This window comes from Tenacibaculum sp., assembly GCF_050290165.1.
GTDB lineage: Bacteria > Bacteroidota > Bacteroidia > Flavobacteriales > Flavobacteriaceae > Polaribacter.
On the sequence record NZ_JBNKHD010000002.1, the window covers coordinates 461,371 to 515,343 of the forward strand.

54 protein-coding genes (1 of these 54 only partly in view) are annotated in these 53,973 nt (G+C 31.5%); 23 read left to right on the plus strand and 31 right to left on the minus strand.

The window, feature by feature from the left end; translation table 11 throughout:
- The 7 genes from ACQY6M_RS04235 to ACQY6M_RS04265 form a co-directional block, all read left to right on the plus strand.
- Window positions 1–1,509: the 3' portion of an acyl-CoA carboxylase subunit beta gene (locus tag ACQY6M_RS04235; RefSeq protein WP_428740558.1), read on the plus strand. 135 nt of this gene lie to the left of the window's left edge; 1,509 of the gene's 1,644 nt are visible here — the last part of the coding sequence; the start codon falls outside the window, past its left edge; its stop codon occupies window positions 1,507–1,509.
- Between the two features lie 14 nt (window positions 1,510–1,523).
- Window positions 1,524–3,521 (plus strand): DUF3352 domain-containing protein, encoded by a 1,998-nt coding sequence (locus ACQY6M_RS04240; protein WP_428740559.1) that lies wholly within the window; start codon window positions 1,524–1,526, stop codon window positions 3,519–3,521.
- A gap of 57 nt (window positions 3,522–3,578) precedes the next feature.
- Complete coding sequence (locus tag ACQY6M_RS04245; protein ID WP_428740560.1) at window positions 3,579–4,301, plus strand: YebC/PmpR family DNA-binding transcriptional regulator; 723 nt, start codon at window positions 3,579–3,581, stop codon at window positions 4,299–4,301.
- Between the two features lie 88 nt (window positions 4,302–4,389).
- Window positions 4,390–4,992 (plus strand): hypothetical protein, encoded by a 603-nt coding sequence (locus tag ACQY6M_RS04250; RefSeq protein ID WP_428740561.1) that lies wholly within the window; start codon window positions 4,390–4,392, stop codon window positions 4,990–4,992.
- A 112-nt stretch (window positions 4,993–5,104) separates the two neighbouring features.
- Window positions 5,105–5,821 carry a glycosyltransferase family 2 protein gene (locus tag ACQY6M_RS04255; RefSeq protein WP_428740562.1) on the plus strand — a complete coding sequence of 239 codons (717 nt, stop codon included), beginning with the start codon at window positions 5,105–5,107 and terminating at the stop codon, window positions 5,819–5,821.
- Window positions 5,821–6,474 (plus strand): lipid-A-disaccharide synthase N-terminal domain-containing protein, encoded by a 654-nt coding sequence (locus ACQY6M_RS04260; RefSeq protein ID WP_428740563.1) that lies wholly within the window; start codon window positions 5,821–5,823, stop codon window positions 6,472–6,474. Before ACQY6M_RS04255 ends, ACQY6M_RS04260 begins: the two co-directional genes overlap by 1 nt.
- Window positions 6,475–6,515: 41 nt before the next feature.
- On the plus strand, window positions 6,516–8,135 hold the full coding sequence (locus ACQY6M_RS04265) for an ArnT family glycosyltransferase (RefSeq protein ID WP_428740564.1): 1,620 nt from the start codon (window positions 6,516–6,518) through the stop codon (window positions 8,133–8,135).
- A 22-nt stretch (window positions 8,136–8,157) separates the two neighbouring features.
- Here the strand turns inward: ACQY6M_RS04265 and ACQY6M_RS04270 are convergent, their stop codons facing one another.
- The 10 genes from ACQY6M_RS04270 to ACQY6M_RS04315 form a co-directional block, all read right to left on the minus strand.
- On the minus strand, window positions 8,158–9,288 hold the full coding sequence (locus ACQY6M_RS04270) for an AMP-binding protein (protein WP_428740565.1): 1,131 nt from the start codon (window positions 9,286–9,288) through the stop codon (window positions 8,158–8,160).
- Between the two features lie 17 nt (window positions 9,289–9,305).
- Complete coding sequence (locus tag ACQY6M_RS04275; RefSeq protein WP_428740566.1) at window positions 9,306–10,256, minus strand: lysostaphin resistance A-like protein; 951 nt, start codon at window positions 10,254–10,256, stop codon at window positions 9,306–9,308.
- A gap of 2 nt (window positions 10,257–10,258) precedes the next feature.
- Entirely contained in the window at window positions 10,259–11,296 is a 1,038-nt protein-coding gene (locus tag ACQY6M_RS04280; protein WP_428740567.1) for an o-succinylbenzoate synthase, read from the minus strand.
- A gap of 11 nt (window positions 11,297–11,307) precedes the next feature.
- Window positions 11,308–11,826: an SRPBCC family protein gene (locus ACQY6M_RS04285; RefSeq protein WP_428740568.1), complete on the minus strand. Its 519-nt coding sequence runs from the start codon at window positions 11,824–11,826 to the stop codon at window positions 11,308–11,310.
- Between the two features lie 25 nt (window positions 11,827–11,851).
- A complete protein-coding gene (locus tag ACQY6M_RS04290; protein WP_428740569.1) occupies window positions 11,852–12,529 on the minus strand; it encodes a metal-dependent hydrolase in 678 nt (225 codons plus the stop codon).
- 30 nt (window positions 12,530–12,559) lie between these two features.
- Window positions 12,560–13,510, minus strand: a complete 951-nt coding sequence (gene menA / locus ACQY6M_RS04295) for a 1,4-dihydroxy-2-naphthoate octaprenyltransferase (RefSeq protein ID WP_428740570.1) — start codon at window positions 13,508–13,510, stop codon at window positions 12,560–12,562.
- Between the two features lie 55 nt (window positions 13,511–13,565).
- Complete coding sequence (locus tag ACQY6M_RS04300) at window positions 13,566–14,345, minus strand: (Fe-S)-binding protein (RefSeq protein ID WP_428740571.1); 780 nt, start codon at window positions 14,343–14,345, stop codon at window positions 13,566–13,568.
- 65 nt (window positions 14,346–14,410) lie between these two features.
- Window positions 14,411–15,730 (minus strand): 4Fe-4S dicluster domain-containing protein, encoded by a 1,320-nt coding sequence (locus ACQY6M_RS04305; RefSeq protein ID WP_428740572.1) that lies wholly within the window; start codon window positions 15,728–15,730, stop codon window positions 14,411–14,413.
- 42 nt (window positions 15,731–15,772) lie between these two features.
- Entirely contained in the window at window positions 15,773–16,738 is a 966-nt protein-coding gene (locus ACQY6M_RS04310) for an MlaD family protein (RefSeq protein WP_428740573.1), read from the minus strand.
- 66 nt (window positions 16,739–16,804) lie between these two features.
- Window positions 16,805–18,034, minus strand: a complete 1,230-nt coding sequence (locus ACQY6M_RS04315) for an N-acetylmuramoyl-L-alanine amidase family protein (protein ID WP_428740574.1) — start codon at window positions 18,032–18,034, stop codon at window positions 16,805–16,807.
- Between the two features lie 94 nt (window positions 18,035–18,128).
- On the opposite strand from ACQY6M_RS04315, the gene ACQY6M_RS04320 reads away from it, so the two are divergent.
- Window positions 18,129–20,834: a putative LPS assembly protein LptD gene (locus ACQY6M_RS04320; protein ID WP_428740575.1), complete on the plus strand. Its 2,706-nt coding sequence runs from the start codon at window positions 18,129–18,131 to the stop codon at window positions 20,832–20,834.
- Between the two features lie 65 nt (window positions 20,835–20,899).
- Window positions 20,900–21,280: a Rid family detoxifying hydrolase gene (locus tag ACQY6M_RS04325; protein ID WP_428740576.1), complete on the plus strand. Its 381-nt coding sequence runs from the start codon at window positions 20,900–20,902 to the stop codon at window positions 21,278–21,280.
- A gap of 57 nt (window positions 21,281–21,337) precedes the next feature.
- Here ACQY6M_RS04325 and ACQY6M_RS04330 read toward each other — a convergent pair whose 3' ends face one another.
- The 3 genes from ACQY6M_RS04330 to pfkA form a co-directional block, all read right to left on the minus strand.
- Complete coding sequence (locus tag ACQY6M_RS04330; RefSeq protein ID WP_428740577.1) at window positions 21,338–21,700, minus strand: methylglyoxal synthase; 363 nt, start codon at window positions 21,698–21,700, stop codon at window positions 21,338–21,340.
- A gap of 68 nt (window positions 21,701–21,768) precedes the next feature.
- The gene (gene gap, locus ACQY6M_RS04335) at window positions 21,769–22,761 is read right to left on the minus strand and encodes a type I glyceraldehyde-3-phosphate dehydrogenase (RefSeq protein WP_428740578.1); all 993 of its coding nucleotides are present in this window, start codon (window positions 22,759–22,761) and stop codon (window positions 21,769–21,771) included.
- A 29-nt stretch (window positions 22,762–22,790) separates the two neighbouring features.
- Window positions 22,791–23,774: a 6-phosphofructokinase gene (gene pfkA / locus ACQY6M_RS04340; RefSeq protein WP_428740579.1), complete on the minus strand. Its 984-nt coding sequence runs from the start codon at window positions 23,772–23,774 to the stop codon at window positions 22,791–22,793.
- A 129-nt stretch (window positions 23,775–23,903) separates the two neighbouring features.
- On the opposite strand from pfkA, the gene ACQY6M_RS04345 reads away from it, so the two are divergent.
- On the plus strand, window positions 23,904–25,631 hold the full coding sequence (locus tag ACQY6M_RS04345) for a sodium:solute symporter family protein (protein ID WP_428740580.1): 1,728 nt from the start codon (window positions 23,904–23,906) through the stop codon (window positions 25,629–25,631).
- A 26-nt stretch (window positions 25,632–25,657) separates the two neighbouring features.
- Here ACQY6M_RS04345 and ACQY6M_RS04350 read toward each other — a convergent pair whose 3' ends face one another.
- A complete protein-coding gene (locus ACQY6M_RS04350) occupies window positions 25,658–27,004 on the minus strand; it encodes a tetratricopeptide repeat protein (RefSeq protein ID WP_428740581.1) in 1,347 nt (448 codons plus the stop codon).
- A gap of 235 nt (window positions 27,005–27,239) precedes the next feature.
- Here ACQY6M_RS04350 and ACQY6M_RS04355 point away from each other — a divergent pair, with 235 nt between their 5' ends.
- Window positions 27,240–27,581 carry a DUF2853 family protein gene (locus ACQY6M_RS04355; RefSeq protein ID WP_428740582.1) on the plus strand — a complete coding sequence of 114 codons (342 nt, stop codon included), beginning with the start codon at window positions 27,240–27,242 and terminating at the stop codon, window positions 27,579–27,581.
- An 89-nt stretch (window positions 27,582–27,670) separates the two neighbouring features.
- Window positions 27,671–29,095, plus strand: coding sequence for an L-serine ammonia-lyase (locus ACQY6M_RS04360; protein WP_428740583.1), 1,425 nt, complete (start codon window positions 27,671–27,673; stop codon window positions 29,093–29,095).
- Window positions 29,096–29,098: 3 nt separating this feature from the next.
- On the opposite strand, the gene ACQY6M_RS04365 is transcribed toward ACQY6M_RS04360, so the two are convergent.
- The 3 genes from ACQY6M_RS04365 to ACQY6M_RS04375 form a co-directional block, all read right to left on the minus strand.
- Window positions 29,099–29,737 carry a SanA/YdcF family protein gene (locus ACQY6M_RS04365; RefSeq protein WP_428740584.1) on the minus strand — a complete coding sequence of 213 codons (639 nt, stop codon included), beginning with the start codon at window positions 29,735–29,737 and terminating at the stop codon, window positions 29,099–29,101.
- A complete protein-coding gene (gene yaaA, locus ACQY6M_RS04370) occupies window positions 29,738–30,496 on the minus strand; it encodes a peroxide stress protein YaaA (protein ID WP_428740585.1) in 759 nt (252 codons plus the stop codon). It abuts the gene before it with no gap.
- 94 nt (window positions 30,497–30,590) lie between these two features.
- The gene (locus ACQY6M_RS04375) at window positions 30,591–31,367 is read right to left on the minus strand and encodes an MBL fold metallo-hydrolase (protein WP_428740586.1); all 777 of its coding nucleotides are present in this window, start codon (window positions 31,365–31,367) and stop codon (window positions 30,591–30,593) included.
- A gap of 81 nt (window positions 31,368–31,448) precedes the next feature.
- Here ACQY6M_RS04375 and ACQY6M_RS04380 point away from each other — a divergent pair, with 81 nt between their 5' ends.
- The 4 genes from ACQY6M_RS04380 (at window position 31,449) to ACQY6M_RS04395 (ending at window position 34,532) form a co-directional block, all read left to right on the plus strand.
- Window positions 31,449–32,891, plus strand: a complete 1,443-nt coding sequence (locus ACQY6M_RS04380; protein ID WP_428740587.1) for a TonB-dependent receptor — start codon at window positions 31,449–31,451, stop codon at window positions 32,889–32,891.
- A 65-nt stretch (window positions 32,892–32,956) separates the two neighbouring features.
- Window positions 32,957–33,502 (plus strand): RNA polymerase sigma factor, encoded by a 546-nt coding sequence (locus ACQY6M_RS04385; RefSeq protein ID WP_428740588.1) that lies wholly within the window; start codon window positions 32,957–32,959, stop codon window positions 33,500–33,502.
- Between the two features lie 33 nt (window positions 33,503–33,535).
- Window positions 33,536–34,069, plus strand: a complete 534-nt coding sequence (locus ACQY6M_RS04390) for a hypothetical protein (RefSeq protein ID WP_428740589.1) — start codon at window positions 33,536–33,538, stop codon at window positions 34,067–34,069.
- Between the two features lies 1 nt (window position 34,070).
- Window positions 34,071–34,532, plus strand: a complete 462-nt coding sequence (locus ACQY6M_RS04395) for a sensor of ECF-type sigma factor (RefSeq protein WP_428740590.1) — start codon at window positions 34,071–34,073, stop codon at window positions 34,530–34,532.
- A gap of 27 nt (window positions 34,533–34,559) precedes the next feature.
- Here ACQY6M_RS04395 and ACQY6M_RS04400 read toward each other — a convergent pair whose 3' ends face one another.
- From ACQY6M_RS04400 to kdsB, 5 genes are all read right to left on the minus strand, one after another.
- Window positions 34,560–34,757, minus strand: a complete 198-nt coding sequence (locus ACQY6M_RS04400) for a hypothetical protein (RefSeq protein ID WP_428740591.1) — start codon at window positions 34,755–34,757, stop codon at window positions 34,560–34,562.
- 136 nt (window positions 34,758–34,893) lie between these two features.
- Entirely contained in the window at window positions 34,894–35,160 is a 267-nt protein-coding gene (locus tag ACQY6M_RS04405) for a hypothetical protein (protein ID WP_428740592.1), read from the minus strand.
- A gap of 22 nt (window positions 35,161–35,182) precedes the next feature.
- Window positions 35,183–35,809 carry a CatA-like O-acetyltransferase gene (locus ACQY6M_RS04410; RefSeq protein ID WP_428744919.1) on the minus strand — a complete coding sequence of 209 codons (627 nt, stop codon included), beginning with the start codon at window positions 35,807–35,809 and terminating at the stop codon, window positions 35,183–35,185.
- Window positions 35,810–36,496: an HAD family hydrolase gene (locus ACQY6M_RS04415; protein WP_428740594.1), complete on the minus strand. Its 687-nt coding sequence runs from the start codon at window positions 36,494–36,496 to the stop codon at window positions 35,810–35,812. It lies immediately after the preceding gene.
- Complete coding sequence (gene kdsB, locus ACQY6M_RS04420; protein ID WP_428740595.1) at window positions 36,489–37,223, minus strand: 3-deoxy-manno-octulosonate cytidylyltransferase; 735 nt, start codon at window positions 37,221–37,223, stop codon at window positions 36,489–36,491. The genes ACQY6M_RS04415 and kdsB overlap by 8 nt, the downstream gene beginning before the upstream one ends.
- A gap of 485 nt (window positions 37,224–37,708) precedes the next feature.
- Between kdsB and ACQY6M_RS04425 the strand changes: the two genes are divergently transcribed.
- Window positions 37,709–38,059 carry a hypothetical protein gene (locus tag ACQY6M_RS04425; RefSeq protein WP_133535701.1) on the plus strand — a complete coding sequence of 117 codons (351 nt, stop codon included), beginning with the start codon at window positions 37,709–37,711 and terminating at the stop codon, window positions 38,057–38,059.
- Window positions 38,060–38,146: 87 nt separating this feature from the next.
- Here ACQY6M_RS04425 and ACQY6M_RS04430 read toward each other — a convergent pair whose 3' ends face one another.
- The 3 genes from ACQY6M_RS04430 to idi are packed head-to-tail and all read right to left on the minus strand — an operon-like array spanning window position 38,147 to window position 40,058.
- Complete coding sequence (locus tag ACQY6M_RS04430; RefSeq protein WP_428740596.1) at window positions 38,147–39,118, minus strand: type I phosphomannose isomerase catalytic subunit; 972 nt, start codon at window positions 39,116–39,118, stop codon at window positions 38,147–38,149.
- Between the two features lie 3 nt (window positions 39,119–39,121).
- Window positions 39,122–39,535 carry a 6-pyruvoyl trahydropterin synthase family protein gene (locus tag ACQY6M_RS04435; protein WP_428740597.1) on the minus strand — a complete coding sequence of 138 codons (414 nt, stop codon included), beginning with the start codon at window positions 39,533–39,535 and terminating at the stop codon, window positions 39,122–39,124.
- Between the two features lies 1 nt (window position 39,536).
- On the minus strand, window positions 39,537–40,058 hold the full coding sequence (gene idi, locus ACQY6M_RS04440) for an isopentenyl-diphosphate Delta-isomerase (protein ID WP_428740598.1): 522 nt from the start codon (window positions 40,056–40,058) through the stop codon (window positions 39,537–39,539).
- Window positions 40,059–40,165: 107 nt separating this feature from the next.
- On the opposite strand from idi, the gene ACQY6M_RS04445 reads away from it, so the two are divergent.
- The 6 genes from ACQY6M_RS04445 (at window position 40,166) to ACQY6M_RS04470 (ending at window position 47,329) form a co-directional block, all read left to right on the plus strand.
- Window positions 40,166–41,752, plus strand: a complete 1,587-nt coding sequence (locus tag ACQY6M_RS04445; protein WP_428740599.1) for a peptide chain release factor 3 — start codon at window positions 40,166–40,168, stop codon at window positions 41,750–41,752.
- A gap of 160 nt (window positions 41,753–41,912) precedes the next feature.
- Window positions 41,913–43,418: a hypothetical protein gene (locus tag ACQY6M_RS04450; protein WP_428740600.1), complete on the plus strand. Its 1,506-nt coding sequence runs from the start codon at window positions 41,913–41,915 to the stop codon at window positions 43,416–43,418.
- Window positions 43,419–43,515: 97 nt separating this feature from the next.
- Entirely contained in the window at window positions 43,516–44,445 is a 930-nt protein-coding gene (locus ACQY6M_RS04455; protein WP_428740601.1) for a peptidylprolyl isomerase, read from the plus strand.
- Window positions 44,446–44,635: 190 nt separating this feature from the next.
- Window positions 44,636–45,298 carry a TonB family protein gene (locus ACQY6M_RS04460; protein WP_428740602.1) on the plus strand — a complete coding sequence of 221 codons (663 nt, stop codon included), beginning with the start codon at window positions 44,636–44,638 and terminating at the stop codon, window positions 45,296–45,298.
- Window positions 45,299–45,369: 71 nt separating this feature from the next.
- Window positions 45,370–46,047 carry an energy transducer TonB gene (locus ACQY6M_RS04465; protein WP_428740603.1) on the plus strand — a complete coding sequence of 226 codons (678 nt, stop codon included), beginning with the start codon at window positions 45,370–45,372 and terminating at the stop codon, window positions 46,045–46,047.
- A 151-nt stretch (window positions 46,048–46,198) separates the two neighbouring features.
- Window positions 46,199–47,329, plus strand: a complete 1,131-nt coding sequence (locus ACQY6M_RS04470; protein ID WP_428740604.1) for an energy transducer TonB — start codon at window positions 46,199–46,201, stop codon at window positions 47,327–47,329.
- Window positions 47,330–47,434: 105 nt separating this feature from the next.
- On the opposite strand, the gene ACQY6M_RS04475 is transcribed toward ACQY6M_RS04470, so the two are convergent.
- From ACQY6M_RS04475 to ACQY6M_RS04500, 6 genes are all read right to left on the minus strand, one after another.
- Entirely contained in the window at window positions 47,435–48,070 is a 636-nt protein-coding gene (locus ACQY6M_RS04475) for a hypothetical protein (protein WP_428740605.1), read from the minus strand.
- Between the two features lie 22 nt (window positions 48,071–48,092).
- Window positions 48,093–48,296, minus strand: coding sequence for a hypothetical protein (locus tag ACQY6M_RS04480; protein WP_133535711.1), 204 nt, complete (start codon window positions 48,294–48,296; stop codon window positions 48,093–48,095).
- 115 nt (window positions 48,297–48,411) lie between these two features.
- Window positions 48,412–49,281: an OmpA family protein gene (locus ACQY6M_RS04485; protein ID WP_428740606.1), complete on the minus strand. Its 870-nt coding sequence runs from the start codon at window positions 49,279–49,281 to the stop codon at window positions 48,412–48,414.
- A 205-nt stretch (window positions 49,282–49,486) separates the two neighbouring features.
- Window positions 49,487–51,454, minus strand: a complete 1,968-nt coding sequence (locus tag ACQY6M_RS04490; RefSeq protein WP_428740607.1) for an OmpA family protein — start codon at window positions 51,452–51,454, stop codon at window positions 49,487–49,489.
- A gap of 12 nt (window positions 51,455–51,466) precedes the next feature.
- Complete coding sequence (locus ACQY6M_RS04495) at window positions 51,467–52,399, minus strand: PorP/SprF family type IX secretion system membrane protein (RefSeq protein WP_428740608.1); 933 nt, start codon at window positions 52,397–52,399, stop codon at window positions 51,467–51,469.
- Between the two features lie 45 nt (window positions 52,400–52,444).
- A partial coding sequence (locus ACQY6M_RS04500; protein WP_428740609.1) for a gliding motility-associated C-terminal domain-containing protein occupies window positions 52,445–53,973 on the minus strand: 1,529 nt, incomplete at its 5' end.

Below are 53,973 nucleotides of genomic sequence, written 5' to 3' on the forward strand. Positions count from 1 at the left end.
GCTCGTGAGCGTATTGACTATTTACTAGACAAAAAATCAAAGTCTATTGAAATAGCTGCTTTCGCAGGTGAAGATATGTACAAAGAACATGGCGGATGTCCTTCTGGAGGTGTGGTTGTTAAAATGGGATATGTAAGTGGTAAGCAATGTATTGTTGTTGCTAACGATGCAACAGTAAAAGCTGGTGCTTGGTTTCCTATCACTGGTAAAAAGAATTTAAGAGCTCAAGAAATAGCAATTGAAAATAAACTACCTATTATTTACTTGGTTGATTCTGCTGGAGTATACTTACCTATGCAAGATGAGATTTTTCCTGACAAAGAACACTTTGGAAGAATTTTTAGAAACAATGCTGTAATGAGCAGTATGGGAATTACCCAAATCGCTGCAGTTATGGGAAGCTGTGTTGCAGGTGGAGCTTACTTGCCAATTATGAGCGACGAAGCGTTGATAGTAGATAAAACAGGTAGTATTTTCTTAGCGGGTAGTTATTTAGTAAAAGCTGCTATTGGAGAAAACATTGATAATGAAACTTTAGGTGGAGCTACTACACACTGCGAAGTATCCGGAGTTACCGATTATAAAGCTAAAGATGATAAAGATGCTTTGGACACCATTAAAAACTTAATGGATAAAATTGGAGATTACGACAAAGCAGGTTTCAACCGCAAAGAAGCATTTCCTCCAAAAGAAAATGAAGATGATATTTTCGGTATTTTACCAAAAGCTCGTAACGAGCAATACGATATGATGGAAATCATCAACCGTTTGGTAGACAATTCTGAATTTGAAGAATACAAAGCTGGCTATGGGCAAACTATCATTACGGGATATGCTCGTATTGATGGATGGGCAGTAGGTATCGTTGCTAACCAACGTAAAATTGTAAAATCAAAAGGAGCAAAAACCAAACCTAGCGAAATGCAATTTGGAGGAGTGATTTATAACGACTCTGCAGATAAAGCTACACGATTCATTGCTAACTGTAACCAAAAGAAAATTCCATTGGTATTCTTACAAGATGTTACCGGATTTATGGTTGGTAGTAAATCAGAACATAGCGGTATTATTAAAGATGGTGCTAAAATGGTAAATGCAGTGAGTAACTCTGTAGTTCCTAAATTTACAGTGATTATAGGTAACTCATACGGAGCAGGAAACTACGCAATGTGCGGTAAGGCCTATGATCCTCGTTTAATTGTTGCATGGCCTAGTGCAGAATTAGCAGTAATGAGTGGTGCTTCAGCTGCTAAAGTATTACTACAAATAGAAACAGCTGCCTTAAAAAGTAAAGGAGAAGAAATTACTCCTGAAAAAGAAGCTGAATTATTCGACAAAATAAAATCGAGATACGACAATCAAATATCTCCTTATTATGCCGCTGCAAGAATTTGGACTGATGCAGTTATCAACCCATTAGACACTAGGACTTGGATTTCTATGGGAATAGATGCTGCGAACCACGCCCCTATCGAAAAACAATTTAATTTAGGGGTTTTGCAAGTGTAAAACGTAAAAAGTGCATGAAGAAAAAAATAATTTGGACTGCAATAGCCCTAATCGTTGGTTTTTTAATTTATCAGGTTTATATTTTTACTTTATCAGAAGATGATAATATTAAATCTATTTACTTGGTTCCTGATAATGCAGTTTTTATAATTGATACCGAAAGACCTATTGACACTTGGGATGAAATAAGCTCAAGCGACATTTGGACTCATTTACAAACCAACCAACAAATTAATAAACTTTCAGAAAGTTTACTTAGTTTAGATGAGACCTTTAAAGCTAAAAAAGAAATAATAGACTTTATAGGAGAACGAAATCTTATGATTTCTGTACATGTATTCAGTCCTAAAAAATACGGTTTACTCTATATTGCGGATTTACAAAAATTCTCTAAACTTATTTTCTTAAAAAGAGCCATTAGCAAATTAGCTGGCGAAAATTATAAAGTAACCAAACGAGTATATAAAAAACAGGAAATTATTGAGTTGTATAATAAAGAAACAAGAGAAACTTTACATCTTTCCTTTATTAAAAATCAGGTTATAGCTTCCTATACTCATGTACTAGTTGAAAAATCAATTGACCAATACTTAAATCCTGTTATTGGGCGTGATGTAAATTTTGTAGAAATCAAAAAGAAAACTGATACTGATGGTTTTTTCAATATTTATCTACAACACAAGTACCTAAAAGACTACTTAAGTTGCTTTACGAGTTCTACGAATTTAGATTTTTTAAACAACAATAAAGAGGCTTTTTTCTATACAGGATTGGATATATCAATTAAAGAAGGAGTTATAGTTGAAGCTACTGGTTATACGAATGTTGACAGTAATTCACAAACCTATCTAAAAGTATTACAAAAGTCTGGAGTTGGTAAACTTAGTGCTGCTAAAATAGCTCCAAAAAACACTTCTTTATACCTTAGTTTTGCTTTTAATGATTTTAAAACTTTTAATCATAACCTAGAGATACTTCAACAAGAAAATCCAGCCGATTTTAAAATGTACTCTGATCAGTTAGCAATGATTGAGGATAAACTAGATATTAATGTTTCTGAACAGATTTATAGTTGGATTGGGAATGAAATAGCATTAATTCATTTTAACACTGAACTTTCAAAAAACAAAAAAGATATTGCTGCTATTATTAAAGCTGACGATATTGAGGATGCCAAAGAAAATCTTCAATTTGTTCTTTCCAAAATAAAAGAAAACACTCCATTAAAATACAAGCAAATTAATTACCGAGGGTATCCTATTAATTTTTTTGATCTAAAAGGGTTCTTTAAAATGCTAGCTGGTAATGTATTTTCTAAAATGGAGAAACCATATTTTACAATAATTGATGATTTTGTAGTTTTTAGCACCAGCCCAAATACCATCAAAGAAATTATTAATAATCATTTAATAGGATACACACTTGAAAGCTCTGAAAATTTCGATGATTTTAACGATCATTTTGAAAAGAAATCTAGTGTTTTTGCTTATATAAACACCCCTAACTCGTACAAAGATCTTTTAAGTTTAGTTGATAATAAAACTAGAAGTCAACTTCAAAAAGACAAGCCTTATATTACTTGTTTTTCTCAAATAGGCGTGCAACTTATTTCTGACGAAGATCTTTTTAAAAGTAACATTTCTTTTGTTTACGAGCATCCAAAAGACATTGCTATCAACATTAAAAAAGAAGAAGAATTAAAAAAGAAACTTCTTGAAGAATTAACTCCTGATAAAGACTCTGTAAATACTCAAAGTCCTGTAAGCTTTTTTAACCTCCCTCCTATACATCCATCAGATTTAAGTGCCAGGTCTTATAAAGAATATTATGAAAATGGGAACTTAAAATTTGAAGTTGATTTAGATGATGGTTTAAAAGATGGAGTTTACAAATCGTATTATCCAAACGGGAACATAAAAGTTAAAGGTCATTATAAAAAAGACAAGCAAATTAGCACTTGGAAAGCTTATGATGAACAAAGTGGAGATATAATCCTCAAAAAACAATTTTAATTGTAAAATTTTACAGCATTAATTACATTTGCCTAGCAAAATAAAAACAGAATACACATGGGAAGAGCATTCGAATTCAGGAAAGCGAGAAAGATGAAACGTTGGTCAGCTATGGCTAAGACCTTTACCCGTATTGGTAAAGATATCGTCATGGCAGTTAAAGAAGGAGGTTCCAACCCCGAAACCAACTCTCGTTTACGTGTAGTAATTCAAAATGCGAAAGCTGCCAACATGCCAAAAGACAATGTTGAGCGTGCCATTAAAAAAGCATCTGATAAAAACACAGAGAACTATAAAGAGGTATTATTTGAAGGATATGCGCCTCACGGAGTAGCTGTTTTAGTAGAAACTGCTACTAACAACAATAACCGTACAGTAGCCAATGTTCGTGCTGCCTTTAATAAGTGTAACGGAAACTTAGGTACATCTGGTTCTGTAGCTTTTATGTTTGATCATGTGGTAAACTTCAAGATTAAAGAAGAATCATTAGCTATGGATTTAGAAGAATTCGAAATGGAAATGATTGACTTCGAAGTTGAAGAAGTTTTTACTGATGAAGAAGATAACTCTATCATGCTTTATGCTCCGTTTGGTCAATTCGGATCTATCCAAAAATATTTAGAAGAAAACAATATTGAAATTATTTCTTCTGAATTCGAACGAATTCCAACTACAACTACTGCTCTTTCTGATGAACAGAAAGAAGAAGTTAACAAGCTTTTAGAAAAATTAGAAGAAGATGATGACGTAAACAACGTGTATCATTCGATGGAAGAGTAAAACTTTTCTACATCTATACAACTTAAAAATCCAACGATTTATACCGTTGGATTTTTTTTATATATTTATCCAAACTAAACCTCTTTTTATGATTTTCTACGGAACTAAAGGAACACATTTACATAGCGAAAAAGTTAGCGGTGTAAAATGTAATCATTGCGAACAACAAAACGTGCACACCGTTAGTATTTTTGGTAAATTTTTTTACATCTACTGGATACCTGTATTTCCTTTAGGTAAAAAAGGTGTTTCCGAGTGCGATCACTGTAAAGCTACTTACGAGCGCAAAAATATGAGCGAGCAATTAAAGTTAGCTCACGACAACGTAAAACGAAATTCCAAAACTCCTTTTACCCATTGGATTGGTTCTCTATTGTTAGGTATTCTTATCCTTTTCGTAATCTACTCTGTAAAAAAACACGATAAAGATGTTGTTACCTACATCAACAATCCACAGGTTAATGACATTATTAAGTATAAATCATCTAAAAAAGCTTACTCAACTATAAAAGTTACCGACGTAACTACCGATTCTATTTTCTTTGTGGCTAACTCAATGGAAATAAGTAAAAGAAGTAAACTTTATAAAATAGATAAAGAAGAAAACTACAATGCTGAACGATTTGGCATGAGTTTATCTGACTATAAAGAAGCTTTTGATAACAAGGATTTTTTAGATGTTGATAGGTAATTAAAATTTACCTTTATTAAAAAATAATTAACCTTTCTAAATTACAATTCTTAAATCGATTTATATTCTTTTAATATTTGTACTTTAGCTCCAACATTGAAATACACAAGTAATGGATTATAGAATGACTATCATCATTCCCGTCTTCAATGAAATTGATAACTTAGATAGAATATACAATACCTTTACAGATTATTTTTCTAAAAGTAAAACCAAAAGCAAGGTTTTATTTATTGATGACGGCTCTACCGACAATAGCTTTGAAAAAATTAATGAAATCTGCTCAAAAAACCCTGATTTTGAATTCCTTAAATTCAAAGAAAACTGTGGCTTAAGCGCTGCTATAAAAGCAGGAATTGACCATACAAATACTGAGTTAATAGGGTACATTGATGCAGATTTACAAACAACTCCTTACGATTTTGATATTTTACTAGAAGATATTGATAATCATGAAGCTGTAATAGGTTACAGAGGTAAAAGAAAAGACACCTTAAGTAAAAAAATACAATCTTTAATTGGGAATGCTGTTAGACGTAGTTTGATAAATGATGGTGTTATAGATACAGGATGTCCTTTAAAAGTGTTACACACTGATGCGGCTAAAAAAATCCCGTTTTTTAAAGGAATGCATCGCTTCATCCCCGCTTTAATTTTACTTCAAAACGGTACCATAAAACAAATAAAAGTGCAACATTTTGAACGTATTGCTGGTACCTCAAAATTTAATATTTTCAATAGATTGAAAGCCTTACATGATACTTTTGCCTATAGATGGATGCGAAAAAGCTACATAAACTACGATATTGAAAAGTCAAAAATTAGCTAATGAGCGAGTGGCTTTCATACAAATCTTTTGTTTACATTATTGGTTTTGTCGCTCAAATTTTATTTTCGGCAAGATTGTTACTACAATGGATTCAATCTGAAAAAGTAAAAAAAGTTTTAACTCCTGAATTGTTTTGGCAACTTAGTTTAATTGCTTCTTTTTTACTATTTGTTTACGGTTGGTTACGAGATGATTTTGCTATTATGCTTGGGCAATCGCTAACCTACTTCATCTATATTAGAAATATGCAACTGCAAGGATCATGGATAAAATTACCTAAATTTATACGTGGTTTTTTACTTATTTTCCCTTTTCTTATAGCGCTATATTCCTTTAAAAATAATCAAGTTGATATTGAACGTTTATTTCGTAATGAAGCCATCCCTATTAATTTATTGATATGGGGAAGCATCGGTCAAATTATTTTTACATTACGATTTGTTTATCAGTGGATTTACTCTGAACGCAAAAAAGAATCTTCGTTACCTCTCGGCTTTTGGTTATTAAGTCTTTTAGGCTCCTTAATGATTTTAAGTTACGCTATCATTAGAAAAGATCCAGTATTATTTATCGGACAACTATTTGGTTTTGTTATTTACCTAAGAAATGTTTACATACTCATAAAACACGAAAAACCTAGAGAGACAGTATAAACTCACGAACAATTCACTACTAAGTACCAAATTTTAAACAAATGAATAAAAAACTATCCTTTCACCTCTTTTTATTTATTGCTGCTATTAGTTTACTTATTAACGTAGGTTCTTTTGGTGTCATAGAAAGTAGCGATGCCAGATATGCAGAAATAGGAAGAGCTATGCATGTTTCTGGTGATTATATGCACCCTAACTTGTTAGATGTTCATCATTATCACAAGCCACCATTTACGTATCAAATTACAGCTTTAGGATACAAAATATTTGGTATCAATCCTTTCGGAGCTCGTTTCTTTTTGCAACTAGCAATTCTTTTACAACTTATTTTAGTATATCGTTTAAGCATTTTATTATTCAACAATAAAAAAACAGCACTTTGGGCTGCTATTATCTATTTTAGTTTTCCGTTGGTATTAATGTCGTCGCGTAACTTAACTACTGATGCTTTTTTGGCAACCTTTGTTTTATTGAGTATTTATAGTTGGGTAAAATATCATAAATATGGAGTCATAAAATGGCTCTATGCCTTTACCTTAAGTTTAGCTTTGGGCTTTCTAACTAAAGGGCCTGTGATATTTATTGTTCCTGTAATTTTTATATTATTTTACAATCGTACGGAGAAGACGAAAAGAAGTTTCTCTTTCCACCACATAGCTGCCTGGGTGTTATTTTTAATCGTTGCTTCTTCTTGGTTTGTATATTTAGGATATCACAATCCTGCTTTTCTTGATTATTTCTTAGGAAAACAAACTGCAGATAGATTTTCTAAAAATGCCTTTGGAAGAACGGAACCATTCTGGTACTTCTTAGCCTTTGCCCCACTAGTAGGTTTACCATGGTTTTTAGCATTCATTTATTTATTAAAAGATCAAAAAGAATTATTGAAAACCAAAACGATACACTTTGCATTATTAATGGCATTTGTGATTCCTTTGATTTTCTTTTCCATTTCTTCTTCGAAACGTATATTATATATTTTACCATTATACGGTTTACTTGCCATACTAATAGCAGATTTATTTTCAAGAATCAGCTCAGAAAAAATCAAAACTATCAATGGCTTTATTCTTGGTTTTTCTGGTTTAATTTTATTGACTTTTATCGTAGTTCCATTTATAAATACTGGAATGAATTTTCCTTATTATTTAGCAGGTGCTAGTTGTGTTGTTGTGATCCTGATATTCTTACTCTATAAATCAGCAAAAGAAGAGGTTAAGTTTAAGCCTATATTCACTTCTTTTGTGGTTACAGTGTTTCTATTGATAAGTGCTTCGACAATCTTAGCTAAAAACGAATTAAAAGTAAATGCTTCTAAACCTGTAACTGATTTCATTATTAGTAAAAACCTTAATTCAAGAGATATTTTAATATATAATATTAGGAAGTCATCCATAGCTTTTGGTTTAAATAAATCTATTATTTCTTTATACGATGGACATGAATCTTTAAACAGAGAAACGCAATTTGAAACTGACACAAACTGGAAAAATCATTTGATTAACCTTAAAGATACTAATGAGTTAGAAAGCTTACACGAAATAGTAGAAAAACCTACTGTTTTATTATTGTATAGAAAACAACTTCCAGAAAGACTTGATTGGCTTGCAAAAAAATACACGCATAAAAAAGTAATGGAAAAATGGACTATCCTATACTAGTATAAATACATTACACTAAAAATTATAATAACTTCAGTAAATCCAATGTTTTTTTACGTTGGATTTTTTTTGTTTCTGTTTCTACAAATTCATCCACAAAATAAATTTCTTTGGGGATCTCGTATTTAGAGAGTTCTTTTAGACTTTTCACTTCAGTTTTTAAAGACTTCTCGACTGCGCTCGAAGTGACACCTTCAATAATCAACACCAACTTTTCCCCCAACCTTTTATCAGAAATACCAATAACAAAAAAACGATTCGAGATAATTTTAGAGAGTTTTTCTTCTATTTTTTCTGGATGTAGTTTGATTCCTCCAGAATTGATGACATTATCGTAACGTCCTAACCATTCAAATTCTGTATCAGAAATTAAACGAACCACATCATTTGTTACAATTCTTTCTGTAGATACTTTTGGAGCATCAATGACTAAACAGTTTCGACTGTCTTGAGAAAGTTGTACGTTAGGTAACACCTTATAATACTCGTCATTACGAACAAATTTCATTTGTGAAGTAATCTCTTTGCCAACAGATTGCTTCGTCATCTCTCCTCGCAATGACACATTATTATTCAACTTTTTAACAGCAATATGCGTAATTGTTTCTGTCATTCCATAGGTTGCAAAAACTTCAGTAGATAGATTTTGAATTCCTTCTATCAAATCGCTAGACACTACTCCACCTCCTACAATCAGTTTTTTAACCTTATGTAGATCTTTCAACGAGTTATGTAGTTGCAAAGGTACCATTGCAGAAAAATCATACACTGTATCTACTCCTTCTAATGGATTGGAAGCTGCTTCTACTATATCTATTTTCCATCCCAATGTTAATGCACGAACTAACATCATTTTCCCTGCGATATAATCAGTAGATAAACAAAGTAAAGCTGTAGTATTTTCTTTTAAATCAAAGAAAGCCCCTGTTGCTTTGGCTGAGTTAATCATATGTTCCTTTTTCAGCGGGATTGGTTTGGGTTTTCCTGTAGAACCAGAAGTTTGTACTACTACAAAATCTTCAGTATTAAACCAATCTGACAAAAAAGAAAAGACAGAACTATTAGTTGTTTTAGAGAAACTCAATAATTCTTCTTCCGAAGTAAAAGAAACTCCGTTTAATTGAATTTTTTTATGAAAAGTGAGGTTTTCCAATTATAGTAAATGACGTTTTATAATCGCTCTTCAGTTATCTTTGGCTTTTCAATATGCCCCAATAACTTTTCTTTCCAGTTTTGCCATCCGTATTTTTTCGAAAATAAGACTAGCATTAACGGATACAGGACAAACACGGGTAAAAACATCTCAATACCAACAGAAGGATCCGAAGTATCTAAAAACAAAGCATCTGTTTGAAAAACAGTCCAATCGGTAGTCACTAAAAACGCTGCCACGATATTATTAATAGCATGTAATCCTAAGGCCAATTCTGTACCTTCATCCATTAACGTTGTTATTCCGAAGAAAAAACCTGTTCCTATATAAAACACCATAGAAATATATCCTAACTTCTCTACTTCTGGATTTGCACCATGTAACAAACCAAATGCTACAGAGGTAATAATTAATGGTACCCATCTATTTTTAAACCAAGTACCTAGTCCCTGCATAAAATACCCTCTAAACAGTAATTCTTCAAAACTTGTTTGTATAGGTAAGCATAAAAACGAAACGGTTACTAACGTAAAAAAAGGAATAGGCTTAAAATTCCATGTATAATTTTCTGGAGATAAAAAAATATCAGACGCTACAATAGAAATAGACACCAATCCCCAAACTATGAATCCAAACCAAAAGCGACTCCAATCAATTTTACTTCTACTGGTTATAACAGTTTTAATAGCTCTTCTATGAATGTACTTTATCCCCAAAAACAGTGATATTAATCCAAAAGCAAACATGATAACCATCAAAAGCAGAAATAAATTTTTATCAATTCCTAAACTCATAAAGTTATCTTTTGCAGCTCTTGAAAACTCAGCCATATTTTCAGAATGTAAAACAGCAGTGACTGCTAACGGTATAACGCCTATAAACTGCCATCCAAATAACACAATAAAAATAACTATTAGGTACAAATACCACTGATTTTCACCTTTGTATGCTTGTTGTATAAAATTCATTTCTAAATATTAAAACTCCATTTTTTTTCACAATTATACCTTAAACTTCCTCTTGACACTTCTAAAGGACTTTCAAAATTGTTTGTAAACAAACTTCCAGTTCCTAGTCCTTGAGGTAGTGGATTGTTTAGCTTATAGGTCCATTGTGCAATTGCGTTCAATCCTATATTACTCTCTAAAGCTGAAGTTATCCAATTCCCAACTTGGTTATTAGACGCTATTTGTATCCATTCGTTACTTCCTTTAAAGCCTCCAACTAAACTTGGTTTCAAAATAATATATTGAGGTTGAATTGTTTCTATGCATTTTTCTTTCTCTTTGGAAGAAAATACGCCTATTAACTCTTCATCTAACGCAATAGCTAAAGGTGTTTCTTCACATAAACTCGCCATTTCTTGCCACTGACCTTGCTTTATTGGTTGTTCTATAGAATGTAAGTCTAACTCGGACAATCGCTGTAATTTTTCTAAAGCATTTTCAGGTAAAAATGCTCCATTAGCATCCACTCTAAGCTCTATTTCTTTTGCTGAAAACTCTCTTCGGATTGATTTTAGTAATTCTATTTCCGTATCAAAATCAATAGCACCAATTTTCATTTTTATCGTTGAAAAACCTTGCTGCAACTTATCTTTAATTTGTTGTTGCATAAAAGATTTATCTCCCATCCAAATCAACCCATTAATTGGAATTTGTTGTTTTCCTCTGGTAAAGTCTGAAGGAAATAACTCAAACAAGTCTTCACTTTCCAATGATAAAAATGCCTGTTCTAATCCAAATTGTATCGATGGGAAATCTATCAGCTCAGATAATAGTTTTTCTAAACCTAGATTAATGTTGTTGCATACCCATAGTAGTTTTTCTTCATAATCAGGTCTGTCATCTGCACTTAATCCTCTGAATAAGCCACATTCTCCAACTCCTTGGTATCTTTCTCTACTTAGAATTAAAAACCAGGTTTCTTTAGTTCTTAAAATCCCACGTGAAGTTCCACTAGCTTGCTTAAAATTTAAAAGGTATTTATGGTAGGTTGCTTTTATCAATCTTTGTTTTTTTAGTTGTAAGCTTCAGAAGCTTTTTTAAACTGGTCTAAATATTGTTGACTTATCCTTCTTGGTTTACTTTTAAAATATGGTAACAAACAGCTCATTATGTATGATTCACTAGTACTTGTAGTCGTTTGTATTATTTTAGTAGTATTACCTTCTGAAAAAAATACATAATCATCTATTTTTGATATGCTCTCTGCATCAAAATGAAAAGTAATTCTTTTGTTTTCTTCAAATGCTAGTATTTCTTCCGTCATAGTTACCATTCTTCCTTGATTATCAACTACAACCCTATAAGTACTTCCTACTTTATTGGTTTTCTCTTCCAATGTTTCGATTGATTTTACCTCTGGCATCCATTGCTTCATTAAATCCACATTCTGAAAATCTGCAAAAACCTCATTTACAGGTTTATTAATTTGTACTTCGTTAGTATATACTACTTCTCCTACAACTAAACCTGTTAAAAAAAATGCAAGGATTAGCGTAGTGATAATTCCTAAAATTATTTTGATTCGTTTCATGTTATATCAACCTATAAGGAAAAAATTAAATGGTTATCGTTTGCCCTATCTCTAAAATCACCAATTCTTTTTTAGCTTGAGCAAACTTTTCTTTAGCTTCATCTACATCAATTTCTATTGCTGGAAACGTATTAAAATGACAGCCTATTACTTTATCACAAATCACTAAATCACTTGCTATAATAGCGTCATCTACTCCCATCGTAAAATTATCTCCTAATGGAAAAATAGACGCCGTTAAATTCGTTGTCATCGGAATTAATTGCATATCCATGGTTACAGCTGTATCTCCTGAAACGTATAATGCTTTTTCTCCTGCTTTGATTACAAAACCTCCTGGTTGCCCTCCATAGGTTCCATCTGCAAAAGAAGAAGTATGAATAGCATTTACATATTTAGCAGAAAAAGTATTATTGGTATAAGTACCTCCATGATTCATAGCATGCCCTTTGAAACCTTTAGCCGTATAATATGTTACAATTTCGTAATTTGAAATAATTGTAGCGTTGGTTCTTTCTGCAATACGTTCTACATCCAGCACATGATCTCTATGTGCATGTGTAAGTAGAATATAATCTGCTTTTATTTCTTCTATATTGATATAGGATGCTTGAGGATTTCCTGAGATAAAAGGGTCAATTAATGTATGTGTTCCATTGATTTCAACACCAAAACACGCGTGACCATAAAAAGTGATTTTCATATAATTAAAATATAATTCTTGTCGTGCAAATTACAAAACTTGCCCTAGTCCAAAAAGAATTGAAAATAAAAAGGTACTTAAGGCCACTTTTTTCAACTCTCCATCCAACAATATTTCTTCCTTATTTTTATACACAAAAAGTATGTGCTTCATCAAAGGGAAATAAGCAATTAGGAATAAAAATTGACTTGTTGATTGATACTTAATTACCACATATAACAACGCAAATACAAAAGATACACCAATTAAAAAATAGTGATATACTTTTGCTGAATCTGCTCCCATTTTTACCACCAACGTATTTTTGCCTGACTTCGCATCATTTTCTCTATCACGCATATTATTTAAGTTTAGTACCGCAGTACTAAGTAATCCAACTGTAATTGCTGGAAAAAAAATGGTAAAATTTAACTGTTTTGTATATAAAAAATAAGTTCCTACGACTGAAAGCAAACCAAAAAACAGAAATACAAAAACATCTCCAAATCCGCTATAACCATAAGCTGATTTACCTACTGTATACTTTATAGCAGCAATAATAGAAGCGATTCCTAATCCGAAGAAAATAGCAGAATATAAAAAGTTGTCTTTTCCAAAGGAAATATAAATAAGTAATAAAGCAATGATAAATGTAATTGCTCCTGTTATTAGCATTGCTCTTTTCATTTGTATTGGAGTAATAGCTCCTGAAGCCACCATTCGCGCTTCTCCTTCTCTTTGATTATCGGTTCCTTTAATACCATCCCCATAATCGTTTGCAAAATTGGACAATACTTGAAACCCGATTGTAGTTAAAATAGCTAACCAAAAAATAGATGATTCTAATATATTACTCTTCCCTACGCTAATAGTTGTTTTAAAAAGTTCAGAAGATACTTTAAAAAAAGACTCGTTTAATCCTAAAAATGCCCCGACAATAATTCCTGATACCGACAAAGGCAAAGTACGCAATCGTGCTGCTTTTATGTAGTTTTTAATCATTCTTAAAAAATAAGATTCCCGCTTTCGCGGGAATAACACTATTGATGTTTTACTGTTATAAATTATTTGCTTCTGCAATTAATTCAGCAATATCTTTTACTTGAATTTGTGCTTCTTTTTCTTTGAATTTTACACCATCTGTCATCATGGTATTACAATAAGGACAACCCGTAGCAATAATTTGAGGGTTTGTTTCTAATGCATCCTCTGTTCTTAACACATTGATATCCTTATCTCCTTTTTCTGGCTCTTTAAACATTTGCGCTCCACCAGCTCCACAACATAATGCAGTTGATTTATGGCGCTTCATCTCTGTCATTTTCACTCCCAAACGTCTAATTAAATCACGTGGACTTTCATACACATCATTTGCACGTCCTAAATAACAAGGATCGTGATATGTTAAACGTTTCCCGTTTAAATTTTTATCCTCAACAGTTAAACGTCCATCACTGATTAGCTTGCTAATATACTGTGTGTGATGATACACTTTGTACTTACCTCCTAATCCTGGATATTCATTTTTTAAGGTATTGAATGAGTGCGGATCACAAGTAACAATTGTTTTAATCTCGTAAGCATTTAAAACCTCAATATTAGTCATTGCTTGCATCTGAAATAAAAACTCATTTCCAGCACGCTTAGCCGCATCACCTGTTGAACTTTCTTCGGTACCTAATACAGCAAAATCCACATTAGCTTGTTGTAGTATTTTTACAAATGCTCTTGTTATTTTCTTTGCTCTGTCATCATAACTTCCTGCAGCTCCTACCCAAAACAACACTTCTGGTTGTTTTCCTTGAGCCATCATTTCTGCCATTGTTGGTACGTTCATAATTCTTTATAGTTTAATTGTTGAACTGTTTTTTATTTAATTTTTGAGAATTGAATAATTAACAATTATTCTTCATCTTTCCAGTTTAATCTATCCATTTGACTATACTGCCATGGTGCTCCATTATTTTCAATATTGGTCATCATCATATTCAACTCTTGCGGAGCTGCTGATTCTTCCATAACCAAATAACGACGCATATCCATAATGATTGATAATGGATCAATATTTACAGGGCATTCTTGTACACAAGCATTACAACTTGTACAAGCCCATAATTCTTCTGGAGTAATATAATCGTTTAATAATTGCTTTCCATCATCAACAAATTTTCCTCCGTTTGCATCCATATTTTTTCCTACTTCTTCTAAACGGTCACGGGTTTTCATCATAATCGCACGTGGTGATAACTCTTTACCTGTTAAGTTTGCAGGACATGCAGAGGTACAACGTCCACACTCAGTACACGTATACGCATTCATCAACTGTACCCAATTTAAGTCGGTAACATCAGAAGCTCCAAATTTTTCTGGTTCCCCTTCCTCTACTCCTTCTTCTGGCATTGCATAAGGATCCGCATCTGGATCCATCATCATCTTCACCTCATTGGTAACAGCTTCAAGATTATTAAACTGCCCTTTTGGGTTTAGATTTGCAAAAAACGTATTTGGAAACGCTAATAAAATGTGTAAATGTTTTGAGTAGTATAAATAGTTTAAGAAAACTAAGATTCCTGCTATGTGCAACCACCAAGCTGTTTTTTCTATTGTATGTAAAGCTTCAGGTGAAAATCCTTCAAACCAAGGTGCTACAATTTGAGAAATAACGTTCCCTACTCCTGCTTCTTGAAAATGCACATCTGTAGCATTCATCACTAAGAACAAGGTCATCAACACCATTTCGAAATATAAAATGATATTACCATCATTCCTTGGCCAACCTTTCATTTCTTTATTCCAAAAACGTTTTACCTTTTCAATATTTCTACGGAACCAAAAAACTGTTACCGCAACTAATACTAAAAACGCTAATATTTCAAAACTTCCAATTAAGAAACCGTATAAAGCATTTCCTATAATTGGTTGAAAAACTCGATGTGTACCGAACAATCCGTCAATAACAATTTCTAACAATTCTATATTGATTAGGATAAAACCTACATAAACTATAATATGTAGCACTCCTGAAATTGGACGACGTACCATTTTATATTGTCCTAAAGCTATTTTAGCCATGTTTTTCCAACGCTCTGGCTTTCTATCACTTCTATCAATATCTTTTCCTAATTTAATGTTGCGTATTAACTTACGAACATTCATTACAAAATACCCGATACCTGCAATTAAAATAAGTGCAAAAAGGATGTTTGGTACGTATTTCTCCATCGTTCTTTAATTATTAAGTTTTGTTAGATTTATAAATGTAAGTTATTTGTCACTTACATTATTGGTATTATTTTCTTCGTTATATGGTTTTGCTTTTTTTCCGAATAATGAAAAATGTACAAATCGCTTAGGATTTAGTTTCATATCTCTTAACAACTCTTCCAATTCTTTTGATGCATTAGTTAAGTTTGTGTACATTTTTTCATCTGTCATTAACTTCCCTAAAGTTCCTTTACCCGATTTCATATCAGCTAACATACTATTTAAATTTGTTAACGTAGTTTCAAGCTTTTTAGCAGATTCACCTAAATTCGCTTTAGCTAGATCATCAGAAACTTTTGAAAAATTATCTGTAATGTTTTTAGCATTTCGTAAAGTCGAATCTAAATTCGTTTTATTATCAGCTAATAACGAATTTACTGAAGATAACGTTTTACGAACATCTGAAATTGTTCCTTCTAAACCTAATATACTTCTGTTTAAACTTTGACGAGATTTTTCGTCTAAAACTTGATTAAACCCTATTAATAAAGAATCAGCTCCGACTAAAACATTTTCTAATTTTGCTTGAATTGGATTCAATTTTTCACCTACAGAAGAAAAAATATCAGATTCCACTTCTCCTTTTAAATAATCTCCAGATTTAGCTATCTCTCCGTCATATTTAGGAACAATTGCTAAATTTTGCCCTCCCATTAAACTAGCTGAGTAAATCTTAGCGATACTATTTTTAGAAAATTTAAAATCGGTTTCTAATGAAATCTTTACTATCAATTTTCCTTTTTTAGTAGCATCTTGATTGAAGTATATTTCGTCAACCTTACCTACCTTAAGACCATTTATTGTAACTAAACTTGCTTCATTAAGACCATTTATATTGCTATACTCAACAAAAAACTGTCTTTTATTAGCACTAAATAAATCTTGTCCTTTTAAGAAATTATACCCCCAAATAAATAGCGCAATAACTATTACAGCAACAATTCCTGTTTTAAGTTCTTTAGACATCATAGTATATTTATACGAGCGAAAATAATAATAATTTTGCGAGTATAAATATAGAATACCTCTAAATTAATGGTTTTTCAACGCTTCTTTCATTGAAATTCTTTGACCATTTTTAAAAGCAACTACCCAAGCATCTTTATACCCTTTGCTTTTTGCTGTAGCTAACGCCTTCTTAATTCCGGAAAAACTCGATGAACTTCCATAATAATACTTATGATAATCATCTAAAAATAAAGACTCTACGTTTTCAAGTCCTTTAAAACTATTTGTAGGTAGTTTTCTTCTCGAAGCTGCTATTTGAACTTTAAATTCTACTTCAGGCGAAGTTTGCTTAGGAATAGCTTCAACCTCTTTCTTTGAAACTTCTTCTTTTTTAGGTTTTGACACTACAACTTCTTTTTTTACAACCTCTTTAGGAGTTTCTTTTTTGGTTTCAACTGGTTTTGATACTTTTTCTGTCTCTTTTGAATTTTCAAACACTACAGCTCCTTGGCTTTGAATAGTATTTAACTTTAAACTTGTTATATACCTTTTTATAGCATCAGCTATTGCTTTTGCCATTTTTAACTGCCCAGGTCTAGTATTCAAAAACTTCCCTTCTTCTTTATTTGTTAAAAAACCTAATTCAACCAAAACACTAGGCATTACTGTTTCTCGTAATACTAAAAAATTAGCCTGTTTTACTTTTCTGTTATTTCTTTTTAATTCAACAAAGTTATTTTGAATTAATCCTGCTATTCCTAAACTATTATCTAAGTTTTCTTCTTGTAATACTGATAAACCTATTACCGATTCAGGAGAATTAGGATCATAATCATAATTTTGTTTATAGTTGTCCTCTAATAAAATTACAGCATTTTCTCGTTTAGAGATTTCTAAGTTTTCTTTATTCCCATTTAAACCCAAAACAAAAGTACTAGCCCCATTAGGGTCTGGTCTTGTGAAAGCATCACAGTGAATAGAAACAAATAAATCTGCTTTTTTATCATTTGCTATTTTAGCGCGATTATGTAACTCTATAAAGACGTCTTTTTTACGAGTAAAAATTACATCTATATCTTTTGATGTTAGTAATTCTTTACCTACATCTAATGCTACGCGTAACGCTATATTTTTCTCTTTATACCCATTCCCTAAATTACCAGAATCTTTCCCACCGTGACCAGCATCTAATACCACAGTATATTTTTTTTGTGCAAAAACTGTTGATATGCAGCCTGATGAAACTGTAAAAAAGGTTATTATAATTAGAGATAATTTTGAGATATTATATTTACGGAAATTTAAGAATTGCATCAATAAAATTTAACTATTTTTGGATTTTAAAATATAGGCTCGCAAATAGCAAGCCAAAGTTTTTAAATATAACACAAAAATAGTATTATTAATATTGCGAGCAAATCCAACTTACATACTTTTAGCTTTCTATCTTTTTTGTTTTCAAATAAGTTCTGCACAAGAATTTGGTAAAACAGGAATTTCTCCTCAAAAACCTAAAAAAGATTCTATTTTTAATAACCCAAAAGGCTCAATTATAGGGTTAAAAAACAATGATCTTGTAACTAAAAAAAAAGATACAATAGTGAACGATTCTATAAAACCTAAAGAAGTTATTGACGGAATTATCACCCACAATGCAGAGGATTATACTATACAAGATGCTAAAAACAAAACTATTACCTTATATAACAATGCACATGTAACTTATACTGATATTGATTTAAAAGCTGGGATTATTATTCTTGACTACAAAAATAACATGGTATATGCTAAAGGAATTAAGGATAGTACTGGTTACCTTCAAAGACCTCAATTTAAACAAGGTGGTCAAGAGTCAGAACAAGATTCAATTTTATTTAATTTTAAAACAAAAAAAGCTTTAGTTTATGGTGTAAAAACTGTTCAAAGTGGAATTATTACCTATGGAGAGAAAACAAAAAGAGTAAATGACTCTACCATTTATATGCGTAGATTGCGTTTTACTACTTCTCAGAAAAAAATTCCTGATTACTATATTCAAACCAACAAAGCTAAGTTGGTGCCTGGTAAAAAAATTATTGTAGGTGGGAGTAATTTGGTATTAGCCGATGTACCTACCCCTGTATATTTACCTTTTGCTTATTTTCCTTTGACAGATAAAAGAACTTCTGGTTTTATTATACCTTCATGGGGGGAAAGTAATAATCAAGGCTTTTTCTTACAAAATGGAGGGTATTATTTTGCTTTAAGTGATTATTTTGATTTAACAACCTTAGGTGATTTGTACACAAATGGAAGTTGGGGGCTTAATGCCACGTCCAACTATTACGTCCGTTATAAATTTAACGGAAATTTTAGTGTTCGTTTTGAAAATATTATTCAAGGGATTCGCGGTTTAAGCGACTATAGTAAATCTAACAATTTTAATATCCGTTGGAGTCATAGTCAAGATGCTAAATCTAGTCCAAATTCTCGTTTTTCAGCATCTGTAAACCTAGGAAGTAGTAAATATTATAGACAATCATTAAACGAATACAACAGCTCACAATTTTTAAATAACACATTGAGCTCTTCTATTTCTTACTATAAAAAGTTTGTAGGTACTCCATTTAATATGAATGTGACTGCAACACACTCTCAAAACACCAATACAGAATCAATTACAATGACACTCCCGTCATTACAATTAAATATGGATCGTATTTACCCATTTGCAGGTAAAGGTGGTGTCAAAAAAAATCCTATCCAAAAAATGGGATTAAATTATAGTATGCAGGGTCAATACCAAATAAACACTACAGATGATGAGTTTTTTACTTCAAAAATGTTTAAGACCGCAAAAAAGGGAGTACAACATAACTTAAGTACTAATACTAGTATGAAAGCTTTTAAATATTTCACCTTATCTCCTAGTGTGAACTATAAAGATGTTTGGTATTTAGATAAAATCAACAAGAGATACGATCCTACAATAACAAATAAAGATGGTAATTTAGGAGACGTTGTAAATGATACCATTAGTGGGTTTACTCGTTTTAATGAATACAATTTTGGAGTTTCATTATCAACAAACATCTATGGTACTTTTAACTTTAAAAAAGGAAGACTTAAAGCTATCCGCCATACCATTAGGCCTTCTATTTCTTATGGTTATCGTCCAGATTTTGCTAAAGACTATGATTTACAAGTACAACAAAGTTCTGACCCAAATGACTTATTAACTTACTCACCTTTTGAAGGTGGAATTTATGGAACACCTGGAAGTGGAGTTTCTAACTCTATAGGGATAACCGTTAACAACGTTTTAGAAGCAAAAGTAGCTCCAAAAGATCCTGATAGTGATGAAGAAGACAAAAAAATAACAATTCTTAACAATCTAAACTTTAGCACCAACTATAATATTGCGGCTGACAGCTTACGTTGGAGTCCAGTTAGAGCAAATGCAGGAACAAGGCTTTTTAAAGACAAGTTAGCCTTAAATATGAATGCTACTTTAGACCCTTACCAAGTTAATAGCAAAGGACAGAGAATTGACGAATTTAACTCTAATATTTTTAGACTTACTAATCTTGGTGTTACTGCCAACTACTCTATCTCTAGTAAAGATTTTGAAAAAGATAATGATAACAAAAAGGACACTGAAAACAAAAATGGTAATGGAGCGCAAAATACTCCTGATGTTTTTGGTGAAAATATAGGAAGTACAAATGAGTTTTCTAGTAATCCTAATAACAAACAAAATAAAGAAAACGAAACAAAAGAAACCGAATTATATAAAGCTAAAATACCTTGGACCCTTAACTTAGCTTATAGTATGAGCTACACTGACAATGGTTTAACCAGTCAAATAGGAAGTAATACATTAATGTTTAGTGGTGATGTAGAATTATCTCCTAAATGGAAGGTTGGCTTTTCTTCTGGATATGACATCAAAGACAATGCTTTTACTTATACCCGCTTAAGTTTTTCAAGGGACTTAGATAGCTGGAGATTTAATTTTAACTGGACTCCATTTGGAGTAAACTCTTCATATAGCTTCTTTATTGGTGTAAAATCTTCAGTTTTAAGCGATTTAAAATGGGATAAAAATAAACCACCAGATAGAGTTCTATTCTAAAATTCAGGAAACATAATTGTTCTGTTTTCACAAAAAACTTTTGCATCTTTAAAACCTAAACAAAAATGAAAAAAATAATAACTACTGATAAAGCTCCTGCTCCAATTGGACCATACAACCAAGCAGTGCTCAGCGGAAACACTTTATACACATCGGGTCAAATAGCCATCAACCCAACTACAGGTGAACTAGTATTAGATTCTATTGAAGCAGAAACCAAACAGGTTATGCAGAACATGAAAGAAGTATTAGCGGCAGCTGATATGACTTTTGAAAATGTAGTAAAAACTTCTATTTTCATTTCAGACATGTATAATTTTTCAAAAATAAATGCTGTTTATGCTGAATATTTTGATGAAGCTACAGCTCCTGCTCGTGAAACAGTAGAAGTTGCTAACTTACCCAAGTTTGTAAATGTTGAAATTAGTATGATTGCTATTAAATAACAACAATCATTAATAACAAAATAAAAAATCCACTTCTTAAAAAAGTGGATTTTTTATTTATATCGCTTTAATCAACAATTCTGCTGTTGCGGGGTTTGTTGCTAATGGAACATCATGCACATCACACAAACGCATTAGCATAAAAATATCTGGTTCATGCGGATGCTTTGCCAAAGGATCCCTAAAGAACAATACCATTTGACATTTTCCTTCTGCCACCCTACCCGCTATCTGAGCATCGCCTCCAATAGGCCCCGACAAAAATTTTGTTACTTCAAAGCCTGCTTTTTCAGCTTTCTCTCCGGTGGTTCCTGTAGAGATTAATTTAATTCTCTTTTGATGTAATACCGCCTTATGTTCATTTAAAAATTGAACCATCTCCGCTTTCATTCCATCATGTGCTATAATTGCTATTTCCATAAAGTAGTATTTAAAAAAGTATTCCCGCTAAAAAGCGGGAATACAATATTACAAAATATTTTATGCTTTTATAAAGATGCTGAATATTCTAATAAATCTACAATCTTTGTTGCATACCCAAACTCATTGTCGTACCATGAAATTACTTTAAAAAAGTTTTCATTTAACTCCAAACAAGCATCTGCATCAATAACAGAAGTTCTGGTTTCTGAAACAAAATCTTGCGATACTACCTCATCTTCAGTATACCCTAAAATACCTTTTAACTCTCCTTCAGAAGCTTCTTTTAAAACTGCTAAAATTTCTTTTAGCGAAGTAGCTTTTTCTGTTCTAAATGTTAAATCTACTAAAGAAACATCAGCAACAGGAACTCTCACTGCCATTCCTGTTAACTTTCCTTTTAATTCTGGAATAACCGTAGTTACTGCTTCAGCCGCACCTGTTGATGTAGGAATAATATTGTTTACAACTGAACGCCCTCTACGCCATGCCTTATTAGGTCCATCAACTACATTTTGAGTCGAAGTTGCTGCATGCACGGTAGTCATCAATCCTTCTTTTAAACCAAAAGTATCATGGATAACCTTTGTTAATGGTGCTAAACAGTTTGTTGTACAAGATGCGTTTGATATAATCACCTCATCAGCTGCTAAACTTTTGTGATTCACCCCCATCACATACATATTCGCATTTTTTGATGGTGCTGAAATAATTACTTTTTTAGCCCCTCCAGTAATATGCATTCCTGCTTTATCTTTATCAGTAAAAAAACCTGTAGATTCTATTACATATTCTGCTTCAACTTCATTCCATTTTAAATTTTCTGGATTTCTTTCTGCAGTAATTCTAATCGCTTGTCCATTAACAATTAAATTTCCATTCTTTACCTCTACTTCGCCATCAAAACGTCCATGAACAGAGTCGTACTTTAACAAATAGGCTAAATAATCTACTTCTAACAAATCGTTAATTGCCACGACTTGAACATTGTCTCTTTTCATTGCTGAACGGAAAGCTAATCTTCCAATTCTTCCGAATCCGTTAATTCCTATTTTTATCATTTATTTTTAAATTTTGTATTCGTATATAATTAAGTCGTCATAATATCAGATACACGCAATAGTTCAGTATCAATATTATGTTGACCTTTGATTGCTTTTTTTAAACTTGTTGTTACAACTTTATTATCTCTTAAACCAACCATTAGATTCGTTTTTCCATCAAGTAATAACTCTACTGCACTCACTCCTAACCTACTAGCCAAAACCCTATCAAAACATGATGGAGAACCTCCTCGTTGCATGTGTCCTAACACTGAAACTCTAACTTCATATTCAGGTAAATTCTCCTCTACGTAATCTGCCAATTCAAATACATTTTTACCCGTTTTGTCTCCTTCAGAAACAACTACAATACTTGATGATTTCCCTGATCGTCTACTTTTCCTCAAAGATTCTAACATTCTTTCCAACCCTAAATCTTCTTCAGGTATTAAAATTTCTTCTGCCCCTGCTCCTACACCAGCATTTAAGGCAATAAATCCTGCATCTCTTCCCATTACTTCAACAAAGAAAAGACGGTTGTGAGACGAAGCGGTATCTCTAATTTTATCTATAGCACTAACTGCTGTATTCAATGCTGTATCATAACCAATGGTATGGCTAGTCCCATAAATATCATTATCTATAGTTCCGGGAATTCCAATGACAGGAAAATTATGTTCTTCATTAAAAATTACTCCCCCTGTAAAAGAACCATCTCCTCCAATTACTACCAAAGCTTCTACTTGATGTTTCTGTAAACTTTCAAACGCTTTTTGTCTTCCTTCTTTGGTTCTAAAATCTTTAGAGCGCGCTGACTTTAGAATTGTTCCTCCTTTGTGAATAATATTGTTCACACTTCGAGCAGTTAAAGGAACCAAGTCTCCTTCTATAAGTCCTTGATATCCTCTATAGATTCCCATACACTCTAAGTCATAGTAGGCGCATGTTCTTACAACTGATCTAATTGCGGCATTCATTCCTGGAGCATCCCCTCCAGAAGTCATAACAGCTATTTTTTTTATTTTTTCCATAAAACGAACATCAAATTTACTCAATTTTAGTCATTTTTAAACAAAAAACAGAAAATTCATTTTCCTATTTAATTCAAATTTAACGTTTCATTTTATTTAGTTACTTTTAGCCAATAAATTATACAAACCATGCTATTAACCCCTCTTGATTACATCATCATTTTTGGATTTTTTATTCTTTCATTATTCATAGGTATTTGGGCCTCGAAATCAGCTGGTAAAGACAGTGCTGAGTTCTTTTTATCGGGAAGAAATATGCCTTGGTGGTTATTAGGTGTTTCTATGGTTGCCACAACTTTTGCTGCTGACACTCCTGGTTTGGTAACCGAATTGGTTCGAAAAAATGGAGTATCAGGAAACTGGGTTTGGTGGGCTATGCTACTTACAGGAATGCTTACCGTATTTTTTTATGCTAAACTTTGGCGAAAATCAGGTATTACAACCGATTTAGAGTTTTACGAGTTGAGATACTCTGGTAAAATGGCTAGTTTTTTAAGAGGTTTTAGAGCTATTTATCTGGGTGTTATCTTTAATGTAATTACCATGGCAGGTGTTTGTTTGGCTGGTGCAAAAATCGCGAATATTTTACTAGGAATCTCTCAAAGTGAAATGTTATTATATTCCTCAATTGTTGTAGTAATTTACTCATCCTTAGGAGGATTAAAAGGTGTACTACTTACTGATTTTGTTCAGTTTTTAATAGCTATGGCAGGTTCTATTTGGGCTACTATATATATTGTTGGGTTACCAGAAATTAATGGTTTATCTAATTTACTAACTCATCCTAATGTAAGCTCTAAATTAGCGATGCTTCCAGACTTTTCCAACAAAGAAGCATTGATTACTCTATTTATTATTCCTTTTGCTGTACAATGGTGGAGCACTTGGTATCCTGGTGCTGAACCAGGAGGAGGAGGTTATATAGCTCAGCGTATGTTAGCCGCTAAAGATGAAAAAAACGCTACTTGGGCCACATTGTTTTTTAATTTTGCTCATTATGCATTACGTCCATGGCCATGGATTATAGTGGGATTAGCTTCTTTAATCATCTTCCCTAATTTAGAAAGCATTAATCAAACATTTCCTAATTTATCTACTGAGATGCAAGGACATGACGTTGCCTATGCTGCTATGATGACTTATTTACCTGCTGGTTTATTAGGTATTGTCTTAACTTCGCTAATTGCAGCATTTATGAGTACCATTTCTACTCAATTAAACTGGGGTAGCTCCTATGTTGTTAATGATTTTTATAGTCGTTTTATCAATAAAGAAGCTTCTGAACGTCAAAAAGTCATTGTTGGTAGAATATCTACTGTAGTTTTAATGTTCTTAGCTGCTGTATTTTCGTTCTACTTACAGTCTGCTAAAGGTGTTTTTGATTTACTATTACAAATTGGTGCAGGAACGGGCTTGTTATTTATTCTACGTTGGTTTTGGAGTAAAATAAACCCTTACAGTGAAATTGCTGCTATGGCTATTTCGTTTATTATTGCTGTTTTCTTTTTCATTAATGGTAAACTTGAAACTCCTCTTATTGAAATTGCTGGTTACTGGCAGTTAATTATTGGTGTTTTTGTTACTACTATTGGATGGGTTATCGTTACTATTTTAACACAACCTACAGATAATAATACTCTAGAAAAGTTTGACGCTCTTATTTTTGATGGAGAAAGTAAATTTAAAAATATAGGTTTTAAAATAGTTGGTTTTATAACTGGAACTATTGGTGTTTATAGCTTTTTATTTGCTACAGGAAACTGGATTTATGGAAAAATCAATTTAGCTATAACACTTACTATTACAACTGCTATTTGTATTTTGATTTTAAGACGAATTTGGAAGTATATTTCATAGACAGAAAACAATAGAGTTCCTAACAATTATTGTATCGCTTTTTTATATTTTGAAATAATTGTTTGTACTCTAGTATTTTCAAAAACTGAAGGATATAGCTCCTTTATAATTACGTGATATTCAAAATCAATCGCTAAGGCATTTTTTAAATGTGTTAAGCTATACTCTTCCTTACCTAAAATCAAAAACAACCCACAAAGTCTGTATTCAATCTCTGCAAACTCTTTGTATATCTTTTTAGCCTTAATCAATATCTTCAAGGATTCATTAAACTCACCTAAAAACAATAATATATCTGCTAAGGCCACGTAGATTTCAATTTCTATATCTCCTAACTTTAAACAATTAGTAAAAGCACTTACTGCCTCTTCATAAAAATTAAGCTTCAAGTTAATATCTCCATAGCGTCTCCAATACAACACATTACCTTCATCAATTTGCAGTGCTTTATTGATATAATACAATGCTTTTTGGTAATTCTCTTGATTATAACATGCATTCGTTAATAAAATCCACCCTCTATCCAAAAGAGGATCTTCATGAACTGCTTTCTTATAAAAACTCACAGCTGTTTGAGTGTTACCTAAATGCTCATAACATTCTCCAATCCTTATATAAGCATATGCTGTAGGATCATCTAACTCTAAAGTAACAAGATAATTCTCTATAGCTTCTTGATAGCGCTTTAACTCTTCTAACGTTTTTGCTTTTTCTAAATACCCTCCAATAAAACTATCATCAATTAACACAGCATAATCATAAGCAACAAGAGCCTCTTTAAACATTCCTAGCTCAAAATATTGTTTTCCTAACTGATGCCATGCTACTTCACAATAAGGGTTTTTATCTAAGTAAGCATTTAAAAAACGGATTGCATCTTCATGATTTTCTTCCATATCAAAACAATACACAATATTGTATAAAGAAGAATAATCCTCATAATCTACCTCGATACACTTCGCAAAGTTTAATCGTGCATTTTCGAAATCATCTAAATACAAATACTCCATACCTATCATTGACCATATATCAGCAGGGTCTTCTATATATTGTAGTGACTCTTTTAATATTGAAATGGCCTCAGTATGTTTTTTCTTTTTAGATAAAATGATTGCCTTTTGTATAAACACCTCATCGTTATGTGGCTCAACAGCTTCTATATTAGACAGCATTTTAATCGCTTCATGCAATTCATCTTCAAAAATTAAAATTTCAACTTTCATTAATTTTAGTTGAATTGATGAGGGATGTTGCTCTAAACCTAGTTGAACAGCTTTTTTAGCTAAAGAATGTTTACCTATATTTAAGTAATGTTCTATTATGTTTTCAAACTCGACTGCATCAAAAAAATATACTTCATTGGTTTTCAACATCGATTCAAATTTTGACAGTGACATAGGCTAACAGATTTGAATTTACATAAAGTTACAACAAGAACAGTGCCCATTTATCTTTTGTCGCAATTGTTTTCAACAATTTAATTAACAATTAACATATCGCTCCTCTTTAATTTTTTAATATTTAAAAGAAACGATAGATTATTTTTCTATATTTGAAAGAACTAAAAAATTCAATTGAATTTAACATCTAATTTTTAAACAAAATATCATGAGTAAATTTGACGAAAAAGTAGCCCTTTACAAGAAATTTATGGACGATAGAGATATTCGTTCTAATACTGAATTATTAACAGCGGTAACTAAAGGATTAGGCCCTTCTATTTATAAAAATGATGCTGAAACAGTATCTGGTAGCGATGCAAAAGAATTAGAAACAGTTAAGAAAAATTTTCTAATAAATAAGTTAGGGTTAACTGATGGTCCAGCTCTAGACAAAGCTATAGAAGAAGTAATGGAAAGAATTGGGAAATCTGAAAGAAATAAATACCGTGCAGTAGTATACTACATGCTTGTTAAGAAATTTGACAAAGAAGCTGTTTACGGAATGTAAGAATTACATCTCTATAAAAATATAAGTCCTGTATTTACTTTTGAATACAGGATTTTTTTATTTTAGCCACCAACAAACAACGTATATATATGTCGCAATTCATTAGCGTTTTTGACATGCTAAAAATTGGGGTGGGACCTTCTAGCTCCCACACTTTAGGCCCTTGGAGAGCAGCTCAACAATGGATTCAAAAATTAAAAGACTCCAACGAGTTTCTTTTAATAGAAGAAGTAAAAGTAGATTTGTATGGTTCTCTCTCTTTAACCGGTAAAGGGCATGCGACAGATTTGGCTGTTTTATTAGGATTAAGTGGTGCTGACCCAGAGTATGTTCCTATTGAAAGCATTGATGTAATTATTAATGATATTCATAATAAAGAGCAACTGTTTTTTAACAACGAAAAGAATATTCCATTCTTTAAAGACTCTGTAAAATTTAATAGAGAATTTCTTCCCTTTCATGCCAATGGAATGACTTTTAGAGGCTATGCTCAAGGAGTAGAAATTTCTACTGAAACCTACTACTCTATTGGTGGTGGTTTTATTGTTCAAGAGAATGACAATCTGGCAGAAGATATAGAAATTAATAAACAAAACTTTCCGTTTCCTATAAACAGAGCTACTGAACTTGAAGCTTACTGTGAAAAAGAAGGTTTGAATATTTCTGACATTGTACACCAAAATGAGTTGGTTATCAACTCAGCTGAGGATATTGATAAAGAACTACATCGTATATGGAATACCATGTTAGAATGCATGTATATTGGTTGCCATACCCAAGGCATTTTACCAGGTGGTTTAAACGTTAAACGACGTGCTTTTGAAACACATAAAAAGCTGATAAAAGATGCTGAATACACCAATCAAGAAGAATGGATAACTGCTATTCGAGGTACCGAAGTTAAATTTCGAGAAATTTTAAAATGGGTAAGTTGTTTGGCCCTATCGGTAAATGAAGTAAATGCTGCATTAGGTAGAGTTGTTACCGCTCCAACTAATGGAAGCGCAGGAGTTATTCCTGCCGTTTTAATGTACTACCTAGTTATTGAAAACCATGAAGCAGGTTTTGAGGAAGTAAAAAAATTCTTACTTGTTGCTGGAGAAATTGGTAGTATTTTTAAGAAAAATGCCACAATTTCTGCTGCTATGGGAGGTTGTCAAGCAGAAATAGGTGTTTCATCTGCCATGGCTGCTGCTGCTTTAACTGAATTATTAGGAGGTACTCCTTCTCAATGTTTGGTTGCTGCGGAAATTGCCATGGAACATCATTTAGGGCTTACTTGTGATCCTATTGGTGGTTTGGTACAAATTCCTTGTATTGAACGAAATGCTATGGGAGCTATCAAAGCTATTAATGCTGCCGAATTGGCTTTAGAAACCAACCCAAAAGAATCTAAAGTTCCACTAGATAAGGTTATTGACACTATGTGGGAAACTGCTAAGGATATGAACCGAAACTACAAAGAAACTTCAGAAGGAGGTTTAGCTATTACAGTACGTTTGGCTGATTGTTAGTTTTTATTTTATTTCAACAGGTTCTCCTAAAAATTTAGGTTTTACATTAAAGAGGATATCTACAAATACTTTTACTCTTGCAAGGTATTCTCTTAGTTGAACTTTTATAGCTCTTTTACCTGAAACTCCTTTGGCATTGAATCCTATTGCATCAATATCAAAATGTTGAGCCAAATACAGAGCTCTCTCATTATGAGATGGTTGAGAAATAACCGTTACAGAAGTTTGCCCGAAAATTTCTTTGACTCTTATAACTGAATCCAACGTTCTAAAACCTGCATAATCTAAAAAGATTTTATCCTCTGGAATTCCCGATTTTATTAAATCATTTTTAAAATCAGTAGGTTCATCGTAATTTTCAGAACCATTATCTCCGCTTACTACAATAAAATCTATCTTTTGAGCTTTATACAATTCAATTGCTGCATCCAACCGAAATTGATAATATAAATTGACTCTTCCATCAGAAAGATACTTTACTGTACCCAATAAAAGACCTACTTTATTTTTTGGGATATTTTCTGTGGTGTTAAATACTTTTCCTTTAGCATTATTAACTATAGTTATATTAGAAACAGCAATTATAATAATAGTTAAAAAACAACTTATCAGAAAAACAATAGCAACTTTTTTTCTCTTCATTTACCTAGTAAATACCAATTCAGTTTCAGTTGACATTTCTTGAGAAAACCCATACCCTTCAACATCAAAACCTTTTAACTCTTCTATAGTTTCAATATTATGATCAACTATATAACGTACCATTAACCCTCGTGCTTTTTTAGCAAAAGTCATGATAGTTTTATACTGTCCGTTTTTAAAATCTTTAAAAACGGGAGTAATCATTGGTACTTTCAATGCTTTTTTAGGAAGTGCTTTAAAATACTCTGAACTTGCTAGATTGATTAGTAGTTCGTCATCAGCTAATTCTTCATTTAACGACTCTGCTAAAGTAGTGCCCCAAAATTTGTACAAATTATCTGCTCTTCCCACTTTCAATTTGGTTCCCATTTCTAAACGATACGGCTGAATCAAATCTAACGGTTTCAACAAACCATATAAACCAGACAAAATTCTCAACTTATCTTGCAATACAGGAACCTTATCTTCTGAAAGAGAGTTTACATCAATCCCTCTATACACCTCTCCTGTAAAAGCAAAAACTGCTTGCTTTGCATTTTCTAAAGAAAAAGGTGGATGCCATTCTTGATTTCTATCGTAGTTTAAGCTCGCTAAGTCATCAGAAATCTTCATCACCTCTCCTATTTTTTTTCTAGATAGTGTCTTAAGTTTCTTATTCAACTTTTCCGATTGTTCTAAAAATCTAGGTTGTGTATATATCTCTGTCGTTGCTTTAGTATCAAAGTCTAACGATTTGGCAGGTGAAATAATAATCTTCATTCAATAAATATTTACGGTAAAAATAAGAAGCAATTTTAAAACCATCAATTACTTCGAGTAATTAATATTGATTACAGTATTGATAAATTTAATACTATATTTTTAGTCCGTCATAAGCCAAAAACACATTTTTTGGCAACTCTTTTTCAACCTCATCATGAAAACCTAATAACTCACTAATATGCGTTAAATATGCTTTTTTAGGCTGAACATCTTCTATAAAACTCAACGCTTCCTCTAGATTAAAATGTGTCTTATGTGGTTCTTTTCGTAACCCTGTTACAATTAAAACATCAAGATCTTTCAATTTCTTTTTTTCTTCTTCAGAAATTGTCTTAATATCCGTTACATAAGCTATATCATTAAAACGATAACCTAAAATAGGCAACTGTCCATGCATTACTTCTATTGGAATCATCTCTACTCCATCCAACATAAAGTTTTCTTTATATGAAATTGTATTAACTTTTACTTTAGGAGCGCTTGGATACCTATTTTCTGTAGCAAAAATATAATCATATCGTTTTTTCAAAATATCAAAAACCCTATCAGTAGCATATAGAGGCATCTCTCCTATTTGAAAACAATAAGGACGAATTTCATCCAGTCCTGCAATATGATCTGCATGTTCATGGGTAAACAAAATCCCATTTACTAATTGTACTTCCTCTCGCATCATTTGTTGACGAAAATCAGGACCACAATCAATCACATAATTAACATCATCCCAAGAAATTAGAATGGAAGAACGTAATCGTTTGTCTTTCGGGTTTTTAGATAAAGCTACTGGATGTTTGCTTGCAATCATTGGAACACCAGTCGAAGTTCCAGTTCCTAAAAAGGTTACTTTTAATTGTTTTTTTTTCTTCATTTTCATCACAAAAATACAACAAAAATTGTCTGGTGGCTCCTAATTTCAGTACATTTGTACTACGTAACAAAAAATAACAAAATGGCAATTACGTTAAAAGGAGATCAAAAAATAAATACAGTACCTACAACCAAAACTAAAGCGTTAAAAATTAACTTGAATGCCCATATATATGGGACTTTTGCTGAAATTGGAGCTGGACAAGAAACTGTTCGTAATTTTTTTAGAGCCGGAGGAGCATCGGGTACTATTGCAAAAGCAATGAGTGCATATGACAAAGATTTTTCTGATGCCATTTATGGAGTTGAAAAAGACAATCGTTATGTTACAGAACTTCGATTAAAGAAAATGTTAAAGCATGAAATGGATTTAATCGAAGAACGTTTAGATCGTCAAAAACATCCAGATAAATTATTTTTTAGTTATGCTAATACCGTGGCTACAATAAACTTTACTAAAAAGTTTAAAGGTCATGGTTGGGTTGGAATTCGTTTTCAATTAGATCCTTTAGAAGATTATAACGAAATTGTTTTACACCTTCGTTTTAAAGAAACGGATGCTCGTTTACAACAAGAAACTTTAGGTATTTTAGGTGTTAACCTAATATATGGCGCTTATTATTTAAATGATAACCCTAAAGAGTTACTTAAATCTTTTTATGATAATATAGATAAAGATCGTTTAGAGATAGATATGATCAACTTCTCTGGTCCTCGTTTTATGTATGTTGATAACCGTTTAATGAGTTTACAACTAGTTAAAAACGGTATGACTAACGCTGTAATGTTTGGACCTGATGGTAACAATATGTTACCTGCACAAGTACTTTACAAAAAAAATATCTTAGCGCTTCGTGGTAGTTACAGACCTGTAACAAAAGTAAACATGGATATGTTTGAACGTTCTAAGCAATTATTTTTTAATGAGAACAAAGTAGACCCTAGTAAAACCAAAATTATCTTTGAAATTACCTTAAGTAATCTTCGAGCTGAAGGAGAAATTAATGAACGAGATTTCTTAGACAGAGCAGAACTTTTGTGTTCTTTAGGGCTGAACGTAATGATTACCAACTATCAAGAGTACTTTAAATTGGTTGAATACTTTAGTGAATTTACTAAAGAAAGAATGGGATTAGCTATGGGAGTATATAATCTTATTCAAATTTTTGATGAAAAGTATTACCGCGATTTAAGTGGTGGTATTTTAGAAGCCTTTGGTAAATTATTCTACAGAGACTTAAAAGTGTACATGTATCCTTATAAAGATGAGGAAACAGGAGAGTTTATTACTAGTGAAAACTTAAAAGTACACCCTAGAATGAAAGAATTGTATAAGTTCTTTAAAAACAACGGTAGACTTCTTGATATTAAAGATTTCAATCCTGATATTTTACATATTTTCTCTAGAAAAGTTTTAAAGATGATTAAAAACGGAGAAGATGGTTGGGAAGAAATGTTACCTAAAGGGGTAGCTGAAATCATCAAAGAAAAACGTTTATTCGGTTGTACTAAAAAACTGGGATAACTTATTTTCCTTCTTTTTAAACCTTTTAGTATCTTTAAAGTCTAACAACTAAATAACTTTTTTAGTTGACTGACGAAATTACACTTATAGATAAACTACAGCAGCCTCAAACAAAAGAGGTTGCTTTTAAGCATTTGGTATCGCACTATAAAGAGCGATTGTATTGGCATATTAGGAAAATTGTAATTTCTCATGATGATGCCGATGATGTTTTACAAAATACTTTTATCAAAATATTTAAGAATATTGATAGTTTTAAAAGAGACAGCAAACTGTATTCGTGGATGTATCGAATAGCAACAAACGAATCAATTACATTCATTAACAAAAGAGCTAAAGAAAAAAACATTGATATTTCTGATTATCAACAAGTATTAATCTCGAATTTTGATAGTGATCAATGGTTTTCTGGAGATGAAATCCAAGTAATTTTACAAAAAGCAATTGCTACGTTACCTCAAAAACAGCAGTTGGTATTTAATATGAAGTATTTTGATGAAATGAAATACGAAGAGATTTCTGACATTTTAGAAACCTCGGTTGGAGCATTAAAAGCATCGTATCATATAGCCGCTAAAAAAATTGAACAATTTATAAAGAACTATAATTAAACCTTTTAAGTAAAATAAAGTCTTATTAGAGTAATGAAGAAAGATTTAAAACATACTATAGATTATTTAAACCAAAAGGTGGATAAAAAAACGGGGTTTTCTGCCCCAGAAGGATATTTCGACAATGTTCAGGAGAGTATTTATTCCTCTTTATTTGTAGACAGCCTACCTAAAGAGAAACCGTTTTCTACACCTGATGATTATTTCACCTCTGTAGAAAAAAATATTCTATCAAAAATAGAACAAAAAGAAAATACAAAAGTAAAAGTTATACCGCTTCGTAATCGTCTATTTCAATACATACCAGCTGCAGCAGCGGCATCTGTATTACTTTTTATTGGAATTAACTACTTTAGCTCTCAAAAGATTTCTTTTGATGATATAACCATTGCCGATGTTGAATCTTGGTACGATAATGGATATGGAAATACCAATACCGATGAGTTAGCTACAGTTATTAATCCTGCTGATATTGAAGAAGACATATTATCAACTATTAGTGACGAAAATTTAGAGGATTATTTAAATACAATTGACAACAATACACTATTAAATGAAATTGAATAGAATGAAAAAAAACATACTTTTAACCTTCTTTTTATGCTTAAGTGTTTTTTTTACTCAAGCGCAAACAAGAAAAGGAGGATATGAAAAAATTAGAGCTTTTAAAATAGCTTTTCTTACCGAAAGACTAAATTTAACAGAACACGAAGCTGAAAAATTTTGGCCTATCTATAACATATATGATAAAAAAATGATGGAGCTTCATAGAGAAGAACGACGTGGTATAAAGAAAAATATCATGAGTAGTGGCGGTCTTGATAGTTTATCTGAAAAAGAATCAAAAGAGATTTTTGACAAAATTAAATTAGTTGCAAAACAACAATATGAAACAAAGACTGAGTTTTATTCCAAGTTGACTAAAATTTTACCCTACAAGAAAATCCTTCAGCTTGAAATTGCGGAACACGAATTTAACCGCAAGCTTATAGGAAAACTCAAAGGCAGGAATAAAGAGTATCACAAATAAAAAAGGAAGCGATAATCGCTTCCTTTTTTACTTATCTACTAATGCTAAACAAACATATAAATCTGGTTTGTTTGCTGTAAATTGTCTAAGCCAAATTGTTAGCTCTTCTATTTCGTAGGGTAATAATCTACTTAAAGCTTTTTCAAGCTCTCTACAAAACAAATCGGCGTTAAAACTAACTTTTTGGAGTACAGTTTTAGTGTACTCATACATAGCTCTTGCCATATCTTTATTGGGGTTATCTGTTATTTATTTCAGAACGTAATTTACAAAAATTTATTCCATATTAGGTGTTAAATTTTATCAAAAAAAAATCGAGACTTGATCAAGTCTCGATTCCTATAAACAACTAACTTATTAATTATAAATTGTTTACCTTTTCTATTAAAGCATTTGCTCTTGTCTCTAACTCAGCACTAACTGACTTGTAATGAGCTTTTTTATTTTCAACATTTTTTGCGTTTACTTTTGCAATTAAATCATCAAAAGTTACAATAACCTCATCAACAATAGCATCTGCTTTCTCTTTATTAGCCTCAGGATTTAATTCAGAAGCTATTTGACAAATACTAATAATGTCTCCTAAAGTATAGTTAATATCTTTTTTTAAATTTTTTACGCTTGACATAATTATAAATTTTGATGCAAAATTAATCGATTTTATCTAATTCTTGTTGAAATTTTTCAAAAAACTGCCCAACATGATATCCATCAACCAAAGCGTGATTTACATTTATAGCAACAGGCATTAGCATTTTATTATTTTCGTGTTTTATTTTACCAAAAGCTAATTGAGGTACACTATCATTTTTATTTCCTGAAAAAGGTTCTTTATGTCCTGAAAAACTAACCCAAGGAATTGCCGAACAATGTATACATCCCAAAGAATACTCCAGAGGAAATAACTCTTTTGAATTTAAAATTCGTTCTTTTTCTTTTTGAAAATTAAAATTAAACTCTTCAAAATTTTCAGAATAAACTATATACGAAAAACCAAAAGTATTATCAGGTCTTGCAATAGTTGCAGAAGCATTGATTGTTTCATAAATAGCAATTTGATTACCTTCTATTCTATATTTTAAATTCTCAACTGCATTAATAGCTTTCATGCAAGCATGTAAATATCGTACAAAAAAGGAGTGTTTTTTTTCATTTACTGACTCATATATATTTGTCACATCTACATCTGCTACCAATCCAAAAGTTGGATCAGCTAAGGTTCTAAAATGTTCAAAAAGTTCTTTTCTATTCCAGTTTTCAATATCTAAATACTTCATTTATAAAAAACTTAATATATCTGTAATATTAGATACTGTTTTATAAGCATCAGATTTTTGTTCATCACTAACCTCTTCGTGTGCCCATGTAGTATGAAATGGCACGTGTATAGCTGTTGCTCCAATTTCTAACAATGGTAATACATCTGATTTTAACGAATTTCCTATCATTAAAAACTCTGACGGATTAATATCCAATCGTTTTACCAATCTCTTATAATCAGCTTTTTTCTTTTCACTCATTACTTCTGTATGATGAAAATACTTTAAAATTCCAGATTTGGCCAATTTACGTTCTTGATCTAACAGATCTCCTTTGGTAGCCACAATCAATTTATACTTGCCATGTAGATGTTGTAATACCTCTTCTACTCCATCTAACAACTCAATAGGTTTTTCTAACATATCTTTTCCTATTTCTAAGATTTCCTCCATTGTTCTGGGAGTAATTTTGTAATTAGAAATTTCTAAAGCACATTCAACCATTGATAGCATAAAACCTTTTACTCCGTAGCCATAAATTTTAAGGTTTTCTATTTCCTTTTTAAATAACTCTTGATGGATTTTGTTCTCTGTTTCATAATCTGATAACAATTTTGCAAACTCATCTTCAGCTTCACGAAAATAAGTTTCGTTTACCCAAAGTGTATCGTCTGCATCAAAAGATATTACTTTAATCTTATTCATTTGCTAATTGTTTTATGGCTTTTTCTAAATCTTCAGGGGTATCAATACCAATGCTTTCAACTGAAGTTTCAATCATTTTAATTTTCTTTCCTACTTCTAAATAGCGAATACATTCTATTTTTTCAGCTGCTTCAATTGGTGTCATTGGTGTATAATAAAAATCAATTAAAGCATTTTTTCTGAAAGCATACACACCTTTGTGTTTGTAATAATCTACATTCACTTCTTGATCTCTATGATATGGAATTACACTTCTTGAAAAGTAAATAGCAAAATCATTCGTATCTGTAATTACTTTTACATTATTTGGATTCTGAATATCTTCAACATCTGTCATTTTTACTTTCAGGGAAGCTAAATCTATCTCCTTTTTATCATCTCCTTTAAAAACATCAATTAATTTTGATAAAGAAACTGTATCAATAAAAGGTTCATCTCCTTGTACGTTTACCACAATATCCACATCCATACCTTCAACAGCTTCTGCTATTCTATCGGAACCACATTCGTGTTCTTTTTTACTCATCAGTACTTTACCTCCAGCAGCCTCAATAGTATTAAAAATTACTTCTGAATCAGTAACTACATATACTTCATCAAACAAATTAGCTTGTAAAGCAGCTTCATAGGTTCTTACAATTACTGGCTTTCCACCCAAATCTTTCATCAATTTCCCTGGAAAACGTGATGCGCTGTAACGCGCAGGAATCATTGCTATTATCTTCATAAATGATATAAAACTATGTATCAAAGATACATATTTATACAACTATAATAAAAGTATACAAACAGTGGATTGACAAAACTTTAACATTAATTAATTCTATGTTTTATACAATTTTTAAAAAGTTTCACTATTTTTGGTCATTATGAAGGCGCTTTTACGCACATATACGTTTATTTTTAACACGATCAATTCGATTTCGTGTAATGCCCGTATGCACAATAAACAGTATGTATATATAACACAAAGCACCCAAAACAATAGATATAAACATCGATTTTAATAAAATCAATTTTACTATAAACTTACAAAGGTGCTTTTTACAAAAAGCACCTTTTTTATTTACTAATATTTTAAATTTTAAACATTATGAACACTTTTAAGTATCGAAATTCAATTAGAAAACATGTAGCCTCAACTATAATGTACTCAGTACAAAACCCTTTTTACAGAGATCCAGAATTACTAATACTTAACCCGTAACTATCATGAAATCATTAAACACTACACAAAACATAAAAAATCAATTTATTGTTAGCAAAAAACAAGTTAGCAAAAACAAGGTACTAAAGACATCTATCTTATACGACAAAATTGAGTCTAGCGTACAGTCTTCACTTAACTTATACAAGAACTCATCTGATTTAAGTTTTAAAAGCATTGAATTTGACCTACTAGAAAATGCTTATTTAAATGATAAACTTATCATTAAAAACAATATTAAAAAATTGAGTACTACAGAAGTTGTTTTAAACATTACTGTATCAAAAAAAGAAGAAAAGAAACAAGATATTATTTGTACAGCTGTATTTGGCTACAGTTTAGAAAAAGCTTCTTAATTATTCCTACGATTGATTCAACAATCAATCATGCAATTTTAAGTTAGTTTAGTTTGTTTATAAGCTTAAGAGAGTTTTCTCTTAAGCTTATTTTATGAATATCTCTAATAATTCAGATGAACCGGTTGATAAAATTTTCACTTCCTTAATACAAGCTGGAACTAAAATGGTTTCTCCCTTTTTAACAACTTCTTGTTGTTCTTTATATTCAAAAACCACTTCACCTTCTACGCACATATAAATTACAAAGCTATCTTTTGAAGATAAATCAATTGTAAGTTCATCACTTGCAGGAAGAACATTGGTTGTAAAGTAAGGACAAGAAACTACCTCAGTTGCTACATTTTTTTCTTTTAAATATGGAGTTTTATAGATTTCTTTTGCAGAAAAATCAATAACATCCAAAGCTTCTTCTGTATGTAATTCTCTATAATTTCCATCTATATCTTTTCTGTCCCAATCATATATTCGATAAGTTATATCCGAAGTCTGTTGGATTTCAGCAATTAGTAAACCAGCTCCAATAGCATGAACTCTTCCTGGTGGCACAAAATACACATCGCCTTTTTTTACTTCATCTACATTTAAAATGTCTAGCAAGGTTTTATTAGCAAGATGTTGTAAGTATTCTTCTTTATTAGAATCTTTTTTAAACCCCACAATAATGTTTGACTTTTCATCTGCTTGAACAATGTACCACATTTCTGTTTTCCCAAAAGAATCTTGAATTTCTGCTGAATCGTCATCAGGATGTACTTGAATACTCAACACTTCATTAGCATCAATAAACTTTATTAATAAAGGAAATTCATCTCCAAAGGTTTTGTATACATAATTCCCTACTAAATCATGCTTATATTCTTTTAGAAGATCTCGCAATGTTTTTCCTTGTAACGAACCATTACTTATGACGGATTCATCTCCATCAACATCAGAAATTTCCCAGCTTTCTCCAATATTATTACCATCAGAGCTTTTATGTAGTAATTGATTTAATTTTTTCCCTCCCCAAATTTTTTGTTTCAAAATTGGAGTAAATCGTAGTAGTTGATTTATCATAAATTAAGCTCCTCTATAAGTTACGTAGTTTCTTGGTGTTTCGTATAAAGTAACTTCTAAATCTAAGTTTTCAGGAATACTTACTCGTAATTTATTATAAATTACTACTGATATATTTTCTGCCGTAGGATTCAAATTTTTAAACTCTTCAACCTCCATATTCAAGTTTTTATGATCTAAAGCATCTTCAACTTTTAGTTGTATTAAGTTTTTGAGTTCTCCTAAGTCATAGACATAACCTGTCTCTTCATTAATTTCTCCAGTTAATGAAACGATTAACTCATAATTATGCCCATGGTAATTTGGATTGCTACACTTACCAAAAACCTCAAAGTTTTTTTCATCAGACCAATTAGGATTGAATAGACGATGTGCTGCATTAAAATGCGCTTTTCTATGTACAGTTACTTTTGGCATATTATATAAACTTAGATATTTTTTTATATGATTCTTTAAAAATAATCTTAAACCACGCTGTGTATTTTTCAGGATGGTTTTCTATATCATTTTTCACCGCCTCTAAAGGCATCCATTTATACGAAGCCACTTCTTCTGTATTTATAATAGGTTCGTCGTTAAATCGCCCAATCATTACATGATCTAATTCATGCTCTGTTAAACCATTATCAAACGGAGCTTTATAAATGAAAGAAAACACTTCTTCTAACTCACACAAAAACCCCATTTCTTCTTGTAATCTACGTTTTCCTGCTTCAATATTTGACTCTCCTTCTCGTTGATGTGAACAACATGTGTTTGTCCATAGCATAGGAGAATGATATTTTTCAGCAGCACGTTGTTGAAGCATTAATTCATTTTTATCGTTAAAAACAAATACTGAAAATGCTCTATGTAACAAGGCTTTTTCATGCGCTTCTATTTTTTCCATTAACCCTAATGGATTGTCTTGTTCATCAACTAAAATTACGTGTTCTTTCATCTTTAGAGTATACGAAAAGCAAACTTACAAAATTGAGTTCAGTCCAACAATTAAACCCTTTGAACAGTTCGCTTTAAAATGTATCTTTGCAACCTTAAAATTTATAGATGAGTTTTTTAGAAGAAATACAGAAGAGACGTACATTCGGAATTATATCGCATCCCGATGCTGGTAAAACTACTTTAACAGAAAAATTATTACTTTTTGGAGGAGCTATCCAAGAAGCAGGTGCTGTTAAAAACAATAAAATTAAAAAAGGAGCTACTTCCGATTTTATGGAAATTGAGCGCCAACGTGGTATCTCGGTTGCTACCTCTGTATTAGCTTTCATTTATAAAGATCGTAAAATCAATATTCTTGACACCCCAGGTCACAAGGATTTTGCTGAAGATACCTTTAGAACCTTAACTGCAGTTGATAGTGTTATTGTAGTTATTGACGTTGCAAAAGGAGTTGAGGAACAAACCGAAAAGTTAGTAGAGGTTTGTCGTATGCGAAAAATTCCAATGATTGTTTTCATTAATAAATTAGACCGAGAAGGTAAAGATGCTTTTGATTTATTAGATGAAGTTGAACAAAAGTTAGGATTAAAAGTAACTCCGTTAAGTTTTCCTATTGGAATGGGATACGACTTCAAGGGAATCTATAATATTTGGGGCAAAAAGTTAAATCTTTTTTCAGGAGACAATAAACAAACTATTTCTGAAGGTATTGAATTTGATGACATTAACAACCCTGAATTAGACAAAAAAATTGGAGAAAACTCTGCAAACAACCTTCGTGAAGAACTAGAGTTAGTTAGTGAAGTATATCCTGATTTTGACCAAGAAGCATATATTAAAGGAGATTTGCAACCAGTATTCTTCGGTTCTGCTTTAAATAATTTTGGAGTAAAAGAATTATTAGATTGTTTTATTGACATTGCTCCTAATCCGCAACCAAAACAAGCTGAAGAGCGTTTGGTTGACTCGAAAGAAGACAAACTAACTGGGTTTGTATTTAAAATCCACGCAAACATGGATCCAAAACACCGAGATCGTTTAGCTTTTGTTAAAATTGTATCGGGTACTTTTAAAAGAAATACTCCTTACCTACACGTTCGTAATGGTAAAAAAGTAAAATTCTCAAGTCCGAATGCCTTTTTTGCTGAAAAGAAAGAAATTGTAGAAGAATCTTTCCCTGGAGATATTGTTGGTTTACACGATACTGGTAGCTTCAAAATTGGAGATACATTAACTGAAGGAGAACAATTAAACTTTAAAGGAATTCCTAGTTTCTCTCCAGAACATTTCCGTTATGTGAATAATGCTGACCCTATGAAAGCTAAACAATTGTACAAAGGTTTAGATCAATTAATGGATGAAGGAGTTGCACAGTTATTCACCATGGAAATGAACGGACGTAAGATTGTAGGAACTGTGGGAGCTTTACAATATGAAGTAATTCAATATCGTTTAGAGCACGAATACGGAGCTAAATGTTCATATGAAAATATTGCTGTGCACAAAGCTTGTTGGGTTCAACCAGAAGATCCAAAAAACGAGGAATTCAAAGAATTTAAACGTGTAAAGCAACGTTATTTAGCAAAAGATAAACAGGGTCAGTTAGTATTTTTAGCAGATTCTCCGTTTACTATTCAAATGACACAACAAAAATATCCAACTGTAAAATTACATTTCACTAGTGAATTTTAGCCAATAATTGGCATTAAGTATTTATCCAATTATGAAAAGTAAAAGTTATAACGTCATTACGAACAAAATGAAACTATCTCAAACTATAAAAGAAAGATTACTTCGTTGCACTCGTAATGATTTATATCTCTTTTTTCTCTTTTCTTTTTTCTCTTTTCTAATGTATAGTCAAGAGAATTTATCAAACTTACAGGGAAAAGAACTACATAATAAAGTTCGTTTAAATTTTATTCCTGTTGAAATGCCTACGGATAAATTCCCTAACCTAAAACCAACAATGGGTTTAGCGGGTTTACATTACCAAATCCCTATTAATAATTGGTTATATGGAGGTGCTGGATTTCACTTTGCGGTAACAGGCGATCAAGGAGGCTTATTTACCTTAGGAGCTGAATTAGGAATCAATAAACAGTTATATAAAAACATATACCTAGATGCAAACTTCCATTTTGGAGGTGGCGGTGGCTATAGAAATTTAGTGAACGATGGCGGATTTATAAATCCAAATATCGGTTTACAATACAAGAAGAATGATTATTCCTTTGGGATACAATACAGTCACGTTAATTTTTTATCAGGAGAAATTAAAAACAATTCAGTTTCTTTCTTTGTAGAAATTCCTAGTATTTTACGTTTTACCGATTACGATAAAGCACATAAAGAATTTGTAGCGGATAACCTTTCTCCTGAAAGTTTTTGGAGCAAACCTGCTGTTAAAAATGTACAACAAATTCGTTTTGACTTTTTTAAACCCATTGGAAATTCTAGAAAAGATGACGCTAACAACCAAGAACCTCTTACAGAAACTTTGTATGTAATCGGTTTTGAATATCAAAAATACTTGAGTGATAACACTTTTTTATTTGCACATACCGATGCTATATACAAAGGGTTACGTGCAGGTTTTATGGACTTGTTTTTTGGAGCAGGATATCATCCATACCAATCAAAATATATTAATATTTTCGGAAAATTAGGTGTTGGTGCAGCTGGTGGTCGTGTGGCTCCAGAAGGTGGATTAATGATGTATCCTTCAGCAGGAATCGATTTAAAACTATTTAAAAATATTGCTTTAACTGGTCATGGTGGATATTATCGTGCTATCGCTGGTGATTTAGAAGCTTATACTTATGGTTTCGGTTTAAAATATTTTGGACTTAATGGCGGAATATCTTCCGAAGAAAATAAAACTTACTACACTCAAGGATTACGAGTAGAAGTACAAAATCAAAGTTATTTTGATGTTGCTAAAACTGATGACATCTATGATGTTACCGAAATTGATTTACAATTAATCGGGTTAAAAGTAAATTACGATTTAAACAAATGGCTATACATCGCTGGTGAAGCTGGTTTTTCATATGATGGTCGTTCAGGTGGTTATGCTCACGGATTAGCAGGTGGTGGTATATATAGCCCTCACTTTTTTAACCAAAAAATGCGTGGATTTATAGAAATAATGACAGGTGCTGGTGGTGGTGCTGGAGTAGACACTGATGAAGGAATTATTATGCGACCAACTCTTGGATTGAGTTATGATGTAACAAATCAAGTTTCAGTAATTGCTTCTGGTGGTCGATACTATTCACCTTTCGGTAACGTCAATTCAAACAATATTAACATAGGTTTAAGCTTTAACCTTTCAACTTTGTCTGTAAAGAACTAACTTTGTCATCGTAAAGAACGAAATGGTGTAATAATCTTAATAAAAAAGATTCCTTCATTTCATTCGGAATGACACACATATAAAATAAGAGAAAAAAATGGATAACGGAATTTATGCAAAGTTCACCACTCCAAAAGGTGATATTTTAGTAAACTTAGAATACGAGAAAACTCCTGGAACTGTAGGTAACTTTGTTGCTTTAGCAGAAGGAAATTTAGAAAACTCAGCGAAACCACAAGGAACTCCTTATTATAACGGATTAAAATTCCATCGTGTAATTGCAGATTTTATGATTCAAGGTGGTTGCCCACAAGGAACAGGAACAGGAAACCCTGGTTATAAATTTGATGATGAAATTCATCCTGAATTAAAGCACGATGCTCCGGGAAAATTATCAATGGCTAATGCAGGCCCCGGAACTAATGGTTCTCAATTTTTTATTACACACGTTGCTACTCCTTGGTTAGATGGTAAGCATACTGTTTTTGGTAGTGTTATTGAAGGGCAAGATGTTGTTGATGCTGTTGAGCAAGAAGACACTATGGATGTAGAAATTATCCGTGTTGGGGATGCTGCTGAAAAATGGAATGCTGTTGAAGCATTTAGAACTTTTGAAGGAGCTCGTGAAAAACGTGAAGCAGAAGCTAAAGCTCATCAAAAAGAATTATTAGATCAAGTAGCTGCTGGGTATGATGAAACTCCAAGCGGATTACGTTATAAAATCTTACAAAACGGAGACGGAAAACAAGCGACTAAAGGAGCAATGGTTTCTGTACACTACAAAGGTCAGTTATTAGATGGAACTGTATTTGACTCTTCATACAAACGTAAACAACCCATCGATTTTGCTATCGGTGTTGGACAAGTAATTGCTGGTTGGGATGAAGGAATTCAATTATTAAAAGTAGGTGACAAAGCTCGCTTAGTAATTCCATCGGATTTAGCTTATGGAGAAAGAGGTGCTGGTGGAGTAATCCCTCCAAATGCTACCTTAATTTTTGATGTAGAATTAATGAATGTAAAATAATTAAATTTATTTATATTTTTAAAAGGCTTTCGATATATCGAAAGCCTTTTTTTATTAGCGAAATACGCTTAATATTAAATTAAACTTCATAACATTGGATACGACTTTCTTTAACAGACTTATGATATTAAACTAACCATTAAAAGTAACATTTATTTCATTTTTACGGTAGCAAACTAAACCATAGACAATGAAAACAATTTTACTATTCTTTTTCCTTCTTTTATTTCAAATTAATTACGGTCAAAACGTGTGTACTAGCCCAGAAGAAAGTACTTTAGACTTAAATGTAATTAGTTCAAAAAAATGTGATGCCACGGTTGAGAAAACACAGCCTCGAAAAAGAATTACAACTACCGTAACTGCTAGAAATAGAATTAAAAAAGTTAGAAAAGAAACTCAACAAAATCAGTCAAGTTTAAATGCCAACTCTAGCATTTCTGTCATAATAGAAAGTTATGATTTAAGTTTAGAAAACACTTTAAAATCTCAAACTAAAGAGGTTTTATTTTCTGTGGTAGAACAAGTTCCTTTGTTCCCTAATTGTAAAGATGATTCAAATGAAAATGCAAAAAAATGTTTTAAGGATAATATGCAAAAACATTTTACAAAAAACTTTTATCCAGAAGTATTTTCAGAAGAAGGTATTCAAGGTCGAATTTTAATTCAATTTACGATTGATGTTTACGGTAAACCTAAAAACATTCAAGTAGTAAGTTCTAAAACTAGTGATGTTATTACTAAGGAAGTCCATAGAATAATTAATAAACTTCCACTTTTGACCTCTGGCAAAGAAAAAGGAATACCCGTAAATGTTACTTACTCATTCCCTATAACCTTAACGTTAAATTAATATCAACCATATTCTAAAAAATACAAATATTTTTATTTTCGCTCCTCCTAAATCCCTTTAAATAAAATAACATGAGAACTCTCATTTTTATAATTACCGCTTTTTTCACTACATCAATCTCTTTTTCACAAGAAAAATGTGAGAGTCCAAATGAAAACATTCAAGATATTAATAGCATTAGCATTACTAAATGCTCTATTAAAGATGTAAAAGAAGCTCTTGAAAATGAAGAAGCTAAAGAGATTTCAGTTAGAAAGAAAAGACACAGAAAACTTAGAAAAGTTAGTTCAATTTCGGCAACTTCGAATCAGATAGATCAGATAGATAATGAAAAAGAATTAGTTGAAGAATTAAGTGTCAAGAATGATATTCTAATGTCATTAAACAAAGTTCCTTTCCATTTAGTAGAACAAATTCCTTTATTTGAAGCATGCAAAGACACTCCTATAATCAAACAATCTAAATGTTTTGAACAACAAATGACAAAACATATTATTAGAAATTTTGATTACCCTAAAGAAGCAATACAGAAAGGTATTGAAGGTAAAGTATTAGTTCAGTTTACCATTGATAAAGAAGGAAATGTTATTGATATAAAGAAAAAAGGGCCTCAAAATGGTGAGATTTTAGAAACTGAAGCTCAAAGACTTATTTCTTCGTTACCTAAATTTATACCTGGTACTCATAAAGGCAATTTGGTAAATGTTAAATATGCTTTACCAATCATATTTAAAGCGCCAAGAAAATAGTATTTCTTTTAATTTTTAAAATTAAATAACATAGAAAAGAATGGAAATTTAAAATAAATTTGTAGCTCTATAATTTTTTTTTATATTTACGGCATTACTCAGCAAGTAATTAACAGCTAGTTAACTTTATAAACACTTAAATTAGAGCACAATGATGAAAAATTTCCCCTCAGTAGTTGCAGTAATGCTATTTTCTTTAGCAGCTGTAGGACAGGAAGTATGTACCACTCCTGACGAGTCAATAGCAGATCCAAACAGTATCACTAAATGTGCAATCCAAGATGTTGATGGCGGTGCAAAGAAACAATTATCAATCGAAGTTTCTACAAGAAGACGTGTAGTTCGTAAAAATAAAGAAGCTGTTTCAGCTATTGGAGGAAGTATCGACACTTCTCAAAAAGTAGCTGACATTAAGAAGAATTCTTTACTAGTAGGTAAACTTGAGTTAGAAGAAGATAATTCAGCTACAATAGAAAAAATTCCTTTTAACTTAGTAGAAGAGATTCCATTATTTGAGAAATGTAATAATGTGCCTTTAATTAAACAAGCAAAATGTTTTGAAAGTAACATGGCTAAGCATATTATTAACAACTTTAACTATCCACAAGAAGCCATAGATGCTGGAATTCAAGGAAGAGTGTTAGTTCAATTTACCATTAATGAGCAAGGAGATGTGGAAAGTATAATAATGCGTGGTCCAAAAGATGGAGAAGCTTTAGAAAAAGAAGCAAGTAGAATTATTAATAACCTTCCTAAATTTATACCAGGTAAACATAATGGAAAAACTGTAAAAGTAAAGTATGGTGTTCCTATTACATTTAAAGCTCCAGGAGCCGCATCTAATAACACTTCTACTTCTGTTACTAATACAACTAAAAAAATAGTAAAAAAAGCTCCAGTTTCTAAAGAAAAAGTTATAACTGATTTTGTTAAGTTCGCTGAAGTACAAAGTATTCCACAATTTAAAGCTTGTACTAAAGTTCCTGACATGCAAAAATTAAACTGTTTTAATGAAAGAATGGTTAGCCATATACAAAGAAACTTCAATTACCCTGTTGCTGCTGCTGTTCAAAATATTGAAGGTAGAGTATGGGTTCGTTTCATAATCGATAAAAAAGGTAACGTTACTAATATAAAAATGAAAGGACCTGAAAATGGCCAATTATTAGAGCTTGAAGCTAAAAAAATGGTATCTAATTTACCTAAATTTATTCCAGGTGAGCATAATGGAAAAACTGCCAATGTAGAGTATTACATTCCTGTTAACTTTAAGCTTAATTAATAAGTGTTTAAAAAGCTTCAAACTTTTCAGTTTGAAGCTTTTTTGTTTATATATAAAAAAGAGGAAGCTAAAAACTTCCTCTTTTTTATATATTAAATAATATTATTACTTATCTTCTTCTTGTGGAAACAAAATTTTCTTTAAGGCTTCTTTGTCTCTTATAACTTTTTCCTTTTGCTCTTGAATTTTTTTATCTAATTCATTGAGTCTCTCATTAGTTTTTCTAATTACTTCTTCTTTTTCTTTAGCTACTTCATCTGTAATTTCCTTTTTCTCCTTAGCTTCTCTTACTCTTTCATTAGCTTTACTTACTTTCTCTCTACCTTTTCTTAAAACATCTTCGCTATCTCGTATACTTCTCTCCTGTTCTTCTATTTTCTCTTTTGCTTCTTTAGACCTCATTTTACCAAACTCTCTACCACTCATTCCATCTTTATCTCGACCATAAGCATTTCCTTTGCCTTTATATTCTTTCTTTACTTTTTCTTCTTTAGCTTTGTCCTTACGCTTTTGATCTTTGGCTTCTTTTATTTTTTCATTCTTCTTCTCTTTCATCTCCTGTGCCTTTTCCTTTCCTTTATCTTTAGCGTCTTGCTCTACATCTTCTTTAACTTTATGAGTCTTATCTTTTTGTTTCACTTCTGCACTTTTTTCTTTTTCCTTTTCTTGTGCCTCAACTTGCTGTACGCCAATAAATGCTAAAAGCACAATAATTGACACTACGAATTTTATATTTTTCATAATAAATGTGTTTTATTTAGGTTTATATGCTATCTATTTTTTGTAACTCTTCTTCTAATTCTTTAGTTACTTCATCTAACTTTTCTATACCGGCCTTTACTTCACTTTCTATAGAATCGATTTTTTGAATGGCAGCTTCAATCTTTTTTTCTTCTTCTTTCTTTTTTTTGTCTGTACAAGACACCATAAAAAGAATTCCAAATGTTAAAATCAATAGTTTTTTCATAATTTAATTATTAGGGTTAATATTTATTTAGACACTAAATTATACTAGCAGTCACTTTTTATATTCATAAAAAAACCAGCAAGTATTTTGCTGGTTTTTAATTATTCTTTAAAAATTATGGTGTTATTTTTTCTTCCTTAGCTAATAATCCGAAGAATTTATCTAGGTTAGGTAGTATCACAATTCTAGTTCTTCTATTTTTTGCTCTATTAGAAGCTGTATTGTTTTCTACTAATGGTACTGCACTACCTCTACCCGATGCGATTAACCTACTAGGATCAACCCCATATTTTTTCTCTAAAAGTCGAACAATTGATGTTGCTCTTTTTACACTCAAATCCCAGTTATCTTGTAAGATTCCAGAATTGTATGATCTTGAATCTGTATGCCCTTCAATCATTACATCCATACTTGGTTCAGAGTTGATAACATCAGCTAACTTTTTAATTAATTTGTGAGCATTACTCTTAACTCTGTAACTTGCTGTGTTGAATAACATTTTATCGGAAACTGAAATCATTACAACAGTTTGATCAATATCAATGTTTACATCTTCATCATTTTCTAATTCTGATGTGTTAATTGATTTCTTAAGATTATAAGACACTGCAATGTTCATTGAATCTTTTAATGTCTTCGCATTCGCTAACTCAGCAGGATCAACATTTTTAAGTGTCTCTCTCATTTTCTCTTTCATAGAGTTAGAAATAACAGCTGTATTACCAACCATATCTAACTTTACATTGTTTTCCTTTTGTAACGACTCGTTTACATTACTCAATGAGCTTATTTTTTCGTTATAATCCTCAACTCTTTTTTCAATTTTAGCAAATTTTGCTTCTAATTGTTCTTTCTCTAACGTAGTCTTTTGTAAAGTTCCTCTTGTGTCATTGTACTTCTGTTCTAGTTCGACATACTTCTTTTTAGATACACAAGACGTCATTGTTAAAGCCAATAACGCCAGGGGGATAATTAGTTTTCTCATAATTAATAATAATGATATAATAAGTTAATGTACCCTAATAACTGATTTTTCTACATAATATTATACTTTAATCAATAAAAAAGCTCCTTTTTTCAGGAGCTTTAGACATAATTACCTTGATTAAGGTAAACAATTATTTATTTTTAGTTTTCTGTAGACTTTTTTAACTTCTCTTTACCGTTTTATATACTTTTTAAACTTCTTATTATTGTTTCGCTTGTATTTCTCCTTTGCCTTTAATTATATAAAAATAAGAACGTCGATTTAATTGATATTCTTCTTCTGAACACTTTTTACCATCAACACAATTATTTAAAGGCTTATCTTCACCATAACCTATAGCACTTTCTACTCTATTAGCTGCAATTCCTCTCGATAAAATAAAATCCCTTGTAGATTTAGCTCTTTTATCTGATAATGTTCTATTATATTCTTTTGGTCCGCGACTATCAGTATGAGATTCAATTTTTATTACTAATTCTGGATGATTGTTCATTACTGTTACAATATTTTCTAACTCATATTGTGCATCTTCTCTTATAACGGATTCGTCATAATCAAAATAAATTGGATTTATTACAATCTGATTTTCTATAATTAAAGGGGTTAGCTCTAAGTTTGTTGTTAGTTCAATATCTTTTTTACCTGTAGTTGATACAATATTTCTCCCTGGTTTATGATCTAATTTTGTAGCAATAGCTGTATACACTTCATTACAAGGCACATCATTAAAAATATAACGACCAAGGTTATCAGAAACAGTTTTGGCTATTACTTCTTTTTCTTTACTTATCAATTTTACTGTAGCCCCTTCCACAGGAACATTAAGTTTATTATTTACAATGGTTCCTGTTATTATTTGTGTACAGATTGATGTATCGGTATAAATATAAAAGCTGTATATATCATCATCTCCTTTTCCTTTGTCTCTATTAGACGAGAAAAAACCTCTTTTACCATTTTCACTAATAAAAAATGAGAAATCATCTTTTTTACTATTAAAAGGGTTCCCTAAATTTTCTGGGGAAGAAAAAGTACCATCTTTTTCAATCTTTGATTGGAATATATCTAAAAGCCCGAAACCTAAATGTCCGTTAGATGAGAAGTACAATACATTATCACTTCCTACATAAGGAAAAACTTCTTTTTCAGAAGTATTAATTGTACTTCCTAAATTAATAGGAGTTCCGTATTCATTTTTACCTTTAATTTCAACTTTATAAATATCAGACTCTCCATAACCACCAGGCATATTAGACACAAAATACAACGTTTTCTCATCTGGACTTAGTGCAGGGTGTCCTGTTACATATTCATCATTATTAAAAGGCAATTCTTCTATATTTCCCCATTTACCATTTATAAAACTTGCTTTGTAAATTTTTAGATTAGAGGTTCTTCTTTTACTTCTTCTTACTCTTTTAACATCAGAATTGTTACTAGTAAAATACATAGTTTTCCCATCTCTTGTAAAAACTGGAGTTGATTCATGAAGCTCAGAAGTTATTGGTTCTTCAAACTTTTGACTATTTACTAATACCAATATTGTATCTTGTATACTTCCTTCTATAGTTTGTATATCTTCTTCTGCCTTATAAATATTTAAAAATGGTTGATTATTCCATTTGTAAATCTTTTGCTTTCTTGAACCTGTTGGTGCAGATGACGTAAAATACGATTTTCCATTAAGTAAAAAACCTCCAAAATCTGAATATGGCGTATTAATTGCTAAATTTCTAACACCAATTCTTTTACTATTAGAATTGTTTAATAAATTGTTTTCCTTCTTTAACTCGTTATTAAAATTACTATTCTTGTTTTCTGCTAGTTTAAAAAATATTGAGTCTGATTTTTTATACTTTCCATTACTTCTTAAAACTTGAGCATATTTAAACAAGTATTTATCTTCTAGTTCATTACTATAATTAGATATTAGCTTTTTTAACCAAATCTCTGCTTCTTCAGTCTCTGAATTGTTGTAATAAGATTCTGCTAGTCTACTCAATACATGCTTAGAACTATCTCCTTTAATTAAAACTAAATCTTTATATAATTTTGCCGACTGTATGTATGAGAATTCTTCAAAATAACGATCTGCTACTTTTCTGCTTTGCCCAAAACTTGTTATTACCATCATTAATAATGATAGCAATAGTACTTTTTTAAAACTCATGTAATTTTTCTTTTAAAAGAATCTTGGTGATCTATATCTTATATCTTGGTCTTTAAATATTTCATATCGTAACATAATTTCATGTGTACCTGAATTGGTTACGTTATAATTTGATGTTGTTAAATCATAAGAATATCCTATAAGTAAAGAATCACTTATTTGGAAACCTAAAAGGGCACTTACAGAATCATCCCACCTCCAAGCTGCTCCTACTCTAAACTTTTCGTTAAATAATAAATTAGCTGAGACATCTAGAGATAAAGGCGCTCCTGAAACCCCTTTTAACAAAGCAGCTGGCTTAAATTTTATATCTTCAGTAAGATCAAAAACATAACCTGCTATTAAAAAGAAGTGCATTCGCTCTACTGCTACCTCTCCTATGGGATTTTCAGCATCGTAATGTTCCTTTCTTAATATATTAGGAACAGATAATCCCACATACCATTGTGGCTGATGATAATAAATACCTGCTCCTACAGTTGGTAAAAATCTATTATTAATTGGTGCAAATGAAGAATCTCCAGGATCGTTTTGAGTCCCTTTTGTCCAATCAATGTTCAATAGTCTACCTCCTAAACGCAATCCAAAAGCTAAGTTACCTTCTTCACCTGTTAGGATAGTATAAGAAACATTGGTGTCTAAATAAATTTCACTAGAAGGACCTATTTGATCGTTCATTAGATTTACTCCTAAACCTAAACCAGTATACCCTAAAGGAGTATCGTACGATAAATTTTGTGTATTAGGAGCTCCTTCAAACCCTACCCATTGTGTTCTTCCTATTGCAGTTATAACTGTATATCCTCTTGAACCAGCATAAGCAGGGTTTACATTCATAGTATTGTACATATACTGTGTGTATTGAGGATCTTGTTGTGCATAAGTATCTGTAATTACACAGATACTTATTACACATATTAAGATAAAACCTAAATATAATTTCATTTGATTATTTTTTTCTTTAACCTTATTTATTTTTCAATACAGTTATTATCTATTGATATAAAGCCAACCTTTTCTTACTTTATTTCCATTTCCAAGGTCTAATATATAGAAGTAAGTTCCAACAGGCAATTTATCATTTGCATTTATATTCACTCTTCCTTCTGATATTCCTGTAAATTTAACCTCATTATTATTATATCCTCTTACTCTGTATACAGTATTACCCCATCTATTGAAAATTTCGATAGTATTATTCGGGAAGTTCTCTATACAATCAATATGTAAATAACTGTTCATATCATCTCCATTCGCACTCATAAGATTTTTTACTTTCACACAAGTGTCATCAATAATTGCATCTCCAAAACCATTTAATCCATCTACACTATCAGCTATTCCATCTCCATCTGTATCTATTCCACTATCTCTAACAACTCCGTTTCCTCCTTTGTTAGGATCTAATGCATCTGAATTATTGTCTGGATTATTAGTAGTTCCAAAACCACCTAATTTATCTATACTGTCAGCAATACCATCTCCATCTGTATCTACATGAGGATTATCAACTTGACCATCTCCATCAGTGTCAGAATTATTTCCTTCTATAACATCATTAATTCCATCATCATCACTATCTAAGTCTTTGTAGTCTGGTACTCCATCTCCATCTGTATCTGGTTCTTCATTTGTATCTACTGATGCATCTGCTTGTCCGTCTCCATTATCATCTGTATAACCTGAATCATTAGAATCTATAACTCCATCTCCATTTGTATCTAAACTACCATTTCCTCCTTCAATTACATCTAAAATACCATCATTGTCACTATCTAGATCCAAACTATCAATAATACCATCTCCATCAGTATCTTTTGTTCCTTCATCAATATCAGGAATACCATCATTATCATCATCCACATCTATTCCATCTGAAATACCATCTCCATCAGTATCTATACATTCGCTTCCTGATAATTTATCTAGCACCTCAAAGCTTGAAGAAGCTTGTTTTCCACATTTATTATTACTAACGCTTACCGTATAAGACACTCCATAAATATATCCGCTTATAACTCCATTCTCATCAACACTTAATGTCGAATCACTAAAAATATAAGTCAAACTTGAATCATAATTGCTAATCATCGCACTTCCCGAAGTAGAACAAGTAGGACTCTCTACCTCTACTTTTGGTGCCTTTGGAGAAGGTAGTTCCTTATCCCCATCATAAATAAAATTCTCCGATATTGATTCACAACCATTTGCATTTACTGCTATAATAGTATAAGCAGTTCCTGTTGTTCCACCAGTAATCAATCCATTCTCATCCACCATTAACCCTGATGGAGTAGATTTATAAACCAATTCTTTATCATAATTACTGATTTTATTAGTTGCTGCTGTAGTACAACTTTCTTGTGTTACAACAATTTCTGGAGTTGCTGGCTTTGGCGTTACCGTTAAGTTCAACACCTGGTCTGCTGTACAGCCGTCATTGGTAATCGTGATGTTTTGATCCGTCGTATATGTTACTCCATTAGCCGCCCATGTATAGCTCTCTCCTGAACAGATCG

Excerpts from the sequence above, each read along its gene's own strand:
- ACQY6M_RS04410 (WP_428744919.1), bottom strand. The coding sequence starts at position 35,809 with ATGAAGTATTTAGATATTGAAAACTGGAATAGAAAAGAACTTTTTGAA.
- ACQY6M_RS04425 (WP_133535701.1), top strand. The coding sequence starts at position 37,709 with ATGAAATCATTAAACACTACACAAAACATAAAAAATCAATTTATTGTT.
- ACQY6M_RS04465 (WP_428740603.1), top strand. The coding sequence starts at position 45,370 with ATGAGAACTCTCATTTTTATAATTACCGCTTTTTTCACTACATCAATC.
- ACQY6M_RS04460 (WP_428740602.1), top strand. The coding sequence starts at position 44,636 with ATGAAAACAATTTTACTATTCTTTTTCCTTCTTTTATTTCAAATTAAT.
- ACQY6M_RS04400 (WP_428740591.1), bottom strand. The coding sequence starts at position 34,757 with ATGGCAAGAGCTATGTATGAGTACACTAAAACTGTACTCCAAAAAGTT.
- menA (WP_428740570.1), bottom strand. The coding sequence starts at position 13,510 with ATGATTAAAAACTACATAAAAGCAGCACGATTGCGTACTTTGCCTTTG.
- ACQY6M_RS04350 (WP_428740581.1), bottom strand. The coding sequence starts at position 27,004 with ATGTTGAAAACCAATGAAGTATATTTTTTTGATGCAGTCGAGTTTGAA.
- ACQY6M_RS04375 (WP_428740586.1), bottom strand. The coding sequence starts at position 31,367 with ATGAAGAAAAAAAAACAATTAAAAGTAACCTTTTTAGGAACTGGAACT.
- ACQY6M_RS04310 (WP_428740573.1), bottom strand. The coding sequence starts at position 16,738 with ATGTCTAAAGAACTTAAAACAGGAATTGTTGCTGTAATAGTTATTGCG.
- ACQY6M_RS04430 (WP_428740596.1), bottom strand. The coding sequence starts at position 39,118 with ATGATAAATCAACTACTACGATTTACTCCAATTTTGAAACAAAAAATT.
- pfkA (WP_428740579.1), bottom strand. The coding sequence starts at position 23,774 with ATGGAAAAAATAAAAAAAATAGCTGTTATGACTTCTGGAGGGGATGCT.
- ACQY6M_RS04250 (WP_428740561.1), top strand. The coding sequence starts at position 4,390 with ATGATTTTCTACGGAACTAAAGGAACACATTTACATAGCGAAAAAGTT.
- kdsB (WP_428740595.1), bottom strand. The coding sequence starts at position 37,223 with ATGAAGATAATAGCAATGATTCCTGCGCGTTACAGCGCATCACGTTTT.
- ACQY6M_RS04240 (WP_428740559.1), top strand. The coding sequence starts at position 1,524 with ATGAAGAAAAAAATAATTTGGACTGCAATAGCCCTAATCGTTGGTTTT.
- ACQY6M_RS04435 (WP_428740597.1), bottom strand. The coding sequence starts at position 39,535 with ATGCCAAAAGTAACTGTACATAGAAAAGCGCATTTTAATGCAGCACAT.
- ACQY6M_RS04390 (WP_428740589.1), top strand. The coding sequence starts at position 33,536 with ATGAAGAAAGATTTAAAACATACTATAGATTATTTAAACCAAAAGGTG.
- idi (WP_428740598.1), bottom strand. The coding sequence starts at position 40,058 with ATGAAAGAACACGTAATTTTAGTTGATGAACAAGACAATCCATTAGGG.
- ACQY6M_RS04445 (WP_428740599.1), top strand. The coding sequence starts at position 40,166 with ATGAGTTTTTTAGAAGAAATACAGAAGAGACGTACATTCGGAATTATA.
- ACQY6M_RS04290 (WP_428740569.1), bottom strand. The coding sequence starts at position 12,529 with ATGAAAATCACTTTTTATGGTCACGCGTGTTTTGGTGTTGAAATCAAT.
- ACQY6M_RS04450 (WP_428740600.1), top strand. The coding sequence starts at position 41,913 with ATGTATAGTCAAGAGAATTTATCAAACTTACAGGGAAAAGAACTACAT.
- ACQY6M_RS04405 (WP_428740592.1), bottom strand. The coding sequence starts at position 35,160 with ATGTCAAGCGTAAAAAATTTAAAAAAAGATATTAACTATACTTTAGGA.
- ACQY6M_RS04455 (WP_428740601.1), top strand. The coding sequence starts at position 43,516 with ATGGATAACGGAATTTATGCAAAGTTCACCACTCCAAAAGGTGATATT.
- ACQY6M_RS04285 (WP_428740568.1), bottom strand. The coding sequence starts at position 11,826 with ATGAAACGAATCAAAATAATTTTAGGAATTATCACTACGCTAATCCTT.
- ACQY6M_RS04365 (WP_428740584.1), bottom strand. The coding sequence starts at position 29,737 with ATGAAGAGAAAAAAAGTTGCTATTGTTTTTCTGATAAGTTGTTTTTTA.
- ACQY6M_RS04275 (WP_428740566.1), bottom strand. The coding sequence starts at position 10,256 with ATGAATTTTATACAACAAGCATACAAAGGTGAAAATCAGTGGTATTTG.
- ACQY6M_RS04380 (WP_428740587.1), top strand. The coding sequence starts at position 31,449 with ATGGCAATTACGTTAAAAGGAGATCAAAAAATAAATACAGTACCTACA.
- ACQY6M_RS04260 (WP_428740563.1), top strand. The coding sequence starts at position 5,821 with ATGAGCGAGTGGCTTTCATACAAATCTTTTGTTTACATTATTGGTTTT.
- ACQY6M_RS04480 (WP_133535711.1), bottom strand. The coding sequence starts at position 48,296 with ATGAAAAAACTATTGATTTTAACATTTGGAATTCTTTTTATGGTGTCT.
- ACQY6M_RS04360 (WP_428740583.1), top strand. The coding sequence starts at position 27,671 with ATGTCGCAATTCATTAGCGTTTTTGACATGCTAAAAATTGGGGTGGGA.
- ACQY6M_RS04265 (WP_428740564.1), top strand. The coding sequence starts at position 6,516 with ATGAATAAAAAACTATCCTTTCACCTCTTTTTATTTATTGCTGCTATT.
- ACQY6M_RS04395 (WP_428740590.1), top strand. The coding sequence starts at position 34,071 with ATGAAAAAAAACATACTTTTAACCTTCTTTTTATGCTTAAGTGTTTTT.
- ACQY6M_RS04345 (WP_428740580.1), top strand. The coding sequence starts at position 23,904 with ATGCTATTAACCCCTCTTGATTACATCATCATTTTTGGATTTTTTATT.
- ACQY6M_RS04485 (WP_428740606.1), bottom strand. The coding sequence starts at position 49,281 with ATGAGAAAACTAATTATCCCCCTGGCGTTATTGGCTTTAACAATGACG.
- ACQY6M_RS04255 (WP_428740562.1), top strand. The coding sequence starts at position 5,105 with ATGGATTATAGAATGACTATCATCATTCCCGTCTTCAATGAAATTGAT.
- ACQY6M_RS04245 (WP_428740560.1), top strand. The coding sequence starts at position 3,579 with ATGGGAAGAGCATTCGAATTCAGGAAAGCGAGAAAGATGAAACGTTGG.
- ACQY6M_RS04475 (WP_428740605.1), bottom strand. The coding sequence starts at position 48,070 with ATGAAAAATATAAAATTCGTAGTGTCAATTATTGTGCTTTTAGCATTT.
- ACQY6M_RS04305 (WP_428740572.1), bottom strand. The coding sequence starts at position 15,730 with ATGGAGAAATACGTACCAAACATCCTTTTTGCACTTATTTTAATTGCA.
- ACQY6M_RS04495 (WP_428740608.1), bottom strand. The coding sequence starts at position 52,399 with ATGAAATTATATTTAGGTTTTATCTTAATATGTGTAATAAGTATCTGT.
- ACQY6M_RS04415 (WP_428740594.1), bottom strand. The coding sequence starts at position 36,496 with ATGAATAAGATTAAAGTAATATCTTTTGATGCAGACGATACACTTTGG.
- ACQY6M_RS04330 (WP_428740577.1), bottom strand. The coding sequence starts at position 21,700 with ATGGAAATAGCAATTATAGCACATGATGGAATGAAAGCGGAGATGGTT.
- ACQY6M_RS04355 (WP_428740582.1), top strand. The coding sequence starts at position 27,240 with ATGAGTAAATTTGACGAAAAAGTAGCCCTTTACAAGAAATTTATGGAC.
- ACQY6M_RS04325 (WP_428740576.1), top strand. The coding sequence starts at position 20,900 with ATGAAAAAAATAATAACTACTGATAAAGCTCCTGCTCCAATTGGACCA.
- ACQY6M_RS04300 (WP_428740571.1), bottom strand. The coding sequence starts at position 14,345 with ATGAACGTACCAACAATGGCAGAAATGATGGCTCAAGGAAAACAACCA.
- gap (WP_428740578.1), bottom strand. The coding sequence starts at position 22,761 with ATGATAAAAATAGGAATTAACGGATTCGGAAGAATTGGAAGATTAGCT.
- yaaA (WP_428740585.1), bottom strand. The coding sequence starts at position 30,496 with ATGAAGATTATTATTTCACCTGCCAAATCGTTAGACTTTGATACTAAA.
- ACQY6M_RS04315 (WP_428740574.1), bottom strand. The coding sequence starts at position 18,034 with ATGCAATTCTTAAATTTCCGTAAATATAATATCTCAAAATTATCTCTA.
- ACQY6M_RS04490 (WP_428740607.1), bottom strand. The coding sequence starts at position 51,454 with ATGAGTTTTAAAAAAGTACTATTGCTATCATTATTAATGATGGTAATA.
- ACQY6M_RS04470 (WP_428740604.1), top strand. The coding sequence starts at position 46,199 with ATGATGAAAAATTTCCCCTCAGTAGTTGCAGTAATGCTATTTTCTTTA.